At 72.2% G+C, this 57,278-nt stretch carries 56 protein-coding genes and 1 pseudogene (2 of these 57 cut by a window edge); 32 read left to right on the forward strand and 25 right to left on the reverse strand.

The genetic code is table 11. The features are described from left to right. The 5 genes from ACU436_RS35325 to ACU436_RS35345 all read right to left on the reverse strand — a co-directional run. Positions 1-695 carry the 5' portion of a Gfo/Idh/MocA family protein gene (locus ACU436_RS35325; protein ID WP_459031428.1) on the reverse strand. It extends 364 nt beyond the left edge of the window, so 695 of the gene's 1,059 nt are visible here — the first part of the coding sequence; the start codon lies at positions 693-695; its stop codon lies off the left edge, out of view. A 242-nt stretch (positions 696-937) separates the two neighbouring features. Further along, positions 938-2,326, reverse strand: coding sequence for a glycoside hydrolase family 140 protein (locus ACU436_RS35330; RefSeq protein WP_459031429.1), 1,389 nt, complete (start codon positions 2,324-2,326; stop codon positions 938-940). 430 nt (positions 2,327-2,756) lie between these two features. Beyond that, a complete protein-coding gene (locus tag ACU436_RS35335; protein ID WP_459031430.1) occupies positions 2,757-3,893 on the reverse strand; it encodes an NAD(P)/FAD-dependent oxidoreductase in 1,137 nt (378 codons plus the stop codon). A gap of 77 nt (positions 3,894-3,970) precedes the next feature. After that, on the reverse strand, positions 3,971-4,069 hold the full coding sequence (locus ACU436_RS35340; RefSeq protein ID WP_459031550.1) for a 2Fe-2S iron-sulfur cluster-binding protein: 99 nt from the start codon (positions 4,067-4,069) through the stop codon (positions 3,971-3,973). After that, positions 4,054-4,308, reverse strand: coding sequence for a hypothetical protein (locus tag ACU436_RS35345; RefSeq protein WP_459031553.1), 255 nt, complete (start codon positions 4,306-4,308; stop codon positions 4,054-4,056). Before ACU436_RS35345 ends, ACU436_RS35340 begins: the two co-directional genes overlap by 16 nt. A gap of 55 nt (positions 4,309-4,363) precedes the next feature. On the opposite strand from ACU436_RS35345, the gene ACU436_RS35350 reads away from it, so the two are divergent. Beyond that, positions 4,364-4,963: an SDR family NAD(P)-dependent oxidoreductase gene (locus tag ACU436_RS35350; protein ID WP_459031431.1), complete on the forward strand. Its 600-nt coding sequence runs from the start codon at positions 4,364-4,366 to the stop codon at positions 4,961-4,963. Between the two features lie 32 nt (positions 4,964-4,995). Here the strand turns inward: ACU436_RS35350 and ACU436_RS35355 are convergent, their stop codons facing one another. Together ACU436_RS35355 and ACU436_RS35360 are read right to left on the reverse strand one after the other, a co-directional pair. Next, entirely contained in the window at positions 4,996-5,838 is an 843-nt protein-coding gene (locus ACU436_RS35355; protein WP_459031432.1) for a class I SAM-dependent methyltransferase, read from the reverse strand. A 77-nt stretch (positions 5,839-5,915) separates the two neighbouring features. Then, positions 5,916-6,524 carry a helix-turn-helix domain-containing protein gene (locus tag ACU436_RS35360; RefSeq protein WP_459031433.1) on the reverse strand — a complete coding sequence of 203 codons (609 nt, stop codon included), beginning with the start codon at positions 6,522-6,524 and terminating at the stop codon, positions 5,916-5,918. A gap of 181 nt (positions 6,525-6,705) precedes the next feature. On the opposite strand from ACU436_RS35360, the gene ACU436_RS35365 reads away from it, so the two are divergent. The 6 genes from ACU436_RS35365 (at position 6,706) to ACU436_RS35390 (ending at position 12,882) form a co-directional block, all read left to right on the forward strand. Further along, positions 6,706-8,091, forward strand: coding sequence for an MFS transporter (locus ACU436_RS35365; RefSeq protein WP_459031434.1), 1,386 nt, complete (start codon positions 6,706-6,708; stop codon positions 8,089-8,091). After that, positions 8,088-8,726 carry a TetR/AcrR family transcriptional regulator gene (locus ACU436_RS35370; RefSeq protein WP_459031435.1) on the forward strand — a complete coding sequence of 213 codons (639 nt, stop codon included), beginning with the start codon at positions 8,088-8,090 and terminating at the stop codon, positions 8,724-8,726. The genes ACU436_RS35365 and ACU436_RS35370 overlap by 4 nt, the downstream gene beginning before the upstream one ends. Positions 8,727-9,004: 278 nt before the next feature. Then, entirely contained in the window at positions 9,005-10,237 is a 1,233-nt protein-coding gene (locus tag ACU436_RS35375) for an ROK family protein (protein ID WP_459031436.1), read from the forward strand. A 28-nt stretch (positions 10,238-10,265) separates the two neighbouring features. Next, on the forward strand, positions 10,266-11,084 hold the full coding sequence (locus ACU436_RS35380) for an ABC transporter permease (RefSeq protein WP_459031437.1): 819 nt from the start codon (positions 10,266-10,268) through the stop codon (positions 11,082-11,084). After that, complete coding sequence (locus ACU436_RS35385) at positions 11,081-11,890, forward strand: ABC transporter ATP-binding protein (protein WP_459031438.1); 810 nt, start codon at positions 11,081-11,083, stop codon at positions 11,888-11,890. Before ACU436_RS35380 ends, ACU436_RS35385 begins: the two co-directional genes overlap by 4 nt. Beyond that, positions 11,887-12,882: an aliphatic sulfonate ABC transporter substrate-binding protein gene (locus tag ACU436_RS35390; protein WP_459031439.1), complete on the forward strand. Its 996-nt coding sequence runs from the start codon at positions 11,887-11,889 to the stop codon at positions 12,880-12,882. Before ACU436_RS35385 ends, ACU436_RS35390 begins: the two co-directional genes overlap by 4 nt. Before the next feature lie 692 nt (positions 12,883-13,574). On the opposite strand, the gene ACU436_RS35395 is transcribed toward ACU436_RS35390, so the two are convergent. The 3 genes from ACU436_RS35395 to ACU436_RS35405 form a co-directional block, all read right to left on the reverse strand. Continuing rightward, the gene (locus ACU436_RS35395) at positions 13,575-14,243 is read right to left on the reverse strand and encodes a histidine phosphatase family protein (RefSeq protein ID WP_459031440.1); all 669 of its coding nucleotides are present in this window, start codon (positions 14,241-14,243) and stop codon (positions 13,575-13,577) included. 74 nt (positions 14,244-14,317) lie between these two features. Further along, on the reverse strand, positions 14,318-15,097 hold the full coding sequence (locus ACU436_RS35400; RefSeq protein WP_459031441.1) for a DUF4956 domain-containing protein: 780 nt from the start codon (positions 15,095-15,097) through the stop codon (positions 14,318-14,320). Positions 15,098-15,323: 226 nt separating this feature from the next. Beyond that, positions 15,324-15,866: a TetR/AcrR family transcriptional regulator gene (locus tag ACU436_RS35405; protein WP_459031442.1), complete on the reverse strand. Its 543-nt coding sequence runs from the start codon at positions 15,864-15,866 to the stop codon at positions 15,324-15,326. Between the two features lie 204 nt (positions 15,867-16,070). On the opposite strand from ACU436_RS35405, the gene ACU436_RS35410 reads away from it, so the two are divergent. The 12 genes from ACU436_RS35410 (at position 16,071) to ACU436_RS35465 (ending at position 27,999) form a co-directional block, all read left to right on the forward strand. After that, on the forward strand, positions 16,071-17,207 hold the full coding sequence (locus tag ACU436_RS35410) for an inorganic phosphate transporter (RefSeq protein ID WP_459031443.1): 1,137 nt from the start codon (positions 16,071-16,073) through the stop codon (positions 17,205-17,207). A gap of 19 nt (positions 17,208-17,226) precedes the next feature. Then, entirely contained in the window at positions 17,227-17,472 is a 246-nt protein-coding gene (locus ACU436_RS35415) for a hypothetical protein (RefSeq protein ID WP_459031444.1), read from the forward strand. Between the two features lie 21 nt (positions 17,473-17,493). Then, a complete protein-coding gene (locus tag ACU436_RS35420) occupies positions 17,494-18,144 on the forward strand; it encodes a hypothetical protein (RefSeq protein WP_459031445.1) in 651 nt (216 codons plus the stop codon). A gap of 271 nt (positions 18,145-18,415) precedes the next feature. Beyond that, positions 18,416-18,871, forward strand: a complete 456-nt coding sequence (locus ACU436_RS35425) for a DinB family protein (protein WP_459031446.1) — start codon at positions 18,416-18,418, stop codon at positions 18,869-18,871. Between the two features lie 221 nt (positions 18,872-19,092). Beyond that, on the forward strand, positions 19,093-19,881 hold the full coding sequence (locus ACU436_RS35430; RefSeq protein ID WP_459031447.1) for a class I SAM-dependent methyltransferase: 789 nt from the start codon (positions 19,093-19,095) through the stop codon (positions 19,879-19,881). 459 nt (positions 19,882-20,340) lie between these two features. Then, entirely contained in the window at positions 20,341-20,934 is a 594-nt protein-coding gene (locus ACU436_RS35435; RefSeq protein ID WP_459031448.1) for a hypothetical protein, read from the forward strand. A 309-nt stretch (positions 20,935-21,243) separates the two neighbouring features. Continuing rightward, the gene (locus tag ACU436_RS35440) at positions 21,244-22,158 is read left to right on the forward strand and encodes a LysR family transcriptional regulator (RefSeq protein WP_459031449.1); all 915 of its coding nucleotides are present in this window, start codon (positions 21,244-21,246) and stop codon (positions 22,156-22,158) included. Positions 22,159-22,290: 132 nt separating this feature from the next. Continuing rightward, on the forward strand, positions 22,291-23,460 hold the full coding sequence (locus ACU436_RS35445) for a Glu/Leu/Phe/Val family dehydrogenase (protein ID WP_459031450.1): 1,170 nt from the start codon (positions 22,291-22,293) through the stop codon (positions 23,458-23,460). Between the two features lie 244 nt (positions 23,461-23,704). Further along, positions 23,705-25,291: an amidohydrolase gene (locus tag ACU436_RS35450; RefSeq protein WP_459031451.1), complete on the forward strand. Its 1,587-nt coding sequence runs from the start codon at positions 23,705-23,707 to the stop codon at positions 25,289-25,291. Positions 25,292-25,330: 39 nt separating this feature from the next. After that, positions 25,331-26,290 carry an ABC transporter substrate-binding protein gene (locus ACU436_RS35455; RefSeq protein ID WP_459031452.1) on the forward strand — a complete coding sequence of 320 codons (960 nt, stop codon included), beginning with the start codon at positions 25,331-25,333 and terminating at the stop codon, positions 26,288-26,290. A gap of 6 nt (positions 26,291-26,296) precedes the next feature. Further along, positions 26,297-27,235 (forward strand): amino acid ABC transporter permease, encoded by a 939-nt coding sequence (locus ACU436_RS35460; RefSeq protein WP_459031453.1) that lies wholly within the window; start codon positions 26,297-26,299, stop codon positions 27,233-27,235. A 35-nt stretch (positions 27,236-27,270) separates the two neighbouring features. Further along, positions 27,271-27,999 (forward strand): amino acid ABC transporter ATP-binding protein, encoded by a 729-nt coding sequence (locus tag ACU436_RS35465; protein ID WP_459031551.1) that lies wholly within the window; start codon positions 27,271-27,273, stop codon positions 27,997-27,999. 36 nt (positions 28,000-28,035) lie between these two features. Here the strand turns inward: ACU436_RS35465 and ACU436_RS35470 are convergent, their stop codons facing one another. The 5 genes from ACU436_RS35470 to ACU436_RS35490 all read right to left on the reverse strand — a co-directional run bounded on the left by ACU436_RS35470 (position 28,036) and on the right by ACU436_RS35490 (position 32,464). Beyond that, entirely contained in the window at positions 28,036-28,758 is a 723-nt protein-coding gene (locus tag ACU436_RS35470) for an HAD family hydrolase (RefSeq protein ID WP_459031454.1), read from the reverse strand. A gap of 114 nt (positions 28,759-28,872) precedes the next feature. Next, a complete protein-coding gene (locus tag ACU436_RS35475) occupies positions 28,873-29,211 on the reverse strand; it encodes a P-II family nitrogen regulator (protein ID WP_459031455.1) in 339 nt (112 codons plus the stop codon). After that, positions 29,208-30,512 (reverse strand): ammonium transporter, encoded by a 1,305-nt coding sequence (locus ACU436_RS35480; protein WP_459031456.1) that lies wholly within the window; start codon positions 30,510-30,512, stop codon positions 29,208-29,210. Before ACU436_RS35480 ends, ACU436_RS35475 begins: the two co-directional genes overlap by 4 nt. Before the next feature lie 130 nt (positions 30,513-30,642). After that, positions 30,643-31,398: a ZIP family metal transporter gene (locus ACU436_RS35485; RefSeq protein ID WP_459031552.1), complete on the reverse strand. Its 756-nt coding sequence runs from the start codon at positions 31,396-31,398 to the stop codon at positions 30,643-30,645. A gap of 280 nt (positions 31,399-31,678) precedes the next feature. Then, complete coding sequence (locus tag ACU436_RS35490; RefSeq protein WP_459031457.1) at positions 31,679-32,464, reverse strand: IclR family transcriptional regulator; 786 nt, start codon at positions 32,462-32,464, stop codon at positions 31,679-31,681. A 162-nt stretch (positions 32,465-32,626) separates the two neighbouring features. On the opposite strand from ACU436_RS35490, the gene ACU436_RS35495 reads away from it, so the two are divergent. From ACU436_RS35495 to ACU436_RS35535, 9 genes are all read left to right on the forward strand, one after another. Further along, positions 32,627-34,273, forward strand: coding sequence for a class I adenylate-forming enzyme family protein (locus tag ACU436_RS35495; protein ID WP_459031458.1), 1,647 nt, complete (start codon positions 32,627-32,629; stop codon positions 34,271-34,273). Then, positions 34,270-35,148, forward strand: a complete 879-nt coding sequence (locus ACU436_RS35500) for a cyclase family protein (protein WP_459031459.1) — start codon at positions 34,270-34,272, stop codon at positions 35,146-35,148. Before ACU436_RS35495 ends, ACU436_RS35500 begins: the two co-directional genes overlap by 4 nt. Then, a complete protein-coding gene (locus ACU436_RS35505) occupies positions 35,145-36,338 on the forward strand; it encodes an acetyl-CoA hydrolase/transferase family protein (protein WP_459031460.1) in 1,194 nt (397 codons plus the stop codon). Before ACU436_RS35500 ends, ACU436_RS35505 begins: the two co-directional genes overlap by 4 nt. Continuing rightward, complete coding sequence (locus tag ACU436_RS35510; RefSeq protein ID WP_459031461.1) at positions 36,335-37,339, forward strand: phosphotransferase family protein; 1,005 nt, start codon at positions 36,335-36,337, stop codon at positions 37,337-37,339. Before ACU436_RS35505 ends, ACU436_RS35510 begins: the two co-directional genes overlap by 4 nt. Then, entirely contained in the window at positions 37,336-37,695 is a 360-nt protein-coding gene (locus tag ACU436_RS35515) for a hypothetical protein (protein ID WP_459031462.1), read from the forward strand. Before ACU436_RS35510 ends, ACU436_RS35515 begins: the two co-directional genes overlap by 4 nt. A gap of 17 nt (positions 37,696-37,712) precedes the next feature. Beyond that, complete coding sequence (locus ACU436_RS35520) at positions 37,713-38,852, forward strand: hypothetical protein (protein WP_459031463.1); 1,140 nt, start codon at positions 37,713-37,715, stop codon at positions 38,850-38,852. A 130-nt stretch (positions 38,853-38,982) separates the two neighbouring features. Then, positions 38,983-40,026, forward strand: coding sequence for an alcohol dehydrogenase catalytic domain-containing protein (locus tag ACU436_RS35525; protein ID WP_459031464.1), 1,044 nt, complete (start codon positions 38,983-38,985; stop codon positions 40,024-40,026). Next, on the forward strand, positions 40,023-41,039 hold the full coding sequence (locus ACU436_RS35530) for a CaiB/BaiF CoA transferase family protein (RefSeq protein ID WP_459031465.1): 1,017 nt from the start codon (positions 40,023-40,025) through the stop codon (positions 41,037-41,039). Before ACU436_RS35525 ends, ACU436_RS35530 begins: the two co-directional genes overlap by 4 nt. 11 nt (positions 41,040-41,050) lie before the next feature. Beyond that, the gene (locus ACU436_RS35535) at positions 41,051-41,218 is read left to right on the forward strand and encodes a hypothetical protein (protein WP_459031554.1); all 168 of its coding nucleotides are present in this window, start codon (positions 41,051-41,053) and stop codon (positions 41,216-41,218) included. Between the two features lie 183 nt (positions 41,219-41,401). Here ACU436_RS35535 and ACU436_RS35540 read toward each other — a convergent pair. From ACU436_RS35540 to ACU436_RS35555, 4 genes and pseudogenes are all read right to left on the reverse strand, one after another. Then, positions 41,402-41,674: pseudogene (locus ACU436_RS35540) on the reverse strand (hypothetical protein); the annotation flags it as partial. Between the two features lie 15 nt (positions 41,675-41,689). Further along, positions 41,690-43,087: a PepSY-associated TM helix domain-containing protein gene (locus tag ACU436_RS35545; RefSeq protein WP_459031466.1), complete on the reverse strand. Its 1,398-nt coding sequence runs from the start codon at positions 43,085-43,087 to the stop codon at positions 41,690-41,692. A gap of 46 nt (positions 43,088-43,133) precedes the next feature. Beyond that, entirely contained in the window at positions 43,134-43,835 is a 702-nt protein-coding gene (locus tag ACU436_RS35550) for a DUF5134 domain-containing protein (protein WP_459031467.1), read from the reverse strand. Positions 43,836-44,009: 174 nt separating this feature from the next. Further along, positions 44,010-44,582, reverse strand: coding sequence for a COG4315 family predicted lipoprotein (locus tag ACU436_RS35555; protein WP_459031468.1), 573 nt, complete (start codon positions 44,580-44,582; stop codon positions 44,010-44,012). Positions 44,583-45,164: 582 nt separating this feature from the next. Between ACU436_RS35555 and ACU436_RS35560 the strand changes: the two genes are divergently transcribed. Next, entirely contained in the window at positions 45,165-47,498 is a 2,334-nt protein-coding gene (locus ACU436_RS35560; protein ID WP_459031469.1) for a heavy metal translocating P-type ATPase, read from the forward strand. 145 nt (positions 47,499-47,643) lie between these two features. On the opposite strand, the gene ACU436_RS35565 is transcribed toward ACU436_RS35560, so the two are convergent. The 5 genes from ACU436_RS35565 to ACU436_RS35585 all read right to left on the reverse strand — a co-directional run bounded on the left by ACU436_RS35565 (position 47,644) and on the right by ACU436_RS35585 (position 53,280). Then, positions 47,644-48,342, reverse strand: a complete 699-nt coding sequence (locus ACU436_RS35565; RefSeq protein ID WP_459031470.1) for a fasciclin domain-containing protein — start codon at positions 48,340-48,342, stop codon at positions 47,644-47,646. A 296-nt stretch (positions 48,343-48,638) separates the two neighbouring features. Next, positions 48,639-50,228, reverse strand: a complete 1,590-nt coding sequence (locus ACU436_RS35570; protein ID WP_459031471.1) for a molybdopterin-dependent oxidoreductase — start codon at positions 50,226-50,228, stop codon at positions 48,639-48,641. Positions 50,229-50,306: 78 nt separating this feature from the next. Further along, complete coding sequence (locus ACU436_RS35575; protein WP_459031472.1) at positions 50,307-51,215, reverse strand: anti-sigma factor domain-containing protein; 909 nt, start codon at positions 51,213-51,215, stop codon at positions 50,307-50,309. A 38-nt stretch (positions 51,216-51,253) separates the two neighbouring features. After that, positions 51,254-51,976: a sigma-70 family RNA polymerase sigma factor gene (locus tag ACU436_RS35580; protein WP_459031473.1), complete on the reverse strand. Its 723-nt coding sequence runs from the start codon at positions 51,974-51,976 to the stop codon at positions 51,254-51,256. Positions 51,977-52,158: 182 nt separating this feature from the next. Beyond that, positions 52,159-53,280 carry a GAF domain-containing protein gene (locus ACU436_RS35585; protein ID WP_459031474.1) on the reverse strand — a complete coding sequence of 374 codons (1,122 nt, stop codon included), beginning with the start codon at positions 53,278-53,280 and terminating at the stop codon, positions 52,159-52,161. 372 nt (positions 53,281-53,652) lie between these two features. On the opposite strand from ACU436_RS35585, the gene ACU436_RS35590 reads away from it, so the two are divergent. After that, complete coding sequence (locus tag ACU436_RS35590) at positions 53,653-54,708, forward strand: NAD-dependent epimerase/dehydratase family protein (protein ID WP_459031475.1); 1,056 nt, start codon at positions 53,653-53,655, stop codon at positions 54,706-54,708. 12 nt (positions 54,709-54,720) lie between these two features. Here the strand turns inward: ACU436_RS35590 and ACU436_RS35595 are convergent, their stop codons facing one another. Next, complete coding sequence (locus ACU436_RS35595) at positions 54,721-56,076, reverse strand: hypothetical protein (protein ID WP_459031476.1); 1,356 nt, start codon at positions 56,074-56,076, stop codon at positions 54,721-54,723. A gap of 115 nt (positions 56,077-56,191) precedes the next feature. Between ACU436_RS35595 and ACU436_RS35600 the strand changes: the two genes are divergently transcribed. After that, a complete protein-coding gene (locus ACU436_RS35600; protein WP_459031477.1) occupies positions 56,192-56,845 on the forward strand; it encodes a glycosyltransferase family 2 protein in 654 nt (217 codons plus the stop codon). Then, a protein-coding gene (locus tag ACU436_RS35605; RefSeq protein WP_459031478.1) for a TIGR04282 family arsenosugar biosynthesis glycosyltransferase crosses the window boundary here: on the forward strand, positions 56,842-57,278 show its 5' portion. 241 nt of this gene lie beyond the right edge of the window; 437 of the gene's 678 nt are visible here — the first part of the coding sequence; it begins with the start codon at positions 56,842-56,844; its stop codon lies off the right edge, out of view. The genes ACU436_RS35600 and ACU436_RS35605 overlap by 4 nt, the downstream gene beginning before the upstream one ends.

Below are 57,278 nucleotides of genomic sequence, written 5' to 3' on the forward strand. Positions count from 1 at the left end.
GTGGTGCGGCGCACCTTGTTCGGGTTCAACCAGCTCACGTGCACGAACGCGCGCGTCTGCGGGAAGTCCAGCCGCAGGTAGGCGACATCCTCGCGCCACGGCGTGACGTTGCGGTCACCCCACACCGAGGCCGCGACCGGCAGCTCGTCGAGCAGGTACGAGGCGATCGAGATGTCGTGCGGGGCGAGGTCCCAGATCACGTTCACGTCGCGCTGGTACCGCCCGAGGCTCAACCGGGCCGAGTCGATGTAGAGGACGCGGCCCAGCGCTCCCGAACGGATGATCTCCCGCAGCCGGCGGACGGCCGCGTTGTACTCGAAGGTGTGCCCGACCATCAACTGCACGCCGTGCACGGCGGCCGCGATCACCATCGCCTCGGCGTCCGCGACCGACGTGGCCATCGGCTTCTCCACGAGCACGTGCTTGCCCGCGTTGATCGCCTGCAACGCGATCTCGGCATGCCCCGCGGGTGGCGTGGCCACCAGCACGGCATCGACGTCGTCGAGCACGTCCGCGAGGGACGTGGCCGTTCTCTCGATCGACGGGTAGTAGGCCACCGCCTCCTCGAGGCGTCCGACGTGCTCGTCCACGACCACGACGGCAACGTCCGGCATCGTGCTCAGCACACGTACGTGCTTGCTCCCCCAGTAGCCATACCCCACTACGGCCACCCGAGTTCCCACTCGCTTCGCCACCGGTCCCCCAGACCCTGCGATGCTCCCCTTACCCCAGCGCAGATCCCCACGTCGATCTGACAACGGGACGTGCTCCGCGGCTCCCACCGACCCCACAACGGCAGGTACTGCCCGATCACGAACCCGTTACACAAATCCGAGCACAGAGAACCTGACCATTGGGTATCACGGGAGCGGGGCCCGCGTTACTGAGAAGTTCACAGCTTCGGCGGCGCGTGACTTCGTTGTGGATCACATCGGGGCTATCGCCCGGGCGGGCCGAAGCCGCGGGCGGCGTCGTCGGCCACCAGCACCCAGTCCTCGTCGCTCGGGGGTTCGAACGTGCGGGTGCCGCTCGCCACGTCCGGGATCGGCGTGGCGGTCCCGGTGCGCGGGTCGTACCACCACGCGTTCACCGCGTCGCCCGACAGGGCCGTGAGGTCCGCGGTGAACGACTCCCCGCCCGGCGTGTACGCCATGAGGTACGCGCCGTCGTTCGCCCTCGTCGCCTGCACGCGCGAGAGCCCGTCGCCGGCGTCGACGACGGCGTCCTGGGCGGGCACCCCGGTCTGGAAGGGCCGCGACTCCATCAGCGCGCGGAACCAGCGGACCTGCTCGGCCACCTCGTCATGCAGGTAGTCGGCCCGCCAGTCGCCCCGCAGCTGCGCGATGTCGGAGTACGGGTGGATGTGGTCGGTGTCCACGAACGGCCAGATGTACCAGTGCCCGTAGGTGTGGCCGAACGCTCCAGCGAACATCGCCCAGTACATGTAGTTGCGCACCAGCTGCGAGCTCGCGATCCGGTCGGGGTCGTCCCAGCCGTCGGCGTGCTTCTCGTACATCGACTCGGCGTCGAGGACGGGTTTCACGGGTGTCCGGCCGTGGTCGTCAGTGATCATCTCGTACGGCTTGCGCTGCCTCGAGTCATGACCGGTCTGCACCATGTCGAAGTCCAGCCACTCGTCGTCCTCGAAGGACTGGGACGAGGATTCCTGGCCCGCCGGGTGGTAGGTCATGAGCGACGCGCCGTAGTCCTCGCTGCCCGTCTCACCGATCGCGACCCCCCTGGCCATCCGCCGCCACACCTCGGGGCGCTGGTCGGTGTCGTCGCCGCCGAACACCCAGATCACGGGCTTGTCCGCATAGCGCGCGCCGAGGAACGTGCCGTATGCCTCCGCGTCGTCCGTGTCGATCAGGTCGTGCTGGTCGCGCGACCAGACCGGCCACACCGCCGGGTACATGCCGAGCCGCAAGGTCTCGTCGATCGCGTGGTCGACGAGCTCGAAGTACTCGGGGTTCGGTTCGCCCAGCTCCCCGATGTCGACACCGTCCGCGTTGACCCCGTCCCACGTCGGGAAGACCGTCACCATCTGGATCACGGTGAAGCCCTGCTGGGCCCGTGCCGTCAGGTACTCGGTGATCTCGGGTCGGGTGAGCCGGCCGAAGATGCCCCACGCGGTGTCGCCGACCCACAGGAACGGACGGCCGTCGGCGTGGCTGAGGTACCGGCCGTCCGCGCTCACCACGAGCTCGTCCGGGGCGACGCCGCCGCTCGCCGACACGCCGGCTCCGGGAAGGACCGCGCAGCTCGCCGCGAGGAACGCCAGCGAGAGGGCCATGAGCCGCGACCGCGGGTGCTTCGCGGCGGCCATGCCGGTGATCGTATGGCGCTGGCCCGACCTGACGCGCATCGACTCCCCCGGGAGGTTGTGACTGATCCCCGTATGGACGGACAGATGCGGTGGGAGCGGCTCCGCAGGCCGGAAGTCGGTGATGATCCATCCGCCAGGCACCGGGGAACCGTGTGTTCGCCGACATGGTCGCGGCGGCACCGGACGGGGCCGACATCGTCGTCCACCCACCGGGCGTGCCCGGTCACCGGATCGCCGAAGCCGTGGGCGTGCCGGCAGTCCCGGCACCGATGCAGCCGGTCTGGATGCCGGCTTCCACCTTCCCCAACCGCTACTGCCCGTCCCGATGCCGCGGGCGCTCAACCGCGCCTCCTGTCTCCCGATCAGGCCCATGCTGCGCTCGTTCGGTGGCGCCCGCGGGCGTGGGCCTTGTGCCCTGCCGTTGAGCCGGTCAGAACCGCTCGGCGCCGAGGACGGAGACGGTGGGGTGGCGGAGTCCCCACACAGCGCCGCGGAGCGCGACCCGCTCCTTGACGAATGCAGCCAGGCGACCGGTGAGGACGCGGCTGCCCTCGTCCGGGCCGAGCTGCACGACGCCGTCCCGGCGGCCGAGGCTGATGTGCCAGGCCTGGTCGTAGTAGCGCAGCGGCCTGGGGGTGCGATCGGCCAGCCGGTCCGCGATCGCGAGGGCGCCGATCACCCCGGCGATGCCCCCGGGCCCGCAGCCCATGCGCAGTTCCTGCCCGCCCTCGTCCCGGGCGGCGGCCGCGTCCCCCACGCCGTAGACCTCCGGGTGCGACACGGAGCGCAGCGTCGGGTCGACGAGGATGCGGCCGCGGTCGTCGACGTCCAGCCCGGCCTCCCGCGCCAGCGTCGGAACCGCGAACCCGGTGGTCCACACCACCGCGTCGGCGTCGATGTGGTCGCCGTTCGCCAGCAGCAGACCGTCCCGGGCGACCTCGGCCACCGCGGCTTCCGGCACCACCTCGATGCCCAGGCGATCGAAGGTCCGGGAAAGGTGCTGCCGCCCACGTTCGTTCAGCATCGTGCCCGGTGTCCCCCTGGTGACCAGGCGCACCGTGCGGTCCGGATACGTCTCGGCCAGTTCGGTGACCACCTCGATTCCGGTCAGCCCGCCCCCGACGACCGCGATCGTGCCGGCGCCGCTCACCCGGACGCGCACCCGCTGAGCGTGCTCAGCGGTGGCAACGGCCGTGGCGTGCGCGGCCGCGCCGGGAACCGCGTCCAGGTCGGCATGGCTGCCCAGCGCGTAGACCAACGTGTCGTAGCCGACCGGCGCGACCCCGCTCGCCAGTTCGACCTGCCGCCCGTCGAGGTCGACACGGCTCACGCGGTCGATCACCAGCCGGATTCCGGTGCGCTTCACGAGATCGCGCAATGGCAGGTCGCGCAACCACTGGCCGGTGGCGAGCTGGTGGTTGCGCATCCGCTCCCGGAACCGACCGTCGTCGTTGATCAAGGTGACGGCCGCGTCGCTCTTCCCGGCGATCAGTTTGGCTGCGGTGACGCCGGCGTACCCCGCGCCCAGGACCGCGACCCGAGGTGCGGTCTCGCTGATGGTCGTCATCGTGGCTCCCCGTCTCGATGGATTCGCCATGAGACGCCGCACGACCGGAACCTGTGACAGCACGAATGCACGACGGATCACCCTCCGCGACGTGCCCGCGCTGCAGCTCGGACGGCTCGGACCGCGCTGACGTATCCGGTGCAACGGCAGATGTTTCCGCTCAGCGCGCGGCGGATCGCGCATTCGTCCGGATACTGGTGAGCGCGACCTGCGCCTTGCCGAGGCCACCGAAGATGGATCGGGCGACCCTGTCGGCGCCGTTGATCGGGCGCGGCACGGCCTGCTCGACGCCGCCGCCGTCGCTGATCAGGACGACCTCGGGTGCGAGCACGTCGAGGAGGCCCTCCAGGTCCCCGGTTTCGAACGCGCGCTGGAACGACTCCAGAGCTGCACGGGCCTGGCTGGAGGAGACCACCTCGCGAGGGTGGCGGGCATCGACGTGCCGGCGGGCGCGGTGGGCGATCGGCGCGATGTGGGTGATCCAGAAAGCACTGCCCTACCTGCGCGAGCGAGGCGCGGGTCACATCATCCAGATCTCCTCGGCCGCCGGGCTCCTCGCAATGCCGCTCGGCGGCGCCTACCAGATCTCCAAGTGGGCCTTGGAAGCGCTGAACGAATCCCTGGCCCAAGAGGTCGCCGACTTCGGCATCACGGTGACGGTGGTCGCGCCCGCCGGCTTCGCCACCAGGTCCGGCAAGAACCCCGATCCCCTCGCCAACGGCCACGTGGCCGAAGCCAACCCGGCCTACGCCGGCGCCTCGCGGGATTCGCGGGAAAGCAGCCCGCCGGCGACCCGGCCGCCGCGGCGCAGGCACTCCTCGAGATCGTCGACTCCGACAACCCACCACTGCGAGTTCTCTTCGGCCAGGGCTTCTACCCGATGCTCCAGCAGGTCTACGCCGACCGCCTCAAGACCTGGGCCGACTGGCAGCACCTGTCGGTGGAGGCCCACGGCAGGCTCGATCAAGCCCGGTGACCCGGTGGCGGCGCGCGACGCCTCCGCCGTGCACCTCGACGAGGTCGAGGAACGGACGGTCGTCGACATGTCCTCCCGTGCCATCACGACCTGACCTCGCGCAGCTCGCCCAGGCCTGCGGCCGCCTCACTCCCGGACGTCGCCTCGTCGGGCCGCCCACACCCTTCGTTCGGTGCGCACCGCGAGGTCGTCGCGGCGCAGGATGCAGTGCGGACCGTCGGTGTCGAGCAGCCGGTCCAGCGCGGCGAGGTCGCCGGCCGGGAGCGCGTCGGCCGTGGCGGCACGCATGCGCCGCAGGCTCTCGAGCGCGTAGCGGGCGACCGTTTCCGAGCGGGACCGGTCGATGTCCACGGTGATCGTGCGCTCGGCTTCGCGGGCGAAGCCGGCGGCGGTGAGCCCGGGGCCCCAGTCGGCGCCGCGGTGCCGGAGGTGCTCGGCGTGCCGGCGGTCGCTCGCCGTGTGGAGGCGTCCCTCCAGGCCGGGCCGGTCGGCCGGAGCGTCGTCGGGGAGGAACCGGGGGAAGCCGGCGAGCTCGACCAGCGCGAACAGCCCGCCGGGGACGAGGGTGTCGTGGATCCGACGCAGTACGCGGTCCGGATCGGCCATGTGGTGCAGGGAGGCCGAGGCCCACACCAGGTCGGGCTCGCCGAGATCCGGCCACGTCGCGTCGAGATCGGCGTGGGCGGTGCGCACGCGGTCGGCCACCCCGTTCCGGCCGGCCTTCTCGCGCAGGCGGTGCAGGTGCTCGACGGCAGCGTCGACGGCGGTGACGTGCGCCTCGGGGAAGTGGCTGAGCAGGGCGAAGGTTCCGGCACCGGTCCCGCAGCCCAGGTCCACGATCTGGCGCGGACTCGCCCGGACGGGCAGCCATGCGATGACGGATTCGGTGTGCTCGGCGAGCACTTCCGCGTCGAGGTCGAGGATCTCCGACTGACCGTGGACGTCGTGGTCGTGGGCTGCGTGGATCATGGAGCCCACGGTATGGCCGTCCTGCGCATAACGGGCGGCCTCTTGCCCGATTGGCAAGAAGATGGGCGCCGGACCCGCTAGCCGGGCAACCGGCCTCGGGGCGCGCTCACCTGCCGCGGACCTCCCTTGTCGGCCTCGTGCCCGCGGCGGGCGTCGCGGTCGAAGATGCCGAGGATCTCGCACGGTCCCCCCGCTGCACCGATCGCGTGCGGCAGCATGGTTGGGAACTCGGCGGCCTGGTTGGTCTCCACGCGCAAGCGGCGGTCGCCCAGCATCAGCACGGCGGTGCCGGAGAGGACCACGAGCCACTCGCGGCCCGTGTGGGCGCGCAGGCGCGAGGGGTCGTCCGGCGGCGGGTCGGTCATGCGCTGGCGCGCGACGGTCATGCCCGGCTGCGCCTTGATGGGCCAGCGCAGCGCCCCGTGGGTTCCGTCGATCATCGGGTTGGCGATCACGTCGTCGGTGTCGGCCTCGACGAGCTGGTCGAGCGAGGTGTCCAGGGCTCGGGCGAGGTCGACGAGCTGGTCCAGGGCGAGCCGGCGCCGGCCGGTCTCGATCCGGCTGAGCGACGACGGGCTCAGATGCGCACGGGTGGCCAGCTCCTCCAGCGACCAGCCCTGCGCCACCCGTAGCGCCCGGATGCGTGTGCGCACGAGGCTGTCCAGTCCATCATCGCCTTGCGTCATAGGCATGATCGTATGCTCACACCGCAAGACCCGCGTCGCTTCACGACCGCGAGAAGTAGTGAGAACGCTCCGCGGTCGGACTCGCGGGTGCCCTTCCGTGCGCCCGTTGACATTGACGTTCCCGTCAACGACGCTGGCGCGCGGCAACGACGCCGTGGCGCATGTCACGAGAGGACATCGCATGAACGCACCCGTACCCGAGGTGACCGAGACTCCCGAGCTGCGCCGAGCCCGCCGCAAACTCCTGGCCTCGGGCCTGATCGGCAGTTCGATCGAGTGGTACGACTTCTTCGTCTACGGCACGGCCGCCGCCCTCGTCTTCCCCACCGTGTTCTTCCCCGCGCTGACCCCGCTCACCGCGACCCTGCTCGCGTTCAGCACGTTCGCCGTGGGCTTCATCGCCCGGCCGCTGGGCGGCATCCTCGCCGGGCACTACGGCGACAAGCTCGGGCGCAAACCGATGGTCGTGCTGTCCCTGCTCCTGATGGGCGCCGCCACCTTCGCGATCGGCTGCCTGCCCTCCGCGGAGACGATCGGCATCGCCGCCGCGCCGATCCTGCTGGTGACCCTGCGCTTCCTTCAGGGCCTCGCGTGCGGCGCCCAGTGGGGCGGCATCGTCCTGCTGCTCACCGAGTCGGTCGGGCCGAAGCGACGGGGCTTCGCCGGCACGTTCGGCCAGATGGGCGTGCCGCTGGGGCTGCTGCTCGGCAACCTCATGATGATCGGGGCGAGCACACTGCTGCCCGCCGGCACCTTCGTCAGCTGGGGCTGGCGGGTGCCGTTCTGGTTCTCGATCATCCTGTTCCCGGTCGTGCTCTACATCCACACCAAGGTCGAGGACACCCCCGAGTTCAAGACCCTCAAGGCCGAGGTCGATCAGAAGCACGCCGAGACCGGGGCCGGCGCACAGGCCCCGCTGGCCGAGGCCGTCCGCAGCCATTGGCGGCGCATCCTGCTGGGCGCGGGCCTGCTGGCGGCCACCAACTCGGCGTTCTACGTCGGGATCGCCGGGTTCGTCAGCTACGGCAGCCTGCCGCGGGAGAGCGGCGGTCTCGGGATGGACCGAGACGTCATCCTCGCCGCCATCATGGCGACGTCCCTGCTCATGCCGCTGGTGATCATGTGGGCGGGCAGGACGTCCGACCGGCTGGGCAGGCGGCCGTTGATCCTCGTCGGCGCCGGCCTTCTGATGCTGTGGGCCTTCCCGTTCTTCTGGCTGGCCGAGACGACGAGCGGCCCGCTGCTGTTCGTGGCGATGCTGGTCAGCAGCACCGGTCAGGCGCTCACCTACGGTCCGCTGGCCGCGTTCATGGGTGAGCTGTTCGAGCCCCGGGTCCGGTACTCGGGTGCGTCGCTGGCGTACCAGCTCGCAGCGGTCGCGATCAGTGGCTTCACCCCGCTGATCATGACGGCGATCATCGCGGAGACACGGTCCACCACCGGCGTTGCGGTCTACCTGATCGCCATGGCCGCGATCACGCTGGCCAGCGCGTACTTCCTCAAGGAGACGAACCCGGCCGAGGTCCGCAACGATCCCACCGCCGTTCCCGGACGCGCCACCGCATGACGACGAGCGAGGCCCAGGAGCGCGCCCGCGCCGGCCGCCGGGACTCGACAGGTGCCCGGCGCGGCGAACTCCTGGCCGCGGCGGCCGCATGCTTCGACGAGCTGGGCTACTCGGCGACCACCGTTGAGCTGATCGCGGAACGGGCCCGGACGTCACGGCCCACCTTCTACGCCTACCTGCGATCGAAGGACGAGGCGTTCGTCGCCGTCGCCGAACAGGTCTGCGCCCGGCTCGAGGCCACCCAGCTGATGGACGGCATCGAGTCCTTCCCCCCGCTCACCGTGCTCCGAACGACCACCCGCGCCTTCGCCGAGGCCGTCTTCGCGCACGGGTCGCTCGTGGCGCTGATCGACAGCCGGGCGGGGGTCGACCCTGCCGTCGGCGCCATCTGGACCACGCTCCGGCTCCGGATGAACCGCCGCTACGCCAACTACCTGTCCGGGCTGCCCCGGGGCACGATCGATCCCTGTACGGCACCGGAACGCCTGGTGGTGATGCTGGGCGACTCCATCATCCGGGGTGCGGCCCGCCTCGGTGACGCGCCCGCGGAGCTGCGGGAGCAGTTCATCGGCGACCAGATCCGCATGACCGAGCGCTGCGTCGGCATCGTCACCGACACGCCTCCCCGCTGGTAGGGACCAGACCCCGATGCCGCAGTCAGTCACCTGACAACGCCCCTGGCCGAGATCCGCCGCCTGCAGGGGGCCAACTGGCCGCAGGAGACCCAGTGGGAGGTCAGCTATCCCGTCGAGGTGCCCGCGCTGCCCGATTACCTGCGGCACTGTGCCGCCACCCCGTGCACCACGTGGCGCACCCCGTCGCGGCGGCATGGTTCTGCTCAGGTGCCGAAGAATTCCCCGCTTCTTTCTGCCGGACTGTTGATGTAAAAATTGCGGCTTCGCATCATGGCCCGATGAAGCACGCCGGAGTGCACGGCCTGGTCCGCCGGACCCACGAGGAACGCGTCCTCGGGGTCCTGCGGGAACACGGTGTGCTGAGCCGCGGCGAGATCGCCGACCTGGTCGGGCTGTCCCGCACCACGATCTCCGAGATCACCGGCACCCTGCTCGCCCACAGCGCGATCGTCATCGTCGACACCGATGCCGCATCACGGGAGGGCAGCGGCCGGCCCGCCGAGCGGCTCGCGCTGGACCCCGCTTCCGGGCAGTACCTGGGCATCGACTTCGGACACCGGCGTGTGCAGATCGCGGTCGCCGACGCCTCCCACGACGTCATCGCCGCGGACTCCGAGGCCTACGGCGACCCGTCCACGTGGGACGAACGGCTCGGTGCGGCCTTCGCCCTCATCGAGCGCGTCACGGCCGGCGGCGGCCTGCACCTTGGCGCGCTGCAGGGCATCGGCATCGGCGTGATCGGTCCGTACCCGACCACGCCGCGCGTCGGGCCGCGGGAGAGCTGGGGCCGGGCGGAGTCCGCGCGCGGCATCGACGCGGTGTTCGCCGACCGGTTCGGCGCGCGGGTGATCGTCGACAACAACACCCGGTTCGCCGCACTCGCCGAGGCGATCAGCGCGAGCGGCGCCGCGGTGCAGGACCTGCTCTACGTGCGCCTGTCCGACGGCGTCGGCGGCGGGCTCGTCGTCGGCGGTCGGCTCGTGACCGGCGCGGCCGGGCTGGCCGGGGAGTTCGGGCACGTCACCGCCGTGCCAGGCGGCCGCCGGTGCCGCTGCGGCAAGCACGGATGCGTCGAAACCGTCGCCTCGGTGCCCGCGATCCTCGCCGAGATCCGCGCGCGCGGCGTCGACGTCGACACCCTCGACGATCTCGGCCGCGAGGTCGCGCGTTCCCAGCCGGTCGTCGACGAGGTCCTCCGCGCGGCCGGGGGCGCGGTCGGGCGCGCGCTCGGCGCCGCGGCCATGGCTGTGAACCCGGCGAGCATCGTCATCGGCGGCGAGATCACCCGCGTCGCCCCCGCGATCGTGGAGCACATCGCGGCGACCCTGCGCTACGAGCTCTCGTCCGTCGACGAGGCCATGCCGTCGGTGAAGGCGTCCGAGCGCACCGACTTCGCGGGCGCCGTCGGCGCGATCGCCGCGCTCTTCCGCCAGTCCCCGCTCCTGGCCGCCTACCCGGCCGGGACCGAAGCGATCCGCCAGCCCACCACGGCGAGGAGCTCGACCCGATGACCGCAACCCGGCCCGAGAGGACGTCGCCATGACCGTCGTGAGCGAGCGCAACGTGGCGGGCGCCGACCGAGGCGCCGGCGGCCCGCGCGCCAGGCGTCTCGGCAGGCGCACCGGCATCCTGCTGCTCAACGCGGTGTCGATCACCGCAGGCATTGCGATCTGGTGGGTGCTCTCGGGTACCGGGCTGCAGCTGCCGACGCCTCCCGAGGTCGTGACGAAGGCGGCGGCGCTGCTCGGGCAGGGCATCCTGCAGGCCGACATCATGGCGAGCCTCGGGCGCGTGCTCGCCGGCTTCCTGCTCGGTTCGGCCGCGGCGATCCCGGTCGGGTTCCTGATGGGGTGGTACCCGGTCGGCCGCGGGTTGTGCGAGCCGTGGATCCAGTTCTTCCGCACGATCCCGCCGCTCGCGCTGTTGCCGCTCGTCCTCGTGCTGATGGGCATCGGCGAGCTGCCCAAGATCTTCGTGATCTTCCTCGCCGCGTTCCTCGCCTGCGTCATCTCGACGTTCCAGGGCGTGGTGAGCGTCGACCGCACGCTGCTCAACGCGGCCCGGGTGCTCGGCGCGAAGGACGGCACGATCTTCCTGCGGGTGGTCGTCCCGGCCTCGACGCCCTTCATCCTCGTCGGGATGCGCGTGGGGCTCGGCTCCTCATGGGCCACCCTCGTGGCGGCCGAGCTGCTCGCCGCGCAGCAGGGCATCGGGTACCGGATGCAAGCCGCGCAGATCTACTACGACCTCCCCACGATCTTCGTCGGCATCGCGGTGATCGGCGTGCTCGGCCTGGTCATGGACCGCCTGCTGCTCGTCGCCGAGACCCGCCTCACCGGATGGCAGGAGCGCCGATGACCACGACCACGGACACCGCAGCGGCCAAGATCGTGTTGCGGGACGTCAGGAAGACCTTCGCCCTGGGCACCGAGGATTTCGTGGCGCTCGACGGCATCTCGCTCGACATCGCCGACAACGAGTTCGTCACCGCCGTCGGGCCCTCCGGATGCGGCAAGAGCACCCTGATGAACATCCTCGCCGGGCTCGAGGAGCCGACGGCGGGTGAAGCGCTCGTTGACGGCACGCCGGTCGCCGGCCCCGGGCCGGAGCGCGGGGTGATCTTCCAGCAGTACGCGCTGTTCCCGTGGCTGACGGTCCGCCAGAACGTCGAGTTCGGCCTCCGGACCGCGAAGGTCGGCAGGACCGAGCGCCGTGAGCGCGCCGAGTACTTCATCCGGATGGTCGGGCTCGAACAGTTCTCCGACGCCCTGCCCAAGATGCTGTCGGGCGGCATGAAGCAGCGGTGCGCGATCGCGCGCGCCTACGCGGTGAACCCGTCGATCCTGCTGATGGACGAGCCCTTCGGGGCGCTCGACGCCCTCACCCGGGTCAAGCTGCAGGAACAGCTCCTCACGACGTGGAGCCAGGAGAAGCGCACCGTCGTGTTCATCACCCACGACGTCGACGAGGCCGTGTTCCTCGGGAACCGCGTGGTCGTGATGGCGGCGCGTCCCGGCCGCGTCTTCGACGTCATCGACGTCGACCTGCCGTACCCGCGCACCGAGCAGGTGCGGCTCAGCCCGGCCTTCGCCGAGCTGCGCAACCGCGTCTGGCACGCGGTCTACCACCAGGAATCCGACTCGATCCCCAAGGACGGGCGATGAACCTCAGGAAGAGGATGCTCGGCGTCGTCGCGGCATCAACCCTCGCCCTCGCACTCACCGGCTGCGCCGGCGGCGGGAGCGGTGAGGACGGCGGGACGATCGAGGTCACCTTCGGTTACATCGGTGACTTCAACGGCACCAGCCTGCTCGCGGTCGCCGAGCAGGAGGGCATCTGGGAGAAGCACGGTCTCGACGTCACGCCGAAGGTCTTCACCAACGGTCCGCTGCAGATCCAGGCGCTCGGCACGGGCGACCTCGACTTCGGCTACATCGGGCCCGGCGCCATGTGGCTGCCGGCGTCCGGGCAGGCGAAGGTCGTTGCGATGAACACGCTCGGCGAAGCGGATCGAGTGGTCGCCCAGCCGGGGATCACGAGCATGCAGGATCTGCGCGGCCGGACCGTCGCGGTGCCGGAAGGCACGTCGGGCGACATGATCCTGACCCTCGCGCTCGATGCAGCCGGGATGACGAAAGAGGACATCGAGCGCGTCCCGATGGAGCCGGCGGCGATCGTCGCGGCGCTCTCCTCCAAGCAGGTCGACGCCGCCGGCTTCTGGTATCCGGCGCTCGCGACGGTCAAGCAGCAGGTCCCGGATCTCGTGGAGCTCGCCCAGAACGCCGACTTCGCGGACACCGTCGCCTTCCCGACCGCGTTCGTCGCAGGGAACGACGTCGTCGCGAACGAGCCCGAGAAGGTCGACCGCGTGCTCGCCGCACTGCGCGAAGCCATGCAGTACCGCACCGACCACCTCGACGCCACGATCGAGGCGACAGCCTCGATGCTGGGCATCGAGGCCGCCCAGGTCGAGGCCGACGCGGGGAACGTGCAGATCCTGTCGGTCGCCGACCTCGACCGGCTGACCGCGGACGGCACGATCGCGGCGTGGCTGGCCGGCATGAACGACTACTTCGTCGGCGCCGGCAAGCTCCCGGGGCGGGTGGAGCCGTCGCAGTACTACACCGGGGACCTCTTCACCGCGGCGGGGAAATAGGCATCCTGCCGTCCCTTCCCGGCCCGCCCCCATCGCGCGCCGGCCGATCGGTGCACACGCCTCAGGGCGCCCGGCGAGCACGCTGCCCCAAGGCCCCACACCGACCAGCCCATCGGAGTACAGTGACAAGTATCGCGATACGATATAAGTGATCGACCAGCGGTCCCTCGCTCCGCGATAGGTCAACGGTTCCTGGAGGAGATCCGATCATGTGGGAAGACCTGACGATCGCACTGTGCGGACTGGGTTTCACCGCCGCGATCACAGTCCTGACGATCGAGCTCATCAGGTTGCTGAACGGCGCGGCGCAGCTGTCAGGCCACGGACCATCGGGCGTCGGATCATCCCGGAGGCGCCCGCGATGATCATCGCGCCGGCAAGCCGAGCCTGACGACGCAACCACGAGTGACGGTGCCGCCACACGCCCCAGCAATGCGGCGGTAGATCGTGATGGCGGCGCAGTCCGCAGTGGGCTCACCGAGCCAGTGATCAGCAGGAACGGGACATGAGGTGCAGATTTGCGCGTCATGTCCCGGGTTCGCTGATCACCGGGAATCGGGGCAGCGGGACGAGGACTGCAACCACGGCCGGTCACCACCGGGCGGAAATGGTGGCGCCGCCCGAAGCAGCTCGACAGCGATGACAGGTCACGAAGTCCGGCCGTAGTGAGTACCAGCGTCCCCCGCCGGACACTAGTCGTCGATGACGTCGGCCTCGTCCCGCGGCAGCACGAGCTCGGGGACCTGGGCGAAACGCCAGCCGTCGGCCGTCTTGGTGAACGTCCAGACCACGTCGAACCGGTCGTCCGGCCAGTCCTTCGGCGGCGTGGGCGTCACGTTGGGGAAGGCGTCGGCGATGGCGGGCAGTTCTCCGTGCGCCCAGCAGATCAGCGTGGGTCCCGGCTCCGAAGTCACCTGGTCGACGAGCTTCTCCTCGTCGCCCTTGCCGTAGCCCGTGTTCACCGCGAGTCCGAGCCGCTCGGCGAGCGGCGCGACCGTCTCGCGAGTGCGTGCGCCCTCACCGTCGTCGTTCGCCCCGGCCGCGTAGATCGCCGCCGGGCGGGCGAGCCCCGCCCGGGGCTCCCCCGACTGCGGATCGAGGAGATCCGCAAGCAGCTCCGCACGTTGCCAGCCGACAGCGGTCAGCGAGCTGTCGTCCTCGTTTCCCTGTGCGTCGATGCCGGGTTGCGAGCCCTCCGGCTTCTCACCGTGCCTGATCACCATCACCACGGTGCCCGGCGCCGCGGTGTCCGACGGCCCCTGGCTGGGCGAAGCCGTGGGCTTCGACTGCGGGCCGGCGGCGCAGGCGGCCAGCACGGCCGACAGCGCCACCGCGACGACACCCACGAGAACTCGCCGCACCGACCGACCCGATCGTGACCTCGACGTCACGGATGCCATGGACCTCATCGGACCCACCCCCGTTCTCGTCACCCTCACTCCACCCGGTCGGACCGGTTCTCGCCACTGCCGGGAGCACCGACGGAGACGAGGGCCTCCACCTGCTCCACCGGCCGGGCGGGAAGGTCACGGGGTCCGATCGGCTCCGAGGCGACCATCTCGTGTCGTCCCTGCTCCTGCGGCGTCTGCTCCTGCGGTCCCTGCTCCTGCAGCCGCTGCCGGCTGACGCCGCCTCCGGGCCGGTACCGCACGTCGACGCTCGTGTGCCGCCGCCCGAGGTCGAGCTCGGTGACCTCGTGGTACATGACGCGTCCGCCCAGCTCGCGCTCCAGGTCGGCCACGAGTTCCGCGTCGCTGTCGTACACCTTCTTCAGCTGGACATCCAGGCGGCGGGACCGGTCGCGCAGCAGCTTGCTGTCGAAGACGGCCATGGTCACCAGCAGCAGGACGTTGAGCATGATGACCAGCGCGCGGTCGGCCACGTCCATCCCGTTGACCAGGCCCATCACGAGCGCGACGAAGTAGTAGGCGACCTCCTGCTGGGTCACCGCGCTGGACCGCAACCGGATGATCGACAGGATCGCGAAGAGCCCGAAGCCCACGGCGATGTCCACCCGGACGGTGCTCAGGAGCGACATCACGACGAAGATGCCGATGTTGAGCGTCACGTAGGACAGCAACAGGTCCGCACGCCAGTGGCGGCGGAAGTACAGCACGTAGGCCATCAGCATGATGGCCACGAGGTCGATCACGAGGTCGATCAGGAAGCCGGAGTAGTTCGCCACGGCCTGGCTGATCAGAAGGCTGATGTTCACCGCTCGACTCCCAACGTCATCCACAGCGTGCAGGTTCGACCGTGTCGAACGGCGCCGCTCCCGCCGCTGCTGCGCGCGAGACGGACAACCGCGCCGAGCGGCCATCCCCCCGTCGCTGATGTAGCAGCTCGTCTATCAAGCACCACAACAACGTAGCGCTTAGAGGAAGCTGGTCCGCACAGGTGTGACGTTCGAGTCAGTATGTGCCAAGCGGCTCGCGGGCAGATCAGCCGGAGCCGATGCCGTCGAGCAGGATCTCGACGGCGAGGTCGGCGGCCCGGCCGCACTCCAGCTCGGGGAACTGAAGGGCAACCAGGCTCACGACGCTGTGCAGGAGGCCGAACGCCATGCCATCCGGCAGGTCGGTCCGGATCAGCCCCTCGGCAGCGGCTCGCCGCAGGAAGTTCTCGACCTGCCCACGCTGCTCGAGGTGCTTCCCGAAGACGCTCGACGAGCAGCTCATCTGGTCGTTGCCCACCGGGTAGCTGCGGTTCACCGCGACGACACCCTCGACGAGCTTGTGCAGGGCCACGGCGACCGGCGCCTCCGTGAGCCGGCTCTGACCGATGACGTCGTCGAGCGCGTCCAGCTTGGCCTGGAACACCCCGCAGAGCAGGGCATCCCGGTTGGGGAACCGTCGGTACACGGTTCGCCGGTCCACGCCGGCGACCGCCGCGATGGCGGAGACGCTCGTTCCGGGATCCTCGGCCAGGAGCCTGGCTCCGGCCTGGAGAACCGCGTCGAGGTTGCGGGCTGCGTCTGCGCGCATCGGACACCTCCAAAGTTGCACCTACACCCTACCTTCTGTGGCAGGTGCTGACTCTTACGTCACAGGCATGAGCTCAGGGTAGGTATAACCGCTACGTTGCTGTGGTGCTTTGCGATGGACCTGTCACGAAGGCGGAGCCAGCCCGTCGACGGCTGCCGCTGACCCGTCGGACAGCACGAATGACCCAGGCATCGGAGTGACGACATGTCCGTGTTGGTGATCGCGGTCATCCTGACCGCGCTGCTGTTCGACTTCACCAATGGTTTCCACGACACGGCCAACGCGATGGCGACCTCCATCGCCACCGGGGCCCTGCGCCCCAGGGTCGCGGTGCTGCTGGCCGGAGGGTTGAACCTGGTCGGGGCGTTCCTGTCCGTGCAGGTGGCCCTGACGATCTCCAGCGGCCTGGTCGACGAGGCCCTCATCACCCCGCAGGTGATCTTCGGAGGGCTGGTCGGGGCGATCCTGTGGAATCTGCTGACCTGGCTGCTCGGGCTCCCGTCGAGCTCGTCGCACGCCCTGCTCGGCGGCCTGATCGGCGCCACCTGGGTGTTCGCCGGATCCGGCGCCGTCCACTTCTCCACCGTGGTGGGCATGGTGCTGGTGCCGCTGGCGCTCTCGCCGATCGTCGCCGGGGTGGTGGCGCTGGCCGCCACGCGGTTGGCATACCGCATCGCCGCGCGCGGCGACCGGCGCACGACGACCCGCGGCTTCCGGAACGCGCAGGTCGTGTCGGCGTCGATGGTCGCGCTGGCGCACGGGACGAACGACGCGCAGAAGACCATGGGCGTGATCACCCTGACGCTGATCACCGTCGGCCTGCTGCCGGCGCACTCCGCTCCCCCGCTCTGGGTGATCCTGCTGTGCGGGCTGGCCATCGCGACGGGTACCGCGATAGGGGGATGGCGGATCATCCGGACCCTCGGCCACCGGATCAGCAACATCGAGAGCACCCAGGGGTTCGTGGCCGAGACCGCGAGCACCGCTGTCATCCTCAGCGCCGCGAACCTGGGCTTCGCCCTGTCGACCACGCAGATCACCACCGGATCCGTGCTCGGCAGCGCGGCGGGCCGCCGCTGGAGCACCGTGCGCTGGGGCGTGGCCGCCGAGATGCTCGTCGGCTGGCTGCTGACCCTGCCCGCCGCCGCCACCCTCGGGGCGGTGGCCGCCTGGACGGCCTCCAGGGGCGCTGCCGGAACCGTCGTGGTCGGAGTCGTCCTCGTCGTCCTGGCCGCCGGCATCTACTGGCTCGCCCGGCGCAGGCCGGTCACCGCCACCACCGTCAACGACGAACAGCCCGTCCGGCCGGCTGTCGCCGCGCCCGCGCGAGCGGTCGCGTAACCGAGGAGGATCCAGTCCAATGATCCACTGGGGATCGCTGCTCATCGTCCAGCTCGTCTCGTTCGGCGCGACCATCGCCGTCGTCGGGCTGATCTCCCTGGCCATCGTGGGTCTGTCGGCACGCGGTGCCCACGGCGCACCGGCCCCGACGTCAGGACAGCACGTGACCACGTTCTCCGCCCGATCCGGCACGGCCGTCGGCGCGATCTGCCTCGTCGCCGCCGCGATGATCGTGCTGTTCGGGCTGTGGGAGATCGTGGCCTGAAGCGCTTGGAGATCGATGATCATGACAGCCGTCGACATCGCGCCGAGCCACTGGCGCCCGGTGGACCGTGCGCTGACGCCGGTCCCCCATCAGCCGCTCGAACCTTCGGACCGCCAGCAGGTCATCATGATCATTCGACATGCGGAGAAGCCGCTGCCCACCGGACCCCGGTCGGGCATCAGCCCGTCCGGGCGGCAGGACAAGCGCTCCCTGACCGTCGACGGCTGGCAGCGGGCCGGGGCGCTGGTCGAGCTCTTCGCCCCGATGCGCGGCGGGCCGCCGACGGGCCTGTGGCGCCCCGAGGCCGTCTACGCCGCCGCGGCGCGGCACGGCCGCAGCAGGCGCTCGATCGAGACGGTCGAGCCGCTGGCGAGGCAGCTCGGACTCGAGGTGGACGACCGCTACGAACCGGGCCAGGAGGCGCAACTCGCCGCGGAGCTCGTCGACCGCCCCGGCGCCACCCTCGTGTCCTGGCACCACAAGTCCCTGAGCAAGATCGTCCACAACCTCGAGGAGATCACGGGCGAGATCACCCCGGCCCCGCCGCGGCACTGGCCGGCAGACCGCTACGACATGGTCTGGGTGCTCGTCCGCGTCGGGGACGGGTGGCGCTTCGCGCAGGTCCCGCAGCTGCTTCTCCCCGGAGACCAGCCCGTGCTGATCGCCGCCTGACGCCATGCTCCAGCCTGCTCCAGTTCGGCATGAACCAGGGCCTGTCAGGCCAAGCCGCGAGATCAACAGCGATTGCACTCGAGATCGCCATACAGCCCGTTTCCACAGGCAAGAACGCCGACGGGTGGCCCCCGCCGAAGGGAACCGCCCGTCTGTGCCATCGGGACGACAGGATCTGAACCTGCGGCCCTCACAGCCTGGACGTGCCATCACTTGACCGGGGAGCGGCCAGTGCCGCGTCGACCTCGCGACGGGCTGGCAGCGTGAACGTTTGCGTCGCGGTCGGTACGGCTCGCCCGTCCTCGCCGAGTTCCTCGGCTACGAGCGCGAGGCGATCATCAGAAAGGTGGTCGACTTGCCCGATTCGGTCGCGCACCGCGCCGGCGTGCCCTCGGGAACCAGCCTCGCCTGGCTGATCAAGCACCTGACCGCCTCGGAGCGGCTCTGGTTCGGCGGGGTCACGATCGAAGAGTGGGAAGCGTTGTCGCTGCTCGACGCGAACGAGACCGTCGTGGACCTGGTTGCCGGCTACCGGCGTGCTGCGCGGGAGTCCGACACGATCATCGCCGGCTGGACCGATCTCGGTCAGGTCATCGACGGACCGGCCAATGGTCGGGCATGCGCCACGGCGCGGTGGATCATGCAGCACTTGATCAGCGAGACGGCTCGCCACGCAGGCCACGCCGACATCCTGCGCGAGCAGATCGACGGAGAGGTCGGCCGGTAGGCCGGCCCGCCGGTGCGCGCGCCGACGGCCGCGGAGTCGGCTGGTTGACGGAGCTCACGCCTCGCCCCGAGCGGCACGGTTCGTGGAGCCGCATGCCAGGACGCGTGCCTCTGCCCGCCACCATCCAGGACCTGTGCGACCGCTTCGTGCGCAGCGGGCAGCTCGATGACGTTCATCGACGCCTGCTACCTGCACGACGTTGACCGGGCCATGCTGGTGCGGTGAACCGCTATCTACTCGACAACCGTCGCCCGGAGGCCGGCGAACGGTTCGCCGCGCTCGCCGAGATGTTCGACCCGTGGACCTTTCGTCACCTCGACGACCTGGGCCTCGGTGAAGGATGGCGATGCTGGGAGGTCGGTGCCGGCGGCGTCTCGGTGCCGCGCGGCCTGGCGGAGCGCGTGGGGACCAGCGGCCGGGTGCTGGCCACGGACATCGACGTGTCGTGGGCCGAGCCCGCGGCCGGTGGCGCGCTCGAGGTACGCCGGCACGACGTGATCCGCGACCCACCGCCGGCGGAGACGTTCGACCTGGTCCACGCCCGGCTGGTCCTGGTCCACCTGAAGGATCGCGCGGCCGCGATGCGGGTCATGATCGATGCGCTCCGGCCGGGCGGATGGCTGGTGATCGAGGACGGGGACCCCGCCCTGCAGCCACTCGCCTGCCCGGACGAACGCGGTCCCGCCGAAGCGCTGGCGAACCGGCTGCGCACCCGGATGCGAACGCTGATGGCCGAGCGCGGTGCGGACCTCGCATACGGTCGCACGCTGCCCCGGCTGCTGCGTGAGTCGGACCTGACGGACGTCGGCGCCGAGGCCTACTTCCCCATCGCGGCACGCGCGTGCGCGGTCCTGGAGGCGGCCACGGTCCAGCACGTCCGCGACCAGCTACTGGCCGCGGAACTGGCGACGCCCGAGGAGATCGAGACGCATCTCGCGAACCTCGCGCACGGCGGCCTGGACCTCATGCTCGCACCGATGATCACCGCATGGGGCCGCAAGCCGGCCTGATGCTCCAGACCACCGACCGACCTCAGCGACTGGACCACCGACCCCAACCGAGATGGCCTCCAGAAAGCGGACTCGACCTATCGTCAAGTCCGCACCGAACCTGACGAATCGTCAAAGGGGGTCAGCCCCCCGACGGCGGCGTAGCGCCGCCACTTCTGGGCGAACTGGGGGAAGGCGGCCACGGGCGCGGCCTCGCTCGACTTCGCCATCCCGGCCGGCACCGCCGTGGACGTCGCCGCCCAGATCCTCGAGGACGGCTCAGCCACCCACCTCTACCTCGGGTGTCACTGGGCCGGCTCACCTCGGCACCAAAACCGGCCAATTCGCACATGAGAGTGGCCGATCTCGCCAGATCACGACATGGTCCGGCCATATCGCGGAGATCGTGAACCAGGCTCCGGCCCCGGTCGTGTCGAGCAAAGCAGGTACGAGTACTACACATAGCTCGGGGGAGCACCGATGCACGAGTACGCGACACATGACGATCCGACGGTGACGCCGACCCACGACCGTCCCGGTACGGTCACCGACTCCATGTCGGCGAGCCGCTCGCGCGGATCCGCCGGCGCTTGCCGCCTCTTCACGGTCCTGGTGTTGACGGTTGTGGGGTTGACCGGCGCGGTGAGCACGGCGGCGGCGGGACAGCCGACAGCTCTCGGCTCGCCGGCCACGGTCACCAGGCCCCTGCCTGACAACGACGGCCAGAAGGGTGGCGACCGGAACGGCGATGAGTTTCCGTGTGCCGGGAAGGTCACGACCGGGGCGGGTTTTGAGGCGCTGATCTGCCCGGACTGGTCACCGACCGGCCGCATCCCGGTCTTCGAGAAGCCGGATGCGAACTCCAAGGAGATCGGCCACATCAACGCGGCCGGTGACGACATCTACTTCTGCCAGAAGAAGGGTGTGACCGGCCACCAGCTGGGCGAGTTCGTGAACAACTGGTGGGCCTTCACCGAAGCCGACGGCAAGCCGGGTCGCGGGTGGGTACCCGAGACCTACTTCAAGGGCGGCGGGCCCAACGAGAAGGACGCTGTACTGCAGGACTGCAAGTAATCACCCTCCTGGCCGACCACGAGCCGGGCGCCGCGGACCGCAGCGCCCGGCTACGTCCTGCGCTGGAGGTCCCGGGGTCCGCTCGTGGGTGTCGAACTCGCGGTGTCGGTAGCCGTTGCGGACGTTGGTCCGCTCCGGCGATGTTTCGCCGTAGTACTACAGCTCTTCCCAGCCAAGATCCGAGGTATCGGGCGTCCATGGTCGTGGAGACAGCCATGGACACCCGAAACTTCGGCTCATGGCCGCGCACCGACGGGCATGAGCCGTCGTACGGTGACGACGGGTACCGCCGTCCCGCTACCGTGCCGTGTGCTCAACCCCATCCATCTGCGCACCCTGCAGGAGTGCGTGCGCACCGGATCATTCGCCGAGGCCGCGCGGGTGCTGGGCTACACCGCCTCCGCGGTGTCGCAGCACGTGGTGTTGCTGGAACGGGCCGTCGGCGCCCCCCTGTTCGAGCGATCGACGCGGAGCGTCCGGGCCACACCGGTGGCCGAGATGCTCGCCCTGCGCACCGTCGGGGTCCTGAGCGCGCTGGCCACGGTGGAGCGCGAAGCGGCGGCCATGGTCCGTCCCGACGCCGGCATCCTGCGGCTGGCGTCCTTCGCCACCGCGAGCGTCCGGATCCTGCCCGACGCGCTGGCCGCCGTCGTCGCCCAGCGCCCGAACGCCCTGGTCCAGCTGGACGAGGACGAGCCGGACGAGGTGCTCGACAGGGTCGTCGACGGGTCGCTGGACGCCGCGGTGGTGTTCGAGTACGACCTGGCACCCCGGGCCTGGCCGGCCAGCCTCCGCACGCTGGAGCTGCTCGCCGAGCCCCTCACCCTCATCGTGCCGTCCGGGCACCCGCTCTCCACCGCCGCCGAGGTCGGGTTCGGTGACCTGCGCGACGAGCCGTGGATCTGCACCCGGGCCGACACCGCAGGCGCGCACGCCCTCGCGAGGCTCGCCGCGCGGTTCGGGTTCGAGCCCCGCGTGATCTGCCGCAGCAACGACTACCAGGTCATCGTGAACCTGGTGGCCAGGGCGCTCGGGGTGGCCGTGGTGCCCGGGCTGGCGATGCCACCCGCTCCGCGCGATGCCGTGACCCGGCTGTCGGTTCCGGACCTCCACACGCATCGCCGGGTGCTCGTGCTGTACCGGGAGCACAACCAGAACCCGCTCCTGCGGCCGGCGCTGGACTGCCTCACGCGGGTCGCCGCCACGCTGGACCTCGCTCGATAGCCCGTCGCTGCCGCGGCTCACCACCAGCATCGCTGGTGCTGTGGCCTCGGACCTGTCGGGGTGAGCCTCCTGGCCTCCGGCCGCGCGGCCGGTGATGCTGGGCCGAGGCGCAACGTCGGAGGGGGAACCCCAGTGCGAGATGCCGCGACCGATGTCTTCTCGCTGATGGACGGGTGGGGGCCGGAGAAGGTGGTCTGCGTCGCGGACCGCCGCACCGGTATGAAGGGCGTGCTGGTCCTCGACAACACCGCGCGCGGGATGGGCAAAGGCGGCACCCGGATGAGCCCGACGCTCACGGTGACCGAGGTGGCGCGGCTCGCCCGCACGATGACCTGGAAGTGGGCGGCGGTCGACCTGTTCCACGGCGGGGCGAAGGCCGGGATCCTCGGCGACCCCACCGCGGAGGACAAGGAGGCGGTGCTGCGGGCGTTCGCCAGGGCGCTGGCCAACGAGGTGCCCCGCGAGTACGTGTTCGGCCTCGACATGGGTCTTTCCGAGCGCGACGCCGCGGTCATGGCCGACGAGCTCGGGGACCGCTCCGCCGCGGTCGGCCTCCCGCGAGCCCTCGGTGGGCTCCCCTACGACGAGCTGGGTGTCACCGGCTACGGGGTCGCCGAGGCGACGGACGCGGCCGCCGCGGACATCGGGATGTGCCTCGCGGGCGCGCGGGTCGTGGTCCAGGGTTTCGGCGCGGTCGGCAGCGCCGCAGTGCGCAGGCTCGACGCGCTCGGCGCGGTCGTCGTCGGGCTCTCGACGGCGCAGGGCGCGGTGCACCACCGGGACGGCCTCGACGTGGCGGCGCTGCTGAAGCTGCACGCGGAGGTCGGTGACGCCTGCGTGCACGAGTACGGCGTGGCGATGCCGGCCGACGAGCTGCTCCACCTCGAAGCCGACATCCTGGTGCCGGCGGCGCGGGAGGATGTGATCGACGAGCACGTGGCCGGTGCCACCACCGCCCGCCTCGTGGTCGAGGGCGCCAACATGCCCACCACGCCCGCCGCCCGCGAGCTGCTCGCCGCGCGCGGGATCGCGGTCGTGCCCGACTTCATCGCCAACGCCGGCGGCGTCGTGGCCGCCGCGCACTCCATGACGGCGCGGAGCTCGCCGTTCGCCCCGGACCCCGCGCGGATCTTCGCCATGATCTCGGAGAAGCTGCGGGCGAACACGACCGCAGTGCTCGACGAGAGCCGAAGGCGCCGAACGACGACGCACGACGCGGCACTGGCCATGGCCCAGGCACGGGTGCGCGCGGCCATGGAGCTGCGCGGGCAGCCCGCACCCCACCCTGCCGGAGCCGGGTGACGGGCCCACGACTCCAGCGGCCGGGTCACCATCGCGCTGGGCATGCGCAGCCTGGAGGCCCTCCAAGCGGTTCCGAGAGCGCCCCCGCCCAGGAAATCGACCTGCGCCGGGGAGCACCAGGATCGCTTGCCCTGAGGAACACGAATCGTCGTGATCCGTTCGGTGCTTCACCTGCTCGGATCTCCTTACAGTGCTCCCGGTCACCCTCGCGGAGAGTGACCGCGGGCCGCAACGAGGAGGTCGGGTGACCGTTCGCGTCTTCCGCAACGCCCGCATCCGTCCCGCAGCGCGCAGCGCGTCCGTCGTCGAGGCGCTGGCGGTCGAGGCGGGCGTCGTGCTCGCGGCCGGCACCGAGTCGCAGGTGCGCGCGGCCGTCGGACGCCGCGCGGACCTGATCGACCTCGAGGGCGCGACCGTCATCCCGGGCCCGTACGACGCGCACATCCACACCGCGAGCTACGCCCGCCAGCTCTCTGCCGTCGACCTGCGCACGGCCCGCTCGCTGGAGGAGGCGCTGGCGCGGATCACCGAGCACGCCGCCCGCCTCGCCGCGGGGGCGTGGGTGGTCGGCGGCCGCTGGAACAGCAACGTCTGGGAGCGGCCGGTGCAGCCGGACCGGCACGCGCTGGATGCGGTGTGCCCGGACCGGCCGGTGGCGCTGTCCAGCGTCGACGGGCACACGATGTGGACGAACTCGCGCGGCCTTGCGTTCGTCGGGATCGACCGCGACACCCCCGACCCGGTGGGCGGGCAGATCGTGCGCGACGCGGCGGGCGAGCCGACCGGGATCCTGCGGGAGTCGGCGATGTACCCGCTCAAGGCGCAGGTGGACGGCGCCGGGCCGGGGGACCTGCGCGAGCAGCTGCGGGCGGCGCAGGAGCGGCTGCTCGCCGTCGGGCTCACCAGCGTCCACGACATCGACGGCGAGGACTGCCGCGCCGCCTACCTCGACCTCCACCGGGCCGGTGAGCTGAAGCTGCGGGTGCACAAGGCGATCCCCGTCGCGCATCTGGACGCGGCGATCGCCGAAGGGCGCCGCACCGGGCAGGGCGACGACTGGTTCCGGACGGGGCCGGTCAAGCTGTTCAGCGACGGCGCACTCGGCTCGCACACCAGCCACATGAACGAGCCCTTCGCCGGGCAGGACGGGAACGCCGGCATCGCGGTCACCCCGTACGAGGACCTCGTCCGTCTCGTGCGCACCGCCAACACCGCCGGCATCGCGGTGGCGACGCACGCGATCGGCGACCGCGCGAACCAGCTGGTCCTCGACGCCTACGCGGCCGTCGGTGTGCCGGGCGGTCTCCGGAACCGGATCGAGCACGCACAGCACGTCCGGCCCCGGGACGTCGCCCGCTTCGCGCGGCTCGGTGTGATCGCCTCGATGCAGCCGACGCACTGCACCACCGACATCGACCTGGCGTCGACGATGCTCGCGGGCCGCGACCTCGCCTCGTACGCGTGGCGGGACGTGCTGAGCTGTGGGGCGGGTCTCGCGTTCGGTTCCGACGCGCCGGTGGAGGATCCGAACCCCTTCCACGGCCTGTTCGCGGCCGTGACCCGCACCCGCGCGGACGGCACCCCCGACGGCGGCTGGACGCCGGAGCAGTGCCTGGGCATCGGTGAGGCGCTCGCCGCGTACACGACCGGGTCGGCCTTCGCCGCTGGGGAGGAGGGCCGCAAGGGCGTCCTCGCGCCCGGCCGGCTCGCCGACTTCGTCGCGCTGGACACCGACCCGTTCACCGAGCCGCCGGACGCGGTGCGGCGAACCCGGGTGCTGACGACGGTCGTCGGCGGCGAGGTCCGCTGGCAGGAGTCCTCCCGGCAGTGAGGAAGAGCGGCACCCCGTCCCCGTGAGAAGGAACAGCACATGCGCCTGCGCACCACCGCTCCGGCCGTCGTGGCCACCGTACTGGCGCTCCTCGCCGCGAGCGCGTGCGGCGCCCAGAGCCTCGGCGACGACGACCCGGCGCCGGCCGGGCCGGCGGACGTCCAGCTCGACACCGCGCCCGCCGAGGACCGCGCGGCCGAAGTGATCAACGCGATCGTCGCGGACGAGGGGCTCGCGGCCACGGTGCCCGCCGAGATCCGGGCCGACGGGCTGAAGATGACGACCTCCCCCGGCTACCCACCGATGGAGATGTTCGGCTCCGACGGGACGACGATCATCGGTCTCGACCCTTCCCTCGGCAGGGCGATCGCCCGGAAGCTCGGCGTGCGGATCACCATCAGCGACGAGGACTTCAACGCGCAGATCCCCGGGATCGTCACCGGCCGCTACGACATCCTCATGTCGTCGATGACCGACAACGCCGAGCGGCGGACCACCGTGAAGTTCGTCGACTACCTCCAGGCGGGCGCCGGCATCATCACCCAGCGGGGCAACCCGGCCGGCATCGCGACACCGGCCGACCTGTGCGGCACGACCGTCTCCGTGGTCGACAACGGGTCGTCGCTGGAGCTCGCCGAGACCTACCACGCCGACTGCGCCGCGAGCGGCAAGCCGGGCCTGGACATCCTCAAGTTCCCGGGGGACCAGGAGGCCCTGCTGCAGGTGACCGGCGGTCGCGCCCAGGCCAACATCACCGACTACGTGGTCGCCGCCTACAAGGCGGCGGACCCGCAGCTGAACGTCGAGGCGATCGCGATCGACGGCACCGAGACGCTGTGGGGCATCGCGCTGAACCCGCAGAACGAGGAGCTCGTACAGGCGGTGAAGGGGGCCGTCGACGCGCTCATGGCCGACGGCGAGTACCTGCGGATCCTGCAGGCCTGGGGCCTCGAGGAGATCGCCCTGCAGGGCGGCGCGGTCGTCAACGGCGGCGAGTAGGGCGCGATGGCGAAGCGAACAGAGCCGTTCGTCGACGCGGCGGGCACGCGGATACCGATCGGGCGCACGTGGCACTGGGGGCGCTGGCTGGCCGGCGCCGCCGCGCTCGCGGTGTTCGCGTGGCTGGTCGGCCTCCTCGTCACGAACCCCTACCTCGACTGGCCGACCGTCGCGCGCTACCTGCTGGACCCCAAGATCCTCGACGGTGTCCTGGTCACGATCCAGATCTCGGTACTGGCCACGGTCATAGGCCTGACGCTCGGCGTGCTGCTCGCCGTCATGAAGCTGGCGCACAACCCGGTGCTGCGCTGGCTCTCCACGCTCTACATCTGGTTCTTCCGCGGCACGCCGGTGCTCGTGCAGCTCATCTTCTGGTACAACCTGGCGTTCCTGTTCCCGGAGCTGGTGCTGCGGGTCCCGTTCACCGACGTCGGTCTCAAGTGGGACACCAACGAGCTGATCACCGGGTTCACCGCCGCGATGCTCGGCCTCGGGCTGAACCTGGCGGCCTACTTCGCCGAGGTGGTGCGGGCCGGGATCCAGGCGGTCGACCGGGGCCAGACCGAAGCGGCCTACGCACTCGGCATGACACCGGGGAAGCGGATGCGCGTGATCGTGCTCCCGCAGGCGCTGCGCATCATCATCCCGCCCACGGGCAACGAGTTCATCTCCATGCTGAAGACCACCTCGCTCGTCTACGTGGTGGCCGGGAGCGACCTGATGACGAACGCGAGCGAGATCTACAAGGGCAACAACCGGATCATGGAGCTGCTCATCGTCGCCAGCCTCTGGTACATGCTGATGACGGCGGTCGCCACCGTGCTGCAGGGCCGGCTGGAGCGCCGTTTCGGTTCCGACGCCGTTCGCCTCGTGCGTGCGGGCGGCCTGAACGCGCGGGTGCTGCCCCAGCGGCCCGCTCCGGCCGAGCGGGAGACGGTCCCGTGAGCGCCGAACCGGTGGTCGTCGCGCGCGACGTCCGGATGAGCTACGGGCACGTCCAGGTGCTCAACGGTGTGGACCTCACCGTCGCGCCGGGAGAGGTCAGCTGCATCGTCGGCCCGTCCGGATCGGGGAAGTCCACGTTCCTGCGCTGCGTCAACGGCCTCGAACCGGTGCTCGGCGGCACCTTGCGCGTCCTCGGTGAGGAGGTCGGTTACGAGCTGCGGGAGGGCACGTACCACGAGTGGAGCCCGCGGCGGTTCGCCACCTTCCGGGCGGACATCGGCATGGTGTTCCAGCGCTTCAACCTGTTCGCCCACCTGACCGCACTGGAGAACGTCGCCTGCGCGCCGGTGCACGTGACCGGCCTCGCTGCCGCCGAGGCCCGCACGCTGGCGATGGAGCACCTGGAGCGGGTCGGGCTCGCCGACCACGCGCACAAGCGCCCCCACCAGCTCTCCGGCGGGCAGCAGCAGCGGGTGGGCATCGCGCGGGCGCTGGCGATGCATCCGAAGCTCATCCTCTTCGACGAGCCGACCTCCGCGCTCGACCCGGAGCTGGTCGACGAGGTGCTGGAGGTGATGAAGGGGCTCGCGCTCGGCGGGATGACGATGGTGGTGGTGACCCATGAGATCGGGTTCGCCCGCGAGGTCGGCGACACGCTGTTCTTCTTCGCCGACGGTGTGGTCGTCGAGCAGGGCGACCCCCGCACCATGATCGCGAACCCGCAGCACGCCCGGACCAAGGCGTTCCTGTCCAGCGTGCTGTGACGGGCGGCGCCCGCGGGGTCAACATCGAGGGCCCGTTCAGATCCGCGTGCTGTCCTGACCGCCGCGCTCGAGCCCGGCGAGGGCGGCGGGGAGCTCCCGGGCGTCGACGACCTCGACGGTCGGGGCCGGACCCCCCGGATCCAGCCGGTGCCCCGGGCGGACGAGCCGGATCGTCGGGATTCCGGCCTCCAACGCCCCGCGGACGTCGCGAGCCGAGGCGGCCACGTGCACCAGCCCGGGCGCGGCCCGCAGCGCCCGCAGGTAGATCGCCGCCGCCGGCTTGAAGGCCTCGAGCCGCTCCGACGTCAGCACCCACTGCGGATCGACCAGCGGGTAGGCGCGGGTGGTGACGACCAGCTCATCGTCCACGTTGGACAGGATGCCGACCGCGGCGTGCGCCGCGACCGCCGAGATCCCGTCCTCGACATCGCCCCACAGCGGCCACCGCGCTGCACTCCGCCACAGGAGATCGAGATCGGCCTCCGGGCACCCGTGCAGTCCGAGCTGGTCGTAGGCGAGGCGGAGGGCGTCGCTGGACAGCGCGCGGAACGACGTCGAAGGACCGAGAGCGGCGCGGCGCTGCTGCTCCTTGTTGTGCCCGTCCCAGACGTCGTAGATCTCCTCCCCCGGCACCGACCAGCCACGCACCGCGGCAATCTCGGTGAAGGCGGCCGCGGCCCCGCGGCGGGAGTCGGTCATGGCGCTGAACAGGTCGAAGGTGACCACGCGAGGAGAGTCGCCGACGTTCCCCTGCTGCACCCCGGAACGGTATCGGCGGCACCGCCCGGGCACAACGAGATCGTCGGCCGCCGGCCGTTCCTGGCGAGGCGCGGGTTCGCCACCGTTGATCACGCGCTCGAGGAGAGCACCGGCTCAGAGCGCGTCCGTTCCCCGCTCACCGGTGCGGACCCGCACGATGGTGTCGACGCGGGTGGTCCAGACCTTTCCGTCGCCGATCTTGCCGGTGCGCGCCGCATCGACCACCGCCGCGACCACCTTCTCCGCCGCGTCGTCGTCGACGACCACCTCGACCCGGACCTTGGGGACGAAATCGACGGTGTACTCGGCGCCGCGGTAGATCTCGGTGTGGCCCTTCTGCCGCCCGTATCCCTGCACCTCGCTGACGGTCATTCCGAGCACGCCGAGCTGTTCCAGAGCCGCACGGACGTCGGCGAGCGCGAACGGCTTGATGATCGCGGTCATCAGGATCATGGAGCGATCTCCTTCTCGGCCGGGTTCGCCGCCGGTCGTGAACTGCGCGCCGAGGACAGGAACGGAGCGTAGTCGTATGCGGTCTCGGCGTGCTCGGCTTCGTCGACGCCTTGCGACTCGACCTCGGGGGTGACCCGGAAGCCGATCGTGACCCGAATCAGCCACGCCAGCGCGGCTGTCACCCCGAAGGCGAACACCGCGGTGACGAGCGCGGCGACGACCTGCTTGCCGAGCTGGTCAGCGCCACCGCCGTAGAGCAGCCCGTCGGCGCCACCGGGGTTGACCGCAGTGGTGCCGAACAGACCGATCAGGACCATCCCGACCAGCCCACCGACGCCGTGCAGGGCCACGACGTCGAGCGAGTCGTCGTAGCCGAACCGGTACTTCAGGCGGATCGCGAGCTGGCAGCAGACCCCAGCGGCCAGACCGATCACCAGCGCACCGAACGTATCGACGAAACCGCACGCCGGCGTGATGCCGACGAGTCCGGCGACCGCGGCCGACGCGGCGCCGAGGCTGGTCGGTCGGCCGTCGAGCAGGTGCTCGACGGCCAGCCAGACCACCACCGCCGCAGCCGACGCCGTCATGGTGGTGACGAACGCGTTGCTCGCCACCGCCCCGGCGGCCAGCGCCGAGCCCGCGTTGAACCCGAACCAGCCGAACCACAGCAGCCCCGCGCCGAGCAGCACGGCCGGCAGGTTGTGCGGCCTCATCGGCTCGCGCGGCCAGCCCCGGCGACGCCCGAGCACCAGCGCGAGCGCGAGCGCCGACGCCCCGGAATTGATCTCCACTGCCGTACCACCGGCGAAGTCGAGCGCACCGAGCGCGCTGACCATCCACCCGCCGTGCGCACTGACGAGTCCGCTCGCCGCGAAGATCCAGTGCGTCAGTGGGACGTACACCAGCAGGGCCCAGAGCCCGACGAACAGGGCCCACGGCCAGAAGCGGGCGCGGTCGGCGATCGCACCGGAGATCAGCGCGCCGGTGATCACCGCGAACATCAACTGGAACATCGCGAACGCCTGCAGCGGAACGCCGTCGCCGACCGTGGCGCCGGTGTCACGCAGCCCGGCGTGCTCGAAGCCGCCGATCAACCCGGCGTGCGAATCGCCGAACGCCAGCGAGAATCCGACCAGCACCCAGACGAGCCCGATCACGCCGAGCGCGACGAAGCTCATCATCATCATGTTGAGCACGCTCTTCGAACGGACCATGCCGCCGTAGAAGAGCGCCAGCCCGGGCGTCATCAGCATCACCAGCGCCGCACTGCCCAGGACGTATGCCGTGTTCCCCGTGTCCACGCGGCGATCTTCAGAGCCTGCTGTTACGACGGCGCAACGGCGTGTTTCGTGGGTGTGAACTGAGCGCCTCGTCGAGTTACGTCTGCATGACGCTCGCGTTGCCGGGCGGATCGCCGATCTCCTCCCGCACCTACTCCCCGGCGAGGTGAATGATGAACGCGGTGATGAACCCGAGCGCGGTGACCAGCCCGGTCAGCGCGTGGGCGTTCTCGAACGCCTCAGGGATCATGGTGTCGGCGAGCATGGCCAGGATCGCACCGGCCGCGACGGCGGTGATCCCCGCGATCACCGCAGGAGCCACGCCATCCAGCGCGGCATTGCCGACGAGCGCCGCGAGCCCGCTGACCAGCGCGATCCCGCCCCACACACCGAAGACGTAGCCGGCGCTACGTCCGGCCTTCTTCATGCCCGCCGCGCTCGACAAACCCTCGGGCACGTTCGAGATGAAGATCGCGGCCAGAACTGCGGGGCTGACGCCCGTGCCGCCGAGCAGGGTCAACCCCAGCACGACCGACTCCGGTACTCCGTCGAGGAGCGCGCCGATGGCGATCGCAGCGCCGCTACCTGCCTGGTCGCCCTCCGATGGCTGCTGATCGCCAGAACGCTTGCGGTGCCGGGCACCCCGCCTGCCCAGCGCGGCATCCGCGGCCACGTAGACCACCGCGCCGGCCAGGAAACCGACCACTGTGGCGGTCGGGCCACCCCGCTCAGCGGCGTCGGCGACCAACTCGAACGCCAGCGCCGATATGAGCACCCCGGCCCCGAAAGCCATGATCCCCGCGACGACCTTCGGCGGCACCGGCGCCCACCACGCCACCGCCGCACCCAGTACCAGCGCTCCCCCCGCCACCAGGCCCCACAGCCCCGCCTCGAACCAAGCCGGCACGACACCCCCACATCGATCTCGCGCTGACGCCTCGACGCCGCCATCCGCCTTGCCATCCACGCTGCCACCACGGCCAGCGAGCGCGCGGATGCCCCACCGACACCGGACGAGCGACACATGGGCCGGTCAGGCCAGGCGGGCGATCTCGTCGGCCACCCGCACCGGGCGGTGCGCGTGGAGGTCGTGGTCGCCGCCACGGAACTCCACGAGCTCGGCGTGCGCCAGGGTCGTGGCCGCTTCGGTGAGCTGTTCGCGCTTGCAAGCAGGGCGGCGGCGCCGGTCACCCGGGAGCGCGCAGGCCCACGGCGCACGTGTCGCCGTGCATCCGGCCGAGGTCCCGCTCGATCTGCACGGCCGCTCCGCGGGCCGCCGCCAGCAGCTCCGCCTCCTCCGCCACGCTCATCCGGTTGCTGAGCGCGGAGATGTGGATCGCCGCCACGAGCGTGCCGTGGTCGTCCCGGATCGGGACGGCGAGGCCGACTACGCCGACGATCGCCTCCTCGCGGCTGATCGCGTGGTCCTGCTCGACGATGCGGGCGAGCTCGAGTTCCAGCTCCGCGGGCCCGGTGATGGTGTGCCCGGTCAGCTGTGGCCGGTCCTGTGCGAACAGCCGGCGGCGCAGCTGCCCGTCGTGGGCCGCGAAGAGCTTGCCGACCGACGTCGCGTGCAGGTGGAGCGACTGGCCGAGGCGGATGTCGACGGTCACCGGACGGGACCCGGGGAACCGGTCGACGTAGGCGACGCGGCGGCCGAACGGCACCGCGAGGTAGACGTCGTCCCCGGTCTCCCGGGCGAGCTCGAGCAGGTGCCGCCGGCTCAGCGCCCGCACCTCGAGCCCGTCGACGATGCGGATGCCCAGCCGCACGGCACGCGGGCCGAGGGAGTAGCGCAGGTCGTCGGCCACCGTGACGACCTCGGCTACGACCATGCGCTGCAACAGGTTGTGACTGCTGCTGATCGGCAGCTCCAGCCGCTTGCCGATCTCGGTGACGGTCATGCCGTCCGGGCGTCCGACGAGGAGCTCAAGGACGTCGAAGGTCCGGGAGTACCGGTCGCTGCCGCTCATGCCGAGATCGTAGCGACGCCCTTCCAGTTCTCGAAGGACACTTCCAGAGTGCGTACTTGACGGCTTCCCAACTCCGAATCTAGGTTCGGGAACACGAAGGCGGCTTCGAGCTCTGCGTCCAGCTGCCGTCAGCGCTGCATCGGCACGAGGAGGCCCGCCGAGGTGCCCGAGGTCCGCGCCGCCTGCCCCCCACCGGAGCCCACGGTTCCGCAGCTGATCGACGCCTTCGCCGCCCGCACGCCGGCGGCGGAGGCGCTCGTCGCCGGGAGCGAGCGCATCACCTACGCCGGGCTGGCGGCGCGCTCGCACGCCGTGGCACGCGCGCTCGCGGCGCTCGGCGTCGGCGCGGACTCCGCCGTCGGCCTCCTCGCCCCGAACATCGCCGACTGGGTGCCCGCGGCGGTCGGGGCGATGCGCTGCGGCGCGCGGGTCGACGCGTTCAACACCTGGGCCAAGGCCTTCGACCTGGATTTCCTGCTGCGTTCCTCGGCGGTCTCCGTCCTCGTCGTCGCCGACCGGGTCCGGGGCACGGACCTGCTCGCCGAGCTCCGCAGCCTGGTTCCCGAGCTCGATCGGCCCGGGCCGGTCCGCAGCGCCCGGTTCCCGGCCCTGCGGCACGTCGTGGTGATCGGCGCCACGACCGAGGTGCCGCCGGGCACGCACTCCTGGTCGCGGCTCGTGGACGACCACTCCGTCGGCGACCCGGTCGCCGAACCCCCGGACCGCGCAGCGGCCCCGGCCTTCGTCCTGTACACCTCCGGGTCCACCAGCACGCCCAAGGCGGTCCCGCTCTGCCATCGCGATCTCGTGGTGAACGGCTTCCACATCGGCGAGCGGATGGGCCTCTCGGCGCCCGACCGCGTGTGGCTCGGGTCGCCGCTGTTCTGGAGCTACGGCTGCGCCAACGCGCTGATGGCGACCCTTACGCACGGCGCGTCCCTCGTGCTGCAGGAGCACTTCACCCCCGCCGGCGCCGCAGACCTGTTCGCCCGCGAACGGGTCACCGCCGCCTACCTCCTCCCGACGATCATCGACGGGCTCGCCACCGAGGCCGCCGCGGAGGTCCGCGCCGTCGAGTCGCTGCGGACGGGCCTGACCATCGGGCGACCCGACGTCATCGGCCGTGCCGTCACCGAGCTCGGCATCCCCGAGATCTGCAACATCTACGGCTCCACCGAGACCTACGGCAACTGCTGCGTCACCGACCACCGGATGCCCCTGGAGCGCCGCCGGGTGACACAGGGCAGGCCCCTCCCCGGCGTCGAGATCCGCGTCGTCGACGACAGCGGCGGCGTGCTGCCCGCCGGTGAGCCGGGTGAGGCCCAGGTCCGCGGCCGGCTGACGCCCGGCTACCTCGGCGACGACGCCGCCACCGCGGCGGCGTTCACCCCGGACGGCTGGTACCGCACCGGTGACCGCCTGGCGCTCGGCGCCGACGGCTGCGTCGCGTTCGTCGACCGGACCGGCGACATGATCAAGACTTCCGGGATCAACGTCTCCCCGGCCGAGGTGGAGGGTTTCCTGGCCGGCCATCCCGGGGTGCGGGAGGTGCTCGTGGTGGGCGCGCCCCATCCCTCGAAGGACGAGGTGGCGGTGGCGTTCGTGGTCGCGCACGACCCGAGCCTGACCGCGGACCAGCTCGTCCAGCACGCCAAGCGGAACATCGCGGGCTACAAGGTGCCCTGGCTGGTCGTCATCGTCGACGAGCTGCCGCGCACCGGGACGGGCAAGCTGGTCCGCCGCGGCCTGCGCGAGCGGGCCGCCGCGCTCGTCGCCGGCGAGCCGGCGCGCACCGGGACGTCCCGATGACCGGCAACTGGGGCCGCTGGGGCGCGGACGACGAGGTGGGCGCGCTGAACCTGGTCACGCCCGAGGTCACCCGGCGCGCCGCGGGCCTGGTGCGCGACGGCCGGACGTTCACCCTCGCGCAGCCGCTCGGTCCGTCGAGCCCGTCGCCCGCGCACCGTCCCCGGCCCGCCCGGTACATGAACCGGGACGCAGGCGACTACGCGCTCGGCGCGCGCACCCCCGGCGGGTTCAAGTTCGCCGAGGACACGGTGCAGTTCCCCACGCACAGCGGCACCCACGTCGACGCGCTGTCCCACGCGTGGGCGGGCGAGCACCTCTACAACGGTCACCCCGAAGCATCGATCCGCAGCACCCGCGGGGCCCAGCGCTGCGGCGCCGAGCAGCTGACCCCGGTCGTCACGCGCGGGGTCCTGGTCGACCTGGTGGCGGTCGCCGGCGGCCCGCTGCCGCCACGGGCCGCGGTGGAGCCGGCCGACCTCGAGCGCGGGATCGCCGAGTCCGGTGTCGCTCCCGAACCGGGTGACGCCGTGCTGATCCGCACCGGCTGGTGGGAGTCGCACGGCACCGCGGGGGACTACTTCGCGGACGAGCCCGGCATCACCGGCGACGCCGCGGCCTGGCTGGCCGAGCGGGACGTCGCGCTCGTCGGGGCGGACAACTACGCCGTGGAACGGCAGGTCGAGGACGAGCCCGGGTTCCCCGCCCATCTCGTGCTCCTGCACCAGCACGGCGTTCCGCTGATCGAGAACCTCGACCTCGGCGGGCTCGCCGCGGCACTCGGCGAGGCCGGTCGTTCCGCCTTCCTCCTGCTCTTCGCACCGGTCCCGCTCGTGGGCTCGACGGGCAGCCCCGTCACCCCGGTGGCCGTCCTGTGACGGCGGACGGCTGGCTGTCGCTGATCCGGCCGGGCGACCTCGTCGTCGTCGCGCAGGGGGTCGGCGAGCCCACCCCCCTGCTGAAGCAGCTGCTCGCCGCGGCGCCGGCCGGTGTCGAGGTCTTCGTCGGCCTGTCGCACAGCGATGCGCTGACCGGGCCGTCCCGCGTGCCGCTGGTGTCCTTCGGCGCGATGGGGCCGTTGGGCCGGCCCCCGCACCGCGGCCGGGTCGCGGTGATCCCCGCGCACTTCGACGACCTGCCGCGGGTCCTGCCGCGCCGGGGCCGCGACCTGGTCCTGCTGGTGCAGGTCGCCGAGCCGGACCAGCAGGGCGGGCACAGCCTGGGCATGGCCGTGGACTACACCTACGAGCTGGTCGGCGGGGCGCGCGCGGTGATCGCCGAGGTCAACGACCAGCTCCCGGCCACCTCCGCCCCGCGGCTGCCGGAGTCGGCGTTCACCGCGCGCGTCCCGACCTCGCGGCCGCTCCCGGTCGTCCCGGCCCCGGAGATCCGCGAACCGCAGCAGCGCATCGCCGCCCACGTCGCCGGCCTGGTTCCCGACGGCGCGACCATCCAGCTGGGGTTCGGCACGGTGGCCGCCGCCGTCGGCAGGGCGCTGGGCGGGCACCGCGACCTGGCCGTGCGGTCCACGTTGGCCGGGGACTGGCTGCTCGGGCTCGCCGAGGCCGGGGCCCTGCGTCCGGACGCCGTCCTGATCAGCGAGGCCGCGGGCTCGCCCGAGCTCTACGAGTACGTCACCACGTCCGGTGTGGCCGTGCGTCCGGTCCACGAGGTCGCCGGGCCGCCCGCCGCGGGGGCCACCGGCCCGTTCGTGGCGGTCAACTCCGCGTTGCAGGTCGACCTGACGGGGCAGGTCAACGCCGAGGAGACCACCGAGGGCTACGTCGGCGGCATCGGCGGCCAGGCCGAGTACCTGCGCGCCGCCCAACGATCGCCGGGGGGCTGCGCGGTGGTCGCGCTCCCGGCCACCGCCGGCCGCCGCTCGCGGATCGTGCCGCGGTTGAACCCGGCCACGGTGACCACCCCCCGCTCGGGGGTGGACGTCGTGGTCACCGAGCACGGGGTCGCAGATCTGCGGGGCCGCAGCCTCTGCGAACGGGCCGCGTCCCTCGTCGCGGTCGCGGCGCCGGAGCACCGCGCGGTGCTCCGGGAAGGACGTCCGGGATGACCCGGCCGACCCCCACGCGGGCGCGCCGGGTCGCCGAGCTGCTGCGCGCGTTCCTCGCCGATCGGCCGGACGCCACCGGTCGGGTCGTCGACGTCCGCCGGGCCGACAGCGGCCGGTCCAGGGACAACTGGTTGTTCGACCTCGTCGGCGACGAGGAACGGGAGCCGCTGATCCTGCGCACCGACCCGGAAGGCGGGCTGGTCGAGACCGACCGCTCCGTCGAGTTCGCGGTGCTGCGCGGGCTGCAGGGCTGCGGCCTTCCCACCCCGGTACCCCGGTGGCTCGACGCGGACGGGCGGGCGCTCGGCCGCCCGTCGCTGATCATGCGGCGGCTGCCGGGCGTGTGCGACTACCGGGTGCTGCGCAGCCCCGCTCGCTCGCTCGCCGAGCGGACGGCGCTGGCCCGGACCCTCTGCGAGCTGCTCGCATCGGTGCACGGCGTGGACTGGCGGCGGCGCGGCCTGGGCGCCACGCTGGCCGACCCCGGTCCCGGCGCCGCGCGAGCCGCGCTGGACCTGTGGTCGGCGGTGCTCCGCCGGGACCAGCTGGAGCCCTGGCCGGAGCTGGAGTACGCGATCGCCGTGCTCGGCGAGCGGGCCCCCACCTGCACCGGCACCGTCCTCGTCCACTCGGACTTCAAGCCCGGCAACATCCTGCTCGACGGTGACCGGGTGACCGCGCTCCTGGACTGGGAGCTCGCCCACCTCGGCGACCCGCTCGAGGACCTCGGCTGGGTCACGCAACCGCTGCGCGCCGCCGAACACACCATCGAGGGCGCCTGGGAGGCCCCGGACCTCGTCGCCCACTACGAGTCCGTCACCGGCACCCGGGTGGACCGCGACGCGCTGGCCTGGTGGGTCGCGTTCTCCACGCTCAAGACCGCGGTCATGCAGGTCAGCGGCCTGCGCGCGTTCCTGGAGGGCCGCGCCGACGAGCCCTACCGGCCCACCCGCCGGGTCCTGTCCACCGTTCTGGACGCCGTGCTGGAGGACCGCTCGTGAGACCCACGATCGACGAGCAGCTGGGCGGCGCCGCCCGCCTGCTCCGCCTCGCCGAGGACGACCCCGAGATCACCCCGGCCGTCGCCGAGCTGGTCCGCAACGCCCGCCGGCTCGTGGAACGGGTCGGCGGCTCGTGGTCGGCCGCCCTGCCCTTCCTCCACGTCGACAACGCCCGCACGGCCGCCCTGCTGGGTCGTCCGGAACCCGGCCGCACCGGGGACCTCGCCGCCGCGGCCGCCCGCAACGAGGAGCTGCGGGCGGCCCTGACCCGCCGGATCCGGGAGCTCCCGGCCGGCCCCGACCGGGCCGCGATCGGTGCGCACCTGCGCGCCCGCGTGGCCGCCGACCCGACCTGACCCGCGAGGACGTGCCCGTGAGCGATCACCCCGGCCGCACCGCCGACGACGACCACTTCGCCGAGCAGTTCCCGCTCTCCCCGCTCGACGACTTCATGATCCACCAGACGCCGGACCCGGTCCGGATCATGTGGACCGGTGACCCGCGCGCCTACGAGCGCCACTGGATGGTCTCCTACGACGCGACCGGCGACATCCTCATCGCCACCGGCGGAAGCTTCTACCCCAACCTCGACCGGGCCGAGGCCTACGCCATCGTCAACGTCCGCGGGCAGCACACCGCCGTCCGCAGCTTCCGCCGGATCGGCGGCGACCGCGCCGACCTGCGGATCGGACCGATCGCGCCCGTGATCGTGCGCGGGCTGCGCGAGTGGCGCTACGTCCTGGAACCCAACGACTGGGGCGTCGCCTACGACGTCACCTTCGCCGACACCACCCGCCAGGTCTTCCGCGAGCCGCTCTCCAACTCCGCAGCGGGCAACCCACCAGGCCGCCGCAACGACGTGACCAGCGGATTCGAGTGTTTCGGCGCCGTCACGGGATGGGTGGAGGTCCACGGCGAACGGTTCACCCTCTCCCCCGGCTCCGCCGGCACCCGAGACCGCCACTGGGGCACCGGGCGCGGAGTCGGCGGGCCCGCGATGTCGCTGGGCGGGCGGCTGCACGTCGGCACCAACGGCAACGCCTTCGTCGCCTTCGGCGACTGGACCATCTGGGGCGACCGCCGCTACTACCCCTTCGGCGACGAGCGGAAGGGCTGCGGGAAGGTCGGCAAACCGACCCGCCGGCTGCGTTTCGAGCCCGGCACGCAGGTCTTCGCCGAGGGGATCGTCGACTACCGGTTCGACACCGGGGAGACGGCCCGGCTGCACTACGAGAAGATCGGCCAGCAGACCGCGTTCCTGCGGTGCGGCATGTACGGCGGGACCCCCGGCGGCGACATCCACCAGGGCGGCTACGACGGTCCCGACATGACCGAGGGCGAGACCCTCGACCTGACCCGGCCCGAGGCCCGGATCGGCGTGCGCGGCCTCGACGAGCACCTCTGCCGGGTCACCCGCGACGACGGCACCAGCGCGCTGGGGATCTACCAGGCCATCGATCCGGTGGCCTACGAGGCCTGCGTGTCCGAGCGCCCCGGCTGGGACTTCCTCTGACCCCGGCCGTCCCGTCCACCGCCGATCAGCGACGCATCGCGATCAACGCCAACACGTCGCTGATCCGCCCTCGCCCCCGACCGGGAGGCCAGCCACAGCTAGCGGTGCCGGTCCCCACGGAAAGGACACGATGGCCATCTCCGACAGGATGCGCTGCGTCGCGCTCGCCGGAACGGGAGCGCCCGACGTCCTGGTCCCCGAGTCCCGCCCCGTCCCCCGGACCGGTCCCGGCGACCTGCTGATCGCGGTGCGGGCGTGCGGGGTGTGCGGGCACGACCTGCTCGCCCGCCGCGGCCAGCTCGCGGCGCACCCCGGGACGGTGCTCGGGCACGAGATCGCCGGCGACGTCGTCGACGTCGGCCAGGACGTGGCGGACGGCCTGCTCGGGCGCAGGGTCGCGCTCGTCCAGCGCATCCCCTGCGGGCGCTGCCCGGACTGCGCGGCCGGCCTCCCGACGCTGTGCCGCGAGGGTGCCGGCTTCTACGGCGAGGACGTCCCCGGCGGGTATGCCGAGTACGTCCTGGCCACACCGCGCAACGTGGTGCCCCTCCCGGACTCCATCCCGGACGCGGCGGCGGCGATCCTGTCCTGCGCGGTGGGCACCGGGCTGCGGGCCCTGCGCCGCGCCGCCACCAGGCCCGGGGACGTCGTGCTCGTCACCGGGGCCGGCGGCGGGGTCGGCGTCCACGCCGTCGAGCTCGCCCGGCACCTCGGCGCCACGGTCGTGGCGCTGACCGGGAGCGCGACGAAGGAGAAGACGCTGCTCGAACTGGGCGCGGACGCCGTCCTGGTCTCCCCCGACGCCCGCGCGGTCCGGGACTGCGTGCGCGACCTCGGCGGCAGGCGCGGCGCGGACGTGGCACTCGAGCTCACCGGCGGCCCGACCTTCCCGATCGCCCTCCGCGCGCTCGCGCCGCGCGGCCGGCTGGTGCTGATCGGGAACACCGTGCCGGCCACGCTGCCGCTGGACCCGGGTCTCGCGATCGTCAAGGAGCTCACCGTCCACGGTTCCGCCCACGCGGACGCCACCGACCTCGCCGACGTCGTCGAGCTCGTCGCCTCCGGCGCCGTCACCCCGGTCCCGGCCCGGGCCTGGCCGCTCGAGGACGCGGCGCGGGCCCACGAGGCCGTCGAACGCCGGGAGATCACCGGGCGGGCGGTGCTGGTGCCATGAGCGCAAGCAGCCCGCTGCACGGCATGCGGGTGCTCGACCTGAGCCAGCAGCTGCCCGGCCCCTACGCGACGTTCCTCCTCGCCGGGCTCGGGGCCGAGGTCACCAAGGTCGAACCGCCCGGGGGCGACGCGGCCCGCCATCTCGACCCGCAGATGTTCGAGCACGTCAACGCCGGCAAGACGAGCGTCGTCCTGGATCTCAAGACCGACGAGGGACGCCGCCGCCTCCACGACCTGGTCCGGGAGCACGACGTGTTCGTCGAGGGCTTCCGGCCCGGGGTGACCGCGCGGCTCGGCTGCGACGTCGCGACGCTGCACGCGATCCGCCCGCAGCTGGTGTACTGCTCGATCAGCGGCGCGGGGCAGACCGGCCCGCTCGCCGGCCACCCGACCCACGACATCTCGCTGCAGGCCATGGCGGGCGTGCTCACCGGTGCCGGCGACGTCACCCGCATCGGGGTGCCGTGGGTCGACCTGGCCACCGGCAGCTCCGCCGCGCTCGCGATCACGGCGGCCTGGCACGCCGGCGAGGGCTGCCACCTGGACATGAGCCTGCTCGACGCCGCGGTCGCGTGGGCGCGGGCGAAGCCGTCGGCCCTGGAACCCGGCCCGGAACCCACGTACGGCACCCTCCGCACCGCCGACGGCGACCACGTGGTGATCGCACTGCTCGAAGACACGATGTGGGTGCGCCTCTGCACCGCCCTCGGCTGGGCGGCCGAACCCCGCCTCGCCCGGTACCGCGACCGCAGACGACACGCCGCCGAGATCAGGGACCGGCTCGAACGCGACGTCGCGCGCCTCACCCTCGCAGAGGTCGTGGCGCTGGCCGCACGGCACGACCTCCCGCTCGGCCCGGCCGACGCCACCGCCGGCACGATCGCGCAGGAGCAGATCGCGACCCGCTTCCCCGACGGCGCCGGGCGGGACTGCATGCCGCTGCCGGCGGCCCTCGTCCGCCGGCTCACCCCGGCCCCCGCCCTCGGCCGCGCCGACGCGGACGACCACCACTGAGAGGAGTCCCCGTGCTCGCCGCACTGCGTCCCGAAGGCGCCCGCCGCTGGAACAGCGTTCACCTACACCGCAACCGGCTCGTCACGGGCCTGCGCCAGTACAGCTACCTCGGCGCGCTCCTCGGCCTGACCCTCGCCCTCGACGACAGCTCCTTCCTCGACGGCGGGACCTCTCCATGATCGGTACCCCACTGGATCTCCCCGCGGGACATCGACGCGAGGACGCTCACCGATCGGCTGGCCCGAAGTCACCGTTGATCGGCAGGCCGGTGAGCAGCGGCTCCCGGCTTGGCCGAAGTCACAGGCCAGGGCCCGCTCACAGAGGTCGAGGGCTCGGTCGTGGTCGCCCAAGCGGCCGTGGTGCAAGCCGAGGTCGGTGAGCGCGATGGCTCGGCCGAGTTCGTCGCCCAGCTGGTCGAAGCGGTCGTGGGCGCGGAGGGCGGCGTCGAGCGCCTCGGCCGACCGACCTTGCAGGGCGTATGCGAGGTCCCGGTGGTAGAACGTCCACGCCTGACCGGCGGGGTGGTCGTGCGAGCGTTCGAGGGCGACGTCGAGGTGGTCGTGGGCGTCGGCGAAGCGGCCGAGCGGACGCACGAGCGGAGCGCGAGTACCCGGGCGCGCGGCCGGCCGGCACACCCCGCCGGGCCCGTCTCACGTGGACCGCCGGGCGAGGAGGTGCTGGCGGATCGCGTCGGCCATCAGGAACGCCAGCAGTGACAGCCCGAGGACCGGCATGAAGATGCCGACGGCCACGGCGACCAGGCCCACGACGATCACCGGCCCGGTGGACGGCCGATCGGTGCCCGCCGGGGTGATCGAGCCGGCCCGGGTGGGACGGCGCAGCCACCACATCCGGAACCCCCAGACGACCACGCAGATGATCCCGAGCGCGAGTGCGATGAGCAGGAGCTGGTTGCCGATCCCGAACAGGATGCCCATGTGCATCGAGATGCCCACCTCGGCGGCCTGGGCCATGAGCGGCCAGTCCTGCCAGCGCACCGCGTCCAGCACGGAGCCGGTGGTCGGGTCCACGGCCATCGCGTCCTGCTTCAGCGGCCACGACCGCTTGACCTGCGCGACCTGCCACGCCGCGCCGGCCTCCTCCGCCGGGGTGATGGCCACGGGGTCGGTCATCCCGGCGGCGCGGGCGCCGGCCAGCACAAGGTCGGCCGTCGCCCCCACCGTCGCCGGGTCGCTCGCAACGGCCGCCCCGCCGCCGGCGGCCGCCGGGAGCTCGGTGCTCACCGACGGCGTCGTCCAGCTCAACGCGGAACGGAGCTCGCCGACGTTCGCCCCGGCGAAGCTGGACCAGGTGAGGCCGGTCGCGGACAGGATCAGCATGCCGACCGCCGCCCACAGCCCCACAGCGCCGTGCCAGGACCGGATCCGGGCCCGGCCACGGGCGGAGCCCTGCGGGAGCAGCAGGCGGCGGGCCCTGTTGCGGGTCCGGCGCCGCGCGATCCAGAGCGTGAGCCCGGACAGCGCCAGCACCCACAGCCAGCTCGCGGCGAGCTCGGAGTAGAGCCGACCGACCTCGCCGAGGTGCAGGTTGCGGTGCAGGGTGTCGATCCACGCCCGGGTGGGCAGCCACTCGCCGAACGTGTCGAGGACCGCCCGGACCTCGCCGGTGTAGGGGTCGACGAAGGCGGTCCGCGCATAGTCCTGCGCCACTCCCGGAGCATCGAACGTGACCCGGGTGGTGCCGTCCTCGGCGATGGGCGGCCGGATCTCGGTCACGGTCCCGTCCGGGACCGCGGCCGCGGCGGCTGCGACCTGCCGTTGCAGGTCGAGCCTGCTCGTCCCGACCGACGTGTGCAGCGCGTCGCGGTAGAGGAGCTGGTCGAGCTGGGGCGTGATCGTGTAGAGCAGGCCCGTGCACGCGGCGACCAGGATGAACGGCCCGACGAACATGCCGACGTAGAAGTGCAGGCGGGTGAGGAGTGGGCGCAGACCGGCCCACCCGCCGCTCGTACCGGCAGATGGCGCGGCTTCCGTCGCGGCCGGTGCCGCGGAGGTCTCGGGCGGGCTCGGGTCGAGGATGTCGGACACGGTGACTCCGGTCGTCGGGGGGCGATCGGTTCGGGGTGGCAGGGGGTCAGAACATCGCGAGGAACATGCCGCCCATGCCGAGGCTCATCAGGAGGTGGCAGCACCCGTCCACGCGGCGGTTCGTGACCCGGGCGAGGCCGGGGCGGACGAGGGTGGCGACCCCGCCGCCACCCTCCGCCGGCACGACGGCCCGCCCGGTGTCGGCCCGCGCGGCCCGGAAGGCCCAGAACACCGCCGACGCGGCGAGGAGCACGACGAACGCCCAGGTCACGAGGGTGACCCAGGTCGGCGTGGCCATCGGCTCCATGCCGGCCATGCCCGCCATGTCCCCGCCGCCGGAGCCGTGGCCCGCGTGGCCCGCGTGGCCGCCCCCGCCGCCCGCCGTCGCGGACATGCCCATCAACGCGGGCATCGCGGCGACCATCCACACCATCGCGCCGTTCATCAGGACGTGGTCGACGCTCACCAGCGCGTCGTGGCCACCCGACACCGCCTGCGCGAGGAAGAACACGGCGAAGAGGCTGAAAACGACGAGCTGCAGGATGCCGCTCGCCGTCCCGGGCCCACCGGTCCAGGCCCACGCCATCGCGATCATCGCGATGCTCATCACCAGGTGGGACAGCTCGACGGTCCGATCGCCGTCCCGCTCGGCGCCCGAGGTCAGCAGGGCGTAGCGGACCACCGAGTACAGACCCGTGGCGAGGAACACGATCGTGAAGATCAACGACAGGGCGGGGGACTCGAACACGGGACGCCTCCTACTCTCCGTGGCAGAGGTCGTCGAAGGTGTCCACCCGGTTCCCCCAGTCCCGAGAACATTCCGGCGCGACTGCACGATCTTCCCGGCTTGGGCTGCCGGGCGTACTGCGCAGCGGGGTCGAGAAAGCGCCCGTTCCGCGGCTCGCGGCCGGCCGCAACACGCTCAGGGAGCGGCCTTCTCCCCGGTCGGGGTGACCGCGAACCACACGCCGTCCGCGCCGTTGGCGCCGGTGCCGTCGTGGGCGCCCTGGTCGCCCGCCACCGTGTAGAGGGGCCAGCCGGCCAGGGTGACCTGCAGGGCGCCGTCCTCGCGGCGCAAGGTGCCGACCCGCTCGTGCTTGATCCCGAGCAACTCGGGTTCCTGCCCCTCGGGCACGGTGACCGGCACCCACCGCTGCGCGCACTCACCCGTGCAGTGCGACACGGGCGGGTCGTTGCCGTCGGCATCGGAGCGGTACAGGATCCGTCCGGAGCCGTCGAGCGTGACGATCCCGAGCGACGCGGTCTGGGTCGCCCACATCTGCAGCCCGCCAGCTCCGTGGTGGTGCCCGGGTGCCGACTGGCCCCGCTGCTGCTCGTGCTCTCCGCCCTCATGCTGGTCGTGGGGCTGGTGCTCCTGCGCGGCCGCGGGGCCCGTGGCCGCGGCCGGCTCGGCGGAGATCATGTTGCCGACCTCCCAGCCCGCGGCTGCGGTGAGCGCGAGGGCGGCGACGAAACCGACGACCCGGGCCGCCACCGGGGAAGAGCGGCGCGCAACGGGGCCTGCGGTTTCCGGCGTGGTCTCCACGGCAGGCCAACCTAGGGCGCCGCCGACACGAGCGGGTCGTGACACCGGAGCCGGCGACGGCGAGCGCCGCCGCTCGCGCGCCCAGCGGGGCGGCATTGCTCCGTCCGGCGGCAGCTGATGCGCGGACACGCCTCGGGGCTCGCGAGTTCCGGGTCCCGCGGTCCGATCTGCACGGCAACCGGTCCGGTCGCCACGTCAGAGGGCGAAGCGCCGCACCAGACCTCGCTGACCTGAGAGCGTCGGAACGCAGCCTGCGCAGCAGGTGCGACCGGACGGAGCAACACCGGCCCGCTCGTCGCCCCCACCGCAGCGTCCGTCGGCGCTGCTCCTCAGCATCGCAACACCATCCCGGCTCACGTCCCTAGGTTCGCCTGCCGTGGACACCACGCCGGTCACCGCGCGCTCCGCAGCGGCCCGCTCCTCCTCGACGGTCACCCGGGTCGCCGGACACGTCGACGCCGCGCTCTCGTCGGCTCGCATGCCGGCTCCGGTGTCCGCGCCAACCGGGTTCGCGGGGACCGAGGTGATCCCATGACCGTGACCGCCCACGACCCGGCCGTGACCGCCCCGCGGGCGGAGACCGAGCTGCTGGTCGACGGTATGACCTGCGGGGCGTGCGCCGCGCGCGTCGAGCGCAAGCTACGCAAGCTCGACGGGGTCGAGGCGAGCGTCAACTTCGCCACCGGCCGGGCGACCGTGACGCACCCGGACACGCTCGGCCCCGCCGAGCTCGTCGCCGTGGTCGAGGATGCCGGCTACACGGCGCGGCCTCCCGAGCCGCTCGCACGGGACGACCCGGCCGACGCCGCGCACGAGCGGCGCCTCGCCGGGCTCCAGCAGCGGCTGGCCGTCTGTGCCGCGCTCTCCGCGCCGGTGCTCGTGCTGTCCATGGTCCCGGCCGCGCAGTTCACGTACTGGCAGTGGACCGCCCTCGCGCTGACCGCGCCGGTCGCGCTGTGGGGCGCGCTCCCGCTGCACCGCGCGGCACTGGCCAACCTGCGCCACGCGTCCGCAACCATGGACACGCTCGTGTCGGTCGGCACGCTCGCCGCGTTCGGCTGGTCGGTCTACGCGATGCTGTTCGGCACCGCGGGCCAGGCCGGCCACACCCATTCCTTCGATCTGATCATCGGCCGGGTCTACGGCGGCGGCCAGGTCTACCTGGAGGTCGCCGCGGCCGTCACGACGTTCGTGCTCGCCGGCCGTTACCTGGAAGCACGGGCCCGCCACCGCTCCGGGGCCGCCCTGCGGGGCCTGCTCGCGCTCGCGGCCACCGATGCGTCGGTCCTGCGGGACGGTCGGGAACACCGCGTACCCATCGAGCGTCTCGCCGTCGACGACACCTTCGTGGTGCGGCCGGGCGAGAAGATCGCCACCGACGGGAACGTGGTCGAGGGCTCCTGCGCGGTCGACACCGCCGCGATCACCGGCGAGCCGGTCCCGGCCGACCTCGGTCCCGGGGACGACGTCGTCGGCGGGTGCGTCGCGCTCGACGGCCGGCTCGTCGTGCGCGCCACCCGGGTCGGCGCGGACACCCAGCTCGCTCGCACCGCCGCGATGGTCGAGCGCGCGCAGACCGGCAAGGCCGCCGCCCAGCGCCTCGCCGACCGGGTCTGCGGCGAGTTCGTGCCCATCGTGCTCCTGCTCGCCGCCGGCACCTGGGGTCTCTGGACGGGACTCGGTGCGGGCCCGGACTACTCCGTCTCGGCCGCGGTCGCCGTCCTGATCGTCGCCTGCCCCTGCGCGCTCGGGCTCGCGACACCGACCGCGCTGCTCGTCGGCACCGGCCGCGCCGCCCAGCTCGGCGTGCTCGTCACCGGCCCGGCGGCGCTCGAATCGACCCGCCGCGTCGACACGATCGTGCTCGACAAGACCGGCACGGTGACGACCGGACGGATGAGCGTGGTGGAGGTCGTGCCCGGCGAGGGCGAGCGGCTCGACGAGGTGCTCGCCGTGGCCGGGGTCCTCGCCGGGGCTTCGGCGCATCCGGTGGCACAGGCCGTGGCACGCCACGCCGGCGCGGACGGCGGGGCGAGCGAGGTCGTCTCCCTCGACGGCCTCGGGCTGCGGGGCACGGTCGACGGCCGCGACGTCCTGCTCGGCCGGCTCCGCCTGCTGGAGGAGCGCGGCACGACCGTCCCGGAAACGCTGCGCGACGCGCTCGCCGATGCCACGGCCGGCGGCCGCACCACGGCCGTGGTCGCGTGGGACGGGCACGCCCGCGCGGTGGTCGTCGTCGCCGACACCGTCCGTCCCACGAGCGCCGCGGCCGTCGCGGACCTGCGCCGCCTCGGCCTCGAACCGATGCTCCTGACCGGCGACGCGGCGGGCGCCGCGCACACGGTCGCCGACGCGGTCGGCATCACCGAGGTCATAGCCGAAGCGCAGCCCACCGAGAAGGTCGAGGTGATCGAACGGCTGCAGGCCGAGGGCCGCGTGGTCGCGATGGTCGGCGACGGCGTGAACGACGCAGCCGCGCTGGCCAGGGCCGACCTCGGTATCGCCATGGGCACGGGCACCGACATCGCGATGTCCGCCGCCGACATCACCCTCGTACGCGCCGACCTCGGTGCTGCCGCCGACGCCGTCCGCCTCTCCCGCCGCACCCTCGCCGTGATCAAGAGCAACCTGGTGTGGGCCTTCGGCTACAACGCGCTCGCGCTCCCCCTTGCCGCGGCCGGGATGCTGCACCCCATGCTCGCCGGGGCGACCATGGCAGCCAGCTCGGTCCTCGTCGTGACCAACAGCCTGCGCCTCGCAAGGTTCCGAGCACAGCACAGCATCACGGCGCCACAGTGGGCTCCGAAATACGGGTCTCGCACGCCCGATCTGCAGGAAAGCACAGGGACCCGGCCCGTGGGCTAACGCTATGCACCCACACCGGTCGTGGTGGGCCGACCAGTCCCTTCCGGGTGGGGATCGGGCGCCAGGCAGAGGCGGTCCTTGCTCGAATAGGCCGCCCCTGCGCAGTTCTGTGAATCGTCGGCCAGCCGGCCCTGATCCTGGACGGTCAGCTGGCGGGCATGAGGACCTTGTCGATGACGAATACGGTCGCGTTCTCGGTCGGGATGTTGCCGCACAGCACGTTGGCCGTGTTGCCCATCCCGTCGGTGACCGTGGGGGCCTCGGCAGTGCCACCGATGGTGACGTCCCCGCCCGCCAGCTCGGTCACGGTCTTGGCCTCGACGAGGCCCTCGGCGTCATAGCGCTTCGGCACGACGTGGTAGGACAGCGCCGCGCCCAGCTGCTCCTGGTTGGCGAGCAGCTCGTTGAACGCCTGGTCTCCCATCGACGACTTGACCTCGTCGAACGCACCGTTGTACGGGGCGAAGACCGTGATGGCTTCCTGCGAGTTGAGGGTGTCGGCCAGCCCGTCGACCTTCCCGACGGCCGTGACGAGCGTGGTGAGCAGCGGGTTGGTGCTCGCGGCGCTGGCCACCGGCTGGGGGCCCATGTTGTTCAGCGACCCCGGTGCGTCTCCCTGCGGCAGCTGGGAACAGGCCGGGCCGAACACGTCGTCATTGGTGGTCACGCCGTCGCCTGCGGCGGCGGCAGTGGCCGGCGCGGAGGTCATCGGGCTCATCGGCGCGGCCGGCGCACTCGAGGCGGCACCTCCGGATTGCTCTTCATCTCCACCGCCGCAGGCGGCCAAGGTCACGGTCAGTGCAGCCAGGGCGCCGATGGCGGCGAGGCGGTTGTAGGTGCGCACGGAAACTCCTTCAGAAACATCCCCGGACGATCCGGGCTCGCAGAGCGTTCGAAGCCACGATCCGATCGGTTCACCACCGCAGGTAACGTTCCGGTCACGCAAGCCCGGAGCGTCGAGCCTTCTCGAATCCTCCGAGGTCTAACCGAAGGAATGCCTCGACCCGAGGCAGCCTCAAGCGTCGCCGCGATTCTCGCTACCTCGATGTCCATATGCGCGCGGCCCTGAAGACGGCAGAGAATTCCGCCACGCGAGCAGCCATTGGGTCGGCGGCTGGGTGTTCAGGGGTGGGTGTTCAGTCAGGCTGTGCTGAAGATGGTGGCGGGCCATCCGGAGGCACCGTCGGGGATCGGGTCGGCGCGCTGTTCGGTCTGGGTGGTCCCGTTGCGGTCGGTGGCGCGGGTCTGCACGGTGTGGCTGCCGGGGGCGAGGTCGAACTCGGTCCGCCACATCCGCCAGGTGTCCTGGTTGACCTCGGTCGACAGTTCCGCCTCGCGCCACGGGCTGCCGTCCATCCGGACCTCGACCCGGCTGATGCCGGTGGGTTGGGACCAGGCGATCCCCGCCACGGTCACCCGCCCGGCCGCGACGGTGGCGAACCCGCGTGGGGTGTCGATGCGGGACTGGGTCTTGATCGGCGCCTTCTGCGCCCAGCTGCGCTCGAGCCAGTAGCCGGGCTTGGCGTCGAAGGTGGTGGCCTCCATGTCGATGATCCACTTGGTGGCCGAGACGTAGCCGTAGAGGCCGGGCACGACCATGCGCACCGGGAAGCCGTGTTCGGGCGGCAGCGCTTCGCCGTTCATCCCGATCGCCAACAGCGCCCCGCGGCCGGGTTCGAGCAGCACGCCGGTGGGAGTGCCGGTGTACCAGCCGTCGATGCTGGTGGAGTAGATCTGATCGGCGCCGGGGCGGACACCGGCCTCCAGCAGCAGATCCCGCAGCTCGACACCGATGAAGTTCGCGGTGGAGACGAGGTCGCCGCCGATCGGGTTGGACACGCACGTCATCGTGATCGTGCGCTCCACCAGCGGCCGGGCGAGCAGGTCGCCGAAGGTCAGCGTGAACGGGTTGTCGACCATGCCGTGGATGGGCATGGACCAGTCCTGCGCGCTCTGGGCGGGCACGCGCAGCGCCACGTCGATCCGGTAGAAGTCCGGGTTCGCGGTGATGAATGCGGGCGTGCCCAGCTCGGGGAACGCCGCGCCGGCCGGGATCGCCGGCGCCCGTTCGGCCAGCCGCACCCGGGTCAGCTGCTCGGTGACCCTGCGCCGGGAGTCGCCCACCCCGCTGAGCAGCACCCCACCGGCGCCGGCGCCGAGCGATGCCACCGCGACCGCGGCCGAGGAGCCGATCAGCATGGTGCGCCGCGACAGGCCGGCGCCGGCATCGTCGGTGCTGTGGTCGTAGGCGCGCAGCGCGCGCATGTGCAGCACGCCGAACACCACCAGACCCACCACCAACGCCACCACGGGTGCGACGAGGTCACCAGGGCCGAAGACCGGCGCGAACACGACCGCCGCGATGCCGAGCACCCCCAGCAGCGCAACCACGACCAGACCGGGGGCGAGGCGGCGGCATGACGCGAGTCCGGCCGCCGCAGCCACGACCGCGATCACCACCGCCATGCCGGCGAGCAGGACCGGCTTGTCCGCCACCCCGAACGTCGACTTCGCGAACTCGGTGAGGAACTGCGGGGAGAACCGGATCACCGTGTCACCGACGGCCAGGAACGGTGACGACGCCGGCGACACCACCCCCGCGACCAGATGCCCGAACCCGAGCGCCGCGCCCACCGCCAGCACTCCGATCAGCGCCGCCGGGATGCGCGGAATGCCGGCTCCCGGCGGACGGGCCGGCTCGGATCGGGCGGCGGCCACGGTGCTACTCATGGCAGGCGTTCGTCGCCGCACCGCTCCGGGTTCACCCCGCGAGCTACTCCATTCGGCTGATCCCGGGGCGGGCTGCGCCTACACCTGCCCGCTGGCAACGACCGTGGTGGGCGCGGGCGGTGCGACCCGGCCGGGCTCCAGCGAGATCGCGTACCCCAAGAACGACCGCGGCCCCGGATCTGGCGAGCCGAGCTCACGCACGGACGGGCCTGGCCCGTCGGGGTCGACGTCGAACGTGCCGATCGGCAGCGGAGCGGCATCGGTGCTGACCCCCCACAGCACGTAGACGCTGCTGGTGCCGTCGTTCGGGGAAAGTCCCGCCGTCATCACCATCCGCTCGGACGTGGTGGTCACGACCGCGGCGACCGGCCGGCCGTCGCTGGTGCTCAGCGTGGCGTGGCTGGTCCCGGGGCGATCCAGCTGGATGACGACGTCGACCAAGGCCCGGGTTTGCGCGACCTCCGCATCGCGCTGCTGCTGCAGCCGCACCGCGTACGCCGCGAGCCCACCCGCACCCGCCACGGCGATCACAGCGACGAGCGCGAGCGCGGCGGTCACGATCCGGCGCCGGCGCCGCCCCGGACCGCTCCTGCCGATCCTGGCGTCGGGCTCGGACCCGGCCGGTGACCGCCGAGGACCGGAACCCCCGGTCCTGCCCGGCCCGGTCGCCGATCCGGCCGGGCCGGTCGGGGTGGAGCGCGCTCCGGCGCGGTCCTGCCCCGCGCGATCGCGGTGCCCGACGCCCGGAGCGGTGGCGCCGGCCGGATCGGGTGTCGAGCCCGAGTCGACCTGAGGGGTCTGCGCCGCCCGGGTGAGGATGTTCTCGCGCAACGTGGCCGGCGGATCGACCTGCTCCACCGACGCGCCCAACGCGGCGGTGGCGCCCTCGGTGTCCGCGACGGTCGCCTGGCACGACGGGCACCCGGCGAGGTGGTCGCGCAGCGTCGCCTCCTCGCCGGGCTCCAGCGCGTGCAGCGCGAACGCCACGGCATCCTCGATACGCCCGCACGTCCGCCCCTCCCCGTTCACGACGGCCTCTGCATATCCGACACGCCGTCGGCCGGTTCATCGAGCGAGGAGCCGAGCAGTGTGTACAGCCGTCGGAGACCGGCGAACGTCCGCGACTTGACCGTCCCCAGCGCCACACCGGTCGACGCAGCGACCTCGCGCTGGGTGTAGCCGCCGTAGTAGGCCAACGCGAGCACCTGCCGTTGCGGGCCGGACAACTGCGCGAGCGCACCGCGAACCCGACCGGCCGCGACGGCATCGAGAGCCCCCTCGTCCGCGCCCGGTCCGGGCAACGGTGCGGTCATGTCCTGCCCGACGCGCTCCCCACGGCGGCGGGACGCTCGCTCCCGGCGCACAGCGTCGACCGCCTTGTGGTGCACCAGCGTCAGCAGCCACGTGCCGAAGCCGCCGCGCGCCGGGTCGAATCGGCCAGGATCGCGCCACACCGCCACGAACGCCTCCTGCACGACATCCTCGGCCAGGCCCTCATCGGCGCAGACCCGGCGAGCCAGCGAGTAGGCCTGCTTAGCCCACCGGTCATGTAGGCCGCCGAGAGCTGACGGCGAGCCCGCGGCCACCCCGCGGACCAGTTCCTCGTCGGCGGGATCGCGGGGCGGGCGCGGCGGGAGGGCCGCAGCGGGCTTCCTCGTGGGCGGTTCCCGGCGGTCGCGCCCGCCCGGGGCGTCGGCACCTACCGCCACGAGGCTCCTCACACAGCCGTCTTCGCCGCGACGCAGCATCCGGTTCGCATCAGTTTTCCGTAGTCACTGGAACATGAGCACAGCGGACCCTCAGCACCGCGTGCGCTCGCTCGCAGTCACCACGATCTGCCAGGAAGGGGGACTCCATCTACCTGAACAGGACACCCGGGTGCGAACCGCGAGGCCTCGACCGCAGACCTCCAATCCGACCCGACCACCGGTCACACGTCTTCGGTGAATCGCAGCTGTCGGTTCACCACATCGTGGGCGACGTCGCCGAGTAGTTGGTTCTCGGCGAATGCATGGGCACGCAGCCGGGCGAACGCGTCGCTCGCGTTCAGCCCGAGCTGCGCGACGACCATTCCGGCGGCCTGCTGGACCTCCGCGCGTCGACCCCAGGACGTGTCCCAACCGTGGTCGTCGCCGGGGTCGGTGCGCAGCTCCAGCAGCATCAACGCCGCGGTGTCTCCGACGCTCATCGCCTCACGCAACTGGGCTGCGCTCAGCGACCCGGGGGCACGGCGGTACAGATCGAGAACACCGAGTTCGACCGTGCCCCACTGCAACGGCAGCGCGAAGATCGCCCCGGCACCGGCCTGCTCTACGGCGGCAGCGGCGAACACCGGCCAGCGGCGCGCGTCGGCCGTGTCGTTCATGTCGGGCACCAGCACCGGACGTCCGGTCAGGGCCGCTTCCATGCAGGTCCCCTCACCGAGGGTGAACTGCAGCTCGTCCAGCAGGTCAGCCGTCGCGTCACTGGCGAACAACATCTCCCGGGACGCCGTCGCAGTGGACAGTGAGATCGCGGCCCCGTCGATGTCCAGGCCCGCCACGCACGCACGGCAGATCTGCTCGGCCAGCGCACGGTCGTCAGCGACATCGCGGGCGATGGCCAGCAGCGCCCGCGTCACCTCACCCGGCTCACCCACCGGCCACGCCCCCTCGACCCGGGCGGCGTCGGCCCAGCTCGATGGGCTCGACCCGCGTTCATCCGTGCCGGGTTCGAAATCTTCGGGCGACGCACTCGCCGCCGCGTCACGCTCGGTGGTGCTGCCCGCGGGCGTCCGGGATGGGCTCCGGATCACCAGCTCACACACGTGGCCGATCAACTCGCGGCGGGCGGTGCGCAGCAGCAGCGAGAAGGCCGAGCCTTCAGTGGGGTCGAACTGCGGTGCGGTGCGCCACAGCTGCAGGTAGACCCGCTCGGTCGCCCGCTCGGCCCATGCGGCTTCGCCCAGCACACCAGAGAGCAGCCCGAACACCACCGGCACGGTCTGGTCGTAGAACGCCGCCAGGGCGCGCAGATCACCACGCCCGGCAGCCAGCAACAGACCGTCAGTCACTGCTCCACTCAGCTCGTGGTCGCGGGGCTCCGCCGTTGGGAGTCGCGGCAGTCCGGGGCGTTGCCGATCGCCGGGCAGCGGCATGATCCTCCCTGGTGTACTGGCGGACGCCACCAAGCCCTCAGCAGCCGGAAGCGGCACCGGTCCGACGGCATCCTGCAGAGATACCGACCCGATTCTGATACCCGAACGCGCCCGATTCACCCACCTGCCAGGGACGGCACGGCCGAGCAGCCGAAGGCGGGGCGTCGAGGAGGCGGACGCCGGTACTCGTGCCGCCAGGTCGTTCATCCTCACCAGCGGCGGCGTCTGTTCATGCCCCTGGGCCGTTCTGGTGCTGCCGGTTGGGCGTGGCGGCTCTACGTTCTGTTGGTGCGGGTATTGGTCACTGGTGGTGGGGGCTTCATCGGGTCGCACGTCGCGGAGATGGTGGTGGCGGCGGGGCACGAGGTGGTGTGCCTGGACGCGTTGCTCCCGCAGGCGCACGGGAAGGGCGTGCACTCGGGCGACGGGCTGGTGATCGGCGATGTGCGGGATCGCGCGGTGCTCGACTCGTTACTGCCCGGTGTGGATGTGGTGTGTCACCAGGCGGCGATGGTGGGCCACGGAGTGGACCCCTCGGATGCCCCGGACTACGCCTCGATCAACGACTACGGCACGGCCGTTCTGCTGGCCGCGATGCACACCCATGGGGTGCATCGGTTGGTGCTGGCCAGTTCCATGGTCGTCTACGGCGAGGGTCGGTACCGCTGCGTGCAGCACGGGCAGATCGCGCCGGGTCCGCGTACTGCAAGAGACATCGCGGCTGGGCGGTTCGACCCACCGTGCCCGCGGTGCGCGGCGCAACTGGCCCCAGAGCTCGTGCCCGAGTCCGCGTCCCCGGACCCGCGCAGCACCTACGCGGCCACCAAGCTGGCCCAGGAGCACCTGGCCGGTGCCTGGGCCCGGCAGACCGGCGGCGGCGTGTGGGCGTTGCGGTACCACAACGTGTACGGGCCGCGGATGCCGCGCGACACCCCCTACGCCGGGGTGGCGTCGATCTTCCGCTCCGCGTTGGAGCGCGGTGCGGCGCCGCGGGTGCTGGAGGACGGCCGCCAGCGCCGGGACTTCGTCCACGTCACCGATGTGGCCAGGGCGAACCTGCTGGCACTGCAGGCCGAACCGCCGGCTGGCACCTGCCGACCCGTCAACGTCTGTTCCGGGGAGCCGCACACCGTCGGCGAGCTGGCGGGAGCTCTGGCCGCCGCGTTGGACGGACCGTCTCCGGAGATCGTCGGCGCTGCCCGATCGGGCGATGTGCGCCACATCGTGGCCGATCCGGCGCGGGCCATCGAGCTGCTCGGGTTCACTGCGCAGGTCGGGTTCGCCGACGGGGTCGCGGAGTTCGCGCGGGCGCCGCTGCGGGCATCGGCCGGCCTGGGCGGGTGACTCCCGTCCAGCTCACCACACGGTCATCAGCAGGTGGTTGACCAGCAGTGCCAGCAGCACCTGAGCCGTGAGCCACACCCTGGGACGAGGTAACAGCACGCACGGCAGGACCAGCCACACCGCGAACGGTAGCCAGATCCGTTCCACTTCGGCCTTGCTGAAGCCGGACAGGTCGGCGACCAGCACCGCGGCCAGCGCCGCGACGGTCAGCGCCGTGACCGCGGCCGGTAGGGCGCGCGGGTGTGCGGCCATCCTCCGCAGTCCGGCGAGCACCGCCGGACCCAGCGCGAACACGAGCGCGGCCAGGTTGGCCCACACGAAATAGGTGTAGGGCCGCGTCTCGGCGATGCTGGCGGCGTAGATCACCCGCACCCGCTCGAAACCGGTGAACCACCAGAAGCCTGCCAGGGTGAACGCCGCCACCACGACGGCGACCCCGAGCCCGCCGAGCAGCAACGCCCGACGGGCACGGGTCACGGCGAGCACGGCGAGGGGCAGCAGCCCACCCAGCACGAGTCCGTAGGACAGGTACAGGGTGTAGCCGAGCAGCAACCCGCCCGTCACCGCGGCCAGATCGGCCCGCCCACCGCGCGCCGTGGCGCCGACGGCGAGCAGCGCCACGCCCCAGGCCAGGATGCCGGCGAACATCCCGTCCGCGGACACCCCGACCCACACCGCTCCCGGGAACAGCACGCCGAAGGGCAGCACGCCCCGCGCCTGCTCCTCGGCGCCGAGGGCGCGCAGCGTGACGGCGACCGCCACGCACGCCGATGCGCCCACGAGGATGCACGCGACCCCGGCCGGCCCGCCGCCGCCCAGCCCGAGACGATCGAGCCACACGAACGGCAGGAACGCACCGGGTGGGTGCGCACCGACGTGGGTGGTCCAGAAGCCGGGCCGATCGGTGAGGATGTGCTCGGCGAACCCGCGCAGCATGGCCGGGATGTCGGTCACCCGGGGCACGTCGTGCAGGTACTCCTCGGTACTGGTCAGCCGCGCGACGATGCCCTCGCGGTAGCCGTCAACCACGGCCAGGCACAACGTCCAGCCGGTCGCAGCGAGCCACGCGGTGATCAGGAGCGGGCGCCACCGCATCCGGACGGCGAGCGCAGGACCGTACAGCACAACGGCGGCCGCGATGGCAAGGGCCGGGACGGTGCCCGGTCCGACGTGTGGCTGCCAGAGGGCCAGCAGCGGCGGGAACCCGAGGAGGATGTTCACCCCGTCGGCAGCCAACGCTCGCCCGACCAGCGCGGCAGCCGCGACCGAGGCAGCCCCGGCGAGCACCGCGAGCGCGTCGAGGACAGCGGCGCGACGCCCGCGCGATGCGGCGTCCTGCAGGTGGTCGGGCCGGGATGTGATCGGCACCCGGCAGACGGTAGGCGCTCGGCTCGCCGCCGGCCCGTCCAGCACGTTCACGCTGTTCGCCCGTTCGGGCGCCCGGTGGCTGAACCGGATGGTCCTGGGGAACGAACACCTTGTCATGATCACGGTTGATGTGGTGCTCCCGTGTCTGGACGAGGCGGAGTCCCTGCCCGGGGTGATCCGGGCGCTGCCACCGGGGTGTCGGGCGTTGGTGGTGGACAACGGTTCGACCGACGGCACCGTGGAGGTCGCGCGGGAGCTCGGCGCCCGGGTGGTCCGTGAACCGCGGCGTGGGTACGGCGCCGCCGTGCACACGGGGCTCGAGCACGCCGAGACAGATGTGGTCGCGGTGCTCGACGCGGACGGATCGCTCGACCCGGCGGCGCTGCCCGAGCTCATCGCCGTGGTGGTCTCCGGTCGGGCCGATCTCGCGGTCGGGCGTCGGGTGCCGACGGCCCGTGGGGTGCTGCCATGGCACGCCCGCGCAGGCAACGGGCTGCTCGCCGCGTTGCTGCGCCGCCGTGGCGTGCCGGTGCACGACATCGCCCCGATCCGGGTTGCGTGCCGGCAGCGGTTACTGGACCTGGACGTCCGGGACCGGGCCTTCGGGTATCCACTCGAGCTGCTCCTGCGCGCCGCCGCGGCGGGCCGGCGGGTGCACGAGGTGGACGTCGTCTACCGGCCGCGGACGGGTGGCCGGTCGAAGGTGTCCGGGTCGGTGCGCGGCACCGTGCGCGCGGTGCGGGACATGGCCGTGGTGATGTACCGGTGAGCCGGCCGGTGCTCCTGCTGGTGCTGGCCAAAGCACCGCACGCCGGGCGGGTGAAGACCCGGCTGTGCCCGCCTGCGGACCCCTTGCTGGCAGCCCGCATCGCCGCCGCCGCGCTGCTGGACACCCTGGCCGCCGTGCAGGGGGTGCCGGACGGGCGCCCGGTGCTGGCGTTGTCCGGGGACCTGGCCGGTGCCGAGCGCGCCGACGAGATCCTCGACGCGGCACGCGGCATCCCGGTGATCGCCCAGCGCGGCTTGTCGCTGGGCGAGCGGATCGCCGCCGCGCACGCCGACGCCGCCGCCTTCGCACCCGGCAGCCCGGCACTGCAGATCGGGATGGACACCCCACAGATCACGGCCGAGCTGTTGCACCGCTGCCACCAGACGCTGACCGCACCAGGCACCGACGCGGTGCTCGGCCCGGCCGACGACGG

This window comes from Pseudonocardia wallangbongensis, assembly GCF_054486945.1.

What these genes read in the sequence shown, in the direction of transcription:
- ACU436_RS35330 (WP_459031429.1), bottom strand. Translation starts at nt 2,326, where the DNA reads ATGGCCGCCGCGAAGCACCCGCGGTCGCGGCTCATGGCCCTCTCGCTG.
- ACU436_RS35335 (WP_459031430.1), bottom strand. Translation starts at nt 3,893, where the DNA reads ATGACGACCATCAGCGAGACCGCACCTCGGGTCGCGGTCCTGGGCGCG.
- ACU436_RS35350 (WP_459031431.1), top strand. Translation starts at nt 4,364, where the DNA reads ATGTGGGTGATCCAGAAAGCACTGCCCTACCTGCGCGAGCGAGGCGCG.
- ACU436_RS35355 (WP_459031432.1), bottom strand. Translation starts at nt 5,838, where the DNA reads ATGATCCACGCAGCCCACGACCACGACGTCCACGGTCAGTCGGAGATC.
- ACU436_RS35360 (WP_459031433.1), bottom strand. Translation starts at nt 6,524, where the DNA reads ATGACGCAAGGCGATGATGGACTGGACAGCCTCGTGCGCACACGCATC.
- ACU436_RS35365 (WP_459031434.1), top strand. Translation starts at nt 6,706, where the DNA reads ATGAACGCACCCGTACCCGAGGTGACCGAGACTCCCGAGCTGCGCCGA.
- ACU436_RS35370 (WP_459031435.1), top strand. Translation starts at nt 8,088, where the DNA reads ATGACGACGAGCGAGGCCCAGGAGCGCGCCCGCGCCGGCCGCCGGGAC.
- ACU436_RS35375 (WP_459031436.1), top strand. Translation starts at nt 9,005, where the DNA reads ATGAAGCACGCCGGAGTGCACGGCCTGGTCCGCCGGACCCACGAGGAA.
- ACU436_RS35380 (WP_459031437.1), top strand. Translation starts at nt 10,266, where the DNA reads ATGACCGTCGTGAGCGAGCGCAACGTGGCGGGCGCCGACCGAGGCGCC.
- ACU436_RS35385 (WP_459031438.1), top strand. Translation starts at nt 11,081, where the DNA reads ATGACCACGACCACGGACACCGCAGCGGCCAAGATCGTGTTGCGGGAC.
- ACU436_RS35390 (WP_459031439.1), top strand. Translation starts at nt 11,887, where the DNA reads ATGAACCTCAGGAAGAGGATGCTCGGCGTCGTCGCGGCATCAACCCTC.
- ACU436_RS35405 (WP_459031442.1), bottom strand. Translation starts at nt 15,866, where the DNA reads ATGCGCGCAGACGCAGCCCGCAACCTCGACGCGGTTCTCCAGGCCGGA.
- ACU436_RS35410 (WP_459031443.1), top strand. Translation starts at nt 16,071, where the DNA reads ATGTCCGTGTTGGTGATCGCGGTCATCCTGACCGCGCTGCTGTTCGAC.
- ACU436_RS35415 (WP_459031444.1), top strand. Translation starts at nt 17,227, where the DNA reads ATGATCCACTGGGGATCGCTGCTCATCGTCCAGCTCGTCTCGTTCGGC.
- ACU436_RS35420 (WP_459031445.1), top strand. Translation starts at nt 17,494, where the DNA reads ATGACAGCCGTCGACATCGCGCCGAGCCACTGGCGCCCGGTGGACCGT.
- ACU436_RS35435 (WP_459031448.1), top strand. Translation starts at nt 20,341, where the DNA reads ATGCACGAGTACGCGACACATGACGATCCGACGGTGACGCCGACCCAC.
- ACU436_RS35455 (WP_459031452.1), top strand. Translation starts at nt 25,331, where the DNA reads ATGCGCCTGCGCACCACCGCTCCGGCCGTCGTGGCCACCGTACTGGCG.
- ACU436_RS35460 (WP_459031453.1), top strand. Translation starts at nt 26,297, where the DNA reads ATGGCGAAGCGAACAGAGCCGTTCGTCGACGCGGCGGGCACGCGGATA.
- ACU436_RS35465 (WP_459031551.1), top strand. Translation starts at nt 27,271, where the DNA reads ATGAGCTACGGGCACGTCCAGGTGCTCAACGGTGTGGACCTCACCGTC.
- ACU436_RS35475 (WP_459031455.1), bottom strand. Translation starts at nt 29,211, where the DNA reads ATGATCCTGATGACCGCGATCATCAAGCCGTTCGCGCTCGCCGACGTC.
- ACU436_RS35490 (WP_459031457.1), bottom strand. Translation starts at nt 32,464, where the DNA reads ATGAGCGGCAGCGACCGGTACTCCCGGACCTTCGACGTCCTTGAGCTC.
- ACU436_RS35500 (WP_459031459.1), top strand. Translation starts at nt 34,270, where the DNA reads ATGACCGGCAACTGGGGCCGCTGGGGCGCGGACGACGAGGTGGGCGCG.
- ACU436_RS35510 (WP_459031461.1), top strand. Translation starts at nt 36,335, where the DNA reads ATGACCCGGCCGACCCCCACGCGGGCGCGCCGGGTCGCCGAGCTGCTG.
- ACU436_RS35525 (WP_459031464.1), top strand. Translation starts at nt 38,983, where the DNA reads ATGGCCATCTCCGACAGGATGCGCTGCGTCGCGCTCGCCGGAACGGGA.
- ACU436_RS35530 (WP_459031465.1), top strand. Translation starts at nt 40,023, where the DNA reads ATGAGCGCAAGCAGCCCGCTGCACGGCATGCGGGTGCTCGACCTGAGC.
- ACU436_RS35560 (WP_459031469.1), top strand. Translation starts at nt 45,165, where the DNA reads ATGACCGTGACCGCCCACGACCCGGCCGTGACCGCCCCGCGGGCGGAG.
- ACU436_RS35570 (WP_459031471.1), bottom strand. Translation starts at nt 50,228, where the DNA reads ATGAGTAGCACCGTGGCCGCCGCCCGATCCGAGCCGGCCCGTCCGCCG.
- ACU436_RS35580 (WP_459031473.1), bottom strand. Translation starts at nt 51,976, where the DNA reads ATGCTGCGTCGCGGCGAAGACGGCTGTGTGAGGAGCCTCGTGGCGGTA.
- ACU436_RS35600 (WP_459031477.1), top strand. Translation starts at nt 56,192, where the DNA reads ATGATCACGGTTGATGTGGTGCTCCCGTGTCTGGACGAGGCGGAGTCC.